The organism is Flavobacterium adiutor (assembly GCF_048282555.1).
Taxonomy (GTDB): Bacteria; Bacteroidota; Bacteroidia; order Flavobacteriales; family Flavobacteriaceae; genus Flavobacterium.
In genome coordinates this window covers 4,897,087-4,954,757 of record NZ_CP182487.1, presented here as the reverse complement: position 1 = coordinate 4,954,757, position 57,671 = coordinate 4,897,087, and the positions used below count along the sequence as shown (strand labels likewise).

The 57,671-nt window shown below is 33.9% G+C and carries 53 protein-coding genes (2 of these 53 only partly in view); 23 read left to right on the top strand and 30 right to left on the bottom strand.

The features are described from left to right. The 4 genes from ACNC7R_RS21015 to ACNC7R_RS21000 form a co-directional block, all read left to right on the top strand. Nucleotides 1-30, top strand: partial view of a ribose-phosphate pyrophosphokinase gene (locus ACNC7R_RS21015; RefSeq protein ID WP_269234262.1) — the 3' end only. Its footprint begins 912 nt before the window's first position; the window shows 30 of its 942 coding nt (coding positions 913-942); the start codon falls outside the window, past its left edge; its stop codon occupies nt 28-30. 52 nt (nt 31-82) lie between these two features. Continuing rightward, nucleotides 83-694: a 50S ribosomal protein L25/general stress protein Ctc gene (locus tag ACNC7R_RS21010; RefSeq protein WP_417942961.1), complete on the top strand. Its 612-nt coding sequence runs from the start codon at nt 83-85 to the stop codon at nt 692-694. A gap of 496 nt (nt 695-1,190) precedes the next feature. Further along, nucleotides 1,191-1,856 carry an aminoacyl-tRNA hydrolase gene (pth, locus tag ACNC7R_RS21005; protein ID WP_417942960.1) on the top strand — a complete coding sequence of 222 codons (666 nt, stop codon included), beginning with the start codon at nt 1,191-1,193 and terminating at the stop codon, nt 1,854-1,856. 136 nt (nt 1,857-1,992) lie between these two features. Further along, nucleotides 1,993-2,601: a superoxide dismutase gene (locus ACNC7R_RS21000; RefSeq protein WP_223681297.1), complete on the top strand. Its 609-nt coding sequence runs from the start codon at nt 1,993-1,995 to the stop codon at nt 2,599-2,601. 60 nt (nt 2,602-2,661) lie between these two features. Here ACNC7R_RS21000 and ACNC7R_RS20995 read toward each other — a convergent pair whose 3' ends face one another. The 3 genes from ACNC7R_RS20995 to ACNC7R_RS20985 form a co-directional block, all read right to left on the bottom strand. Next, entirely contained in the window at nt 2,662-3,036 is a 375-nt protein-coding gene (locus ACNC7R_RS20995) for a hypothetical protein (RefSeq protein ID WP_417942959.1), read from the bottom strand. A 517-nt stretch (nt 3,037-3,553) separates the two neighbouring features. Beyond that, nucleotides 3,554-5,452, bottom strand: a complete 1,899-nt coding sequence (locus ACNC7R_RS20990) for an amidophosphoribosyltransferase (RefSeq protein ID WP_417942958.1) — start codon at nt 5,450-5,452, stop codon at nt 3,554-3,556. 80 nt (nt 5,453-5,532) lie between these two features. Next, nucleotides 5,533-6,456 carry a PfkB family carbohydrate kinase gene (locus ACNC7R_RS20985; RefSeq protein ID WP_417942957.1) on the bottom strand — a complete coding sequence of 308 codons (924 nt, stop codon included), beginning with the start codon at nt 6,454-6,456 and terminating at the stop codon, nt 5,533-5,535. 233 nt (nt 6,457-6,689) lie between these two features. On the opposite strand from ACNC7R_RS20985, the gene ACNC7R_RS20980 reads away from it, so the two are divergent. Next, nucleotides 6,690-7,259, top strand: coding sequence for a hypothetical protein (locus ACNC7R_RS20980; RefSeq protein WP_417942956.1), 570 nt, complete (start codon nt 6,690-6,692; stop codon nt 7,257-7,259). Nucleotide 7,260: 1 nt separating this feature from the next. On the opposite strand, the gene ACNC7R_RS20975 is transcribed toward ACNC7R_RS20980, so the two are convergent. Together ACNC7R_RS20975 and ACNC7R_RS20970 are read right to left on the bottom strand one after the other, a co-directional pair. Continuing rightward, on the bottom strand, nt 7,261-7,656 hold the full coding sequence (locus ACNC7R_RS20975; protein WP_417942955.1) for a hypothetical protein: 396 nt from the start codon (nt 7,654-7,656) through the stop codon (nt 7,261-7,263). Continuing rightward, nucleotides 7,643-8,227, bottom strand: a complete 585-nt coding sequence (locus ACNC7R_RS20970) for an RNA polymerase sigma factor (RefSeq protein WP_417942954.1) — start codon at nt 8,225-8,227, stop codon at nt 7,643-7,645. Before ACNC7R_RS20970 ends, ACNC7R_RS20975 begins: the two co-directional genes overlap by 14 nt. Before the next feature lie 338 nt (nt 8,228-8,565). Between ACNC7R_RS20970 and ACNC7R_RS20965 the strand changes: the two genes are divergently transcribed. Further along, nucleotides 8,566-8,916 carry a DUF6249 domain-containing protein gene (locus tag ACNC7R_RS20965; RefSeq protein ID WP_031454026.1) on the top strand — a complete coding sequence of 117 codons (351 nt, stop codon included), beginning with the start codon at nt 8,566-8,568 and terminating at the stop codon, nt 8,914-8,916. 49 nt (nt 8,917-8,965) lie between these two features. On the opposite strand, the gene rnhA is transcribed toward ACNC7R_RS20965, so the two are convergent. After that, nucleotides 8,966-9,442, bottom strand: a complete 477-nt coding sequence (rnhA, locus tag ACNC7R_RS20960; RefSeq protein ID WP_031454027.1) for a ribonuclease HI — start codon at nt 9,440-9,442, stop codon at nt 8,966-8,968. 78 nt (nt 9,443-9,520) lie between these two features. Further along, entirely contained in the window at nt 9,521-10,084 is a 564-nt protein-coding gene (gene purN / locus ACNC7R_RS20955) for a phosphoribosylglycinamide formyltransferase (RefSeq protein WP_417942953.1), read from the bottom strand. Between the two features lie 175 nt (nt 10,085-10,259). Here purN and ACNC7R_RS20950 point away from each other — a divergent pair, with 175 nt between their 5' ends. The 9 genes from ACNC7R_RS20950 to ACNC7R_RS20910 all read left to right on the top strand — a co-directional run bounded on the left by ACNC7R_RS20950 (nt 10,260) and on the right by ACNC7R_RS20910 (nt 20,548). Then, the gene (locus ACNC7R_RS20950) at nt 10,260-10,496 is read left to right on the top strand and encodes an acyl carrier protein (protein WP_007137004.1); all 237 of its coding nucleotides are present in this window, start codon (nt 10,260-10,262) and stop codon (nt 10,494-10,496) included. A 178-nt stretch (nt 10,497-10,674) separates the two neighbouring features. After that, complete coding sequence (gene fabF / locus ACNC7R_RS20945) at nt 10,675-11,928, top strand: beta-ketoacyl-ACP synthase II (RefSeq protein ID WP_417942952.1); 1,254 nt, start codon at nt 10,675-10,677, stop codon at nt 11,926-11,928. A gap of 9 nt (nt 11,929-11,937) precedes the next feature. Beyond that, nucleotides 11,938-12,678 (top strand): ribonuclease III, encoded by a 741-nt coding sequence (rnc, locus tag ACNC7R_RS20940; RefSeq protein ID WP_417942951.1) that lies wholly within the window; start codon nt 11,938-11,940, stop codon nt 12,676-12,678. Nucleotides 12,679-12,803: 125 nt separating this feature from the next. Continuing rightward, the gene (locus tag ACNC7R_RS20935; RefSeq protein ID WP_417942950.1) at nt 12,804-13,292 is read left to right on the top strand and encodes an IPExxxVDY family protein; all 489 of its coding nucleotides are present in this window, start codon (nt 12,804-12,806) and stop codon (nt 13,290-13,292) included. Between the two features lie 4 nt (nt 13,293-13,296). Next, the gene (gene pyk / locus ACNC7R_RS20930) at nt 13,297-14,730 is read left to right on the top strand and encodes a pyruvate kinase (RefSeq protein ID WP_417942949.1); all 1,434 of its coding nucleotides are present in this window, start codon (nt 13,297-13,299) and stop codon (nt 14,728-14,730) included. A 239-nt stretch (nt 14,731-14,969) separates the two neighbouring features. Beyond that, nucleotides 14,970-16,166 (top strand): aminopeptidase C, encoded by a 1,197-nt coding sequence (locus ACNC7R_RS20925; RefSeq protein WP_417942948.1) that lies wholly within the window; start codon nt 14,970-14,972, stop codon nt 16,164-16,166. A 158-nt stretch (nt 16,167-16,324) separates the two neighbouring features. Next, nucleotides 16,325-17,050, top strand: a complete 726-nt coding sequence (locus tag ACNC7R_RS20920; RefSeq protein ID WP_417942947.1) for a metallophosphoesterase family protein — start codon at nt 16,325-16,327, stop codon at nt 17,048-17,050. A gap of 42 nt (nt 17,051-17,092) precedes the next feature. Further along, nucleotides 17,093-17,623, top strand: a complete 531-nt coding sequence (locus ACNC7R_RS20915; RefSeq protein WP_417942946.1) for a DUF6646 family protein — start codon at nt 17,093-17,095, stop codon at nt 17,621-17,623. A 432-nt stretch (nt 17,624-18,055) separates the two neighbouring features. Continuing rightward, nucleotides 18,056-20,548: a T9SS type A sorting domain-containing protein gene (locus ACNC7R_RS20910; RefSeq protein WP_417942945.1), complete on the top strand. Its 2,493-nt coding sequence runs from the start codon at nt 18,056-18,058 to the stop codon at nt 20,546-20,548. Between the two features lie 51 nt (nt 20,549-20,599). On the opposite strand, the gene ACNC7R_RS20905 is transcribed toward ACNC7R_RS20910, so the two are convergent. After that, nucleotides 20,600-22,153 carry an aldehyde dehydrogenase family protein gene (locus ACNC7R_RS20905; protein WP_417942944.1) on the bottom strand — a complete coding sequence of 518 codons (1,554 nt, stop codon included), beginning with the start codon at nt 22,151-22,153 and terminating at the stop codon, nt 20,600-20,602. 170 nt (nt 22,154-22,323) lie between these two features. Between ACNC7R_RS20905 and ACNC7R_RS20900 the strand changes: the two genes are divergently transcribed. Then, nucleotides 22,324-23,283 (top strand): MBL fold metallo-hydrolase, encoded by a 960-nt coding sequence (locus tag ACNC7R_RS20900; RefSeq protein ID WP_417942943.1) that lies wholly within the window; start codon nt 22,324-22,326, stop codon nt 23,281-23,283. Between the two features lie 83 nt (nt 23,284-23,366). Here the strand turns inward: ACNC7R_RS20900 and sufD are convergent, their stop codons facing one another. The 7 genes from sufD to ACNC7R_RS20865 all read right to left on the bottom strand — a co-directional run bounded on the left by sufD (nt 23,367) and on the right by ACNC7R_RS20865 (nt 28,382). Then, nucleotides 23,367-24,683, bottom strand: a complete 1,317-nt coding sequence (sufD, locus tag ACNC7R_RS20895) for a Fe-S cluster assembly protein SufD (RefSeq protein WP_417942942.1) — start codon at nt 24,681-24,683, stop codon at nt 23,367-23,369. Nucleotides 24,684-24,789: 106 nt separating this feature from the next. Then, nucleotides 24,790-25,179 (bottom strand): four helix bundle protein, encoded by a 390-nt coding sequence (locus ACNC7R_RS20890; RefSeq protein ID WP_417942941.1) that lies wholly within the window; start codon nt 25,177-25,179, stop codon nt 24,790-24,792. An 84-nt stretch (nt 25,180-25,263) separates the two neighbouring features. Continuing rightward, entirely contained in the window at nt 25,264-26,010 is a 747-nt protein-coding gene (sufC, locus tag ACNC7R_RS20885; protein WP_008466070.1) for a Fe-S cluster assembly ATPase SufC, read from the bottom strand. A 12-nt stretch (nt 26,011-26,022) separates the two neighbouring features. Further along, the gene (locus ACNC7R_RS20880) at nt 26,023-26,295 is read right to left on the bottom strand and encodes a Txe/YoeB family addiction module toxin (protein ID WP_417942940.1); all 273 of its coding nucleotides are present in this window, start codon (nt 26,293-26,295) and stop codon (nt 26,023-26,025) included. After that, complete coding sequence (locus ACNC7R_RS20875) at nt 26,286-26,492, bottom strand: DUF2683 family protein (RefSeq protein WP_417942939.1); 207 nt, start codon at nt 26,490-26,492, stop codon at nt 26,286-26,288. Before ACNC7R_RS20875 ends, ACNC7R_RS20880 begins: the two co-directional genes overlap by 10 nt. Nucleotides 26,493-26,510: 18 nt before the next feature. Then, nucleotides 26,511-27,959 carry a Fe-S cluster assembly protein SufB gene (gene sufB / locus ACNC7R_RS20870; protein ID WP_417942938.1) on the bottom strand — a complete coding sequence of 483 codons (1,449 nt, stop codon included), beginning with the start codon at nt 27,957-27,959 and terminating at the stop codon, nt 26,511-26,513. 93 nt (nt 27,960-28,052) lie between these two features. Further along, the gene (locus ACNC7R_RS20865; RefSeq protein WP_341691883.1) at nt 28,053-28,382 is read right to left on the bottom strand and encodes an iron-sulfur cluster assembly accessory protein; all 330 of its coding nucleotides are present in this window, start codon (nt 28,380-28,382) and stop codon (nt 28,053-28,055) included. Nucleotides 28,383-28,720: 338 nt separating this feature from the next. Between ACNC7R_RS20865 and ACNC7R_RS20860 the strand changes: the two genes are divergently transcribed. After that, nucleotides 28,721-29,578: an MBL fold metallo-hydrolase gene (locus tag ACNC7R_RS20860; RefSeq protein WP_417942937.1), complete on the top strand. Its 858-nt coding sequence runs from the start codon at nt 28,721-28,723 to the stop codon at nt 29,576-29,578. A gap of 62 nt (nt 29,579-29,640) precedes the next feature. Here the strand turns inward: ACNC7R_RS20860 and ACNC7R_RS20855 are convergent, their stop codons facing one another. Next, complete coding sequence (locus tag ACNC7R_RS20855; protein ID WP_417942936.1) at nt 29,641-31,011, bottom strand: T9SS type A sorting domain-containing protein; 1,371 nt, start codon at nt 31,009-31,011, stop codon at nt 29,641-29,643. A 154-nt stretch (nt 31,012-31,165) separates the two neighbouring features. Next, on the bottom strand, nt 31,166-33,349 hold the full coding sequence (locus ACNC7R_RS20850; RefSeq protein ID WP_417942935.1) for a LamG-like jellyroll fold domain-containing protein: 2,184 nt from the start codon (nt 33,347-33,349) through the stop codon (nt 31,166-31,168). Nucleotides 33,350-33,562: 213 nt separating this feature from the next. Between ACNC7R_RS20850 and ACNC7R_RS20845 the strand changes: the two genes are divergently transcribed. Next, entirely contained in the window at nt 33,563-35,182 is a 1,620-nt protein-coding gene (locus tag ACNC7R_RS20845) for a S8 family peptidase (protein WP_417942934.1), read from the top strand. Between the two features lie 79 nt (nt 35,183-35,261). Next, entirely contained in the window at nt 35,262-37,142 is a 1,881-nt protein-coding gene (locus ACNC7R_RS20840) for a M1 family metallopeptidase (protein WP_417942933.1), read from the top strand. 72 nt (nt 37,143-37,214) lie between these two features. Here the strand turns inward: ACNC7R_RS20840 and ACNC7R_RS20835 are convergent, their stop codons facing one another. After that, the gene (locus tag ACNC7R_RS20835; RefSeq protein WP_417942932.1) at nt 37,215-38,153 is read right to left on the bottom strand and encodes an L-threonine 3-dehydrogenase; all 939 of its coding nucleotides are present in this window, start codon (nt 38,151-38,153) and stop codon (nt 37,215-37,217) included. A 292-nt stretch (nt 38,154-38,445) separates the two neighbouring features. On the opposite strand from ACNC7R_RS20835, the gene ACNC7R_RS20830 reads away from it, so the two are divergent. The 4 genes from ACNC7R_RS20830 (at nt 38,446) to ACNC7R_RS20815 (ending at nt 45,273) form a co-directional block, all read left to right on the top strand. Continuing rightward, complete coding sequence (locus ACNC7R_RS20830) at nt 38,446-39,054, top strand: hypothetical protein (RefSeq protein ID WP_417942931.1); 609 nt, start codon at nt 38,446-38,448, stop codon at nt 39,052-39,054. Beyond that, nucleotides 39,047-42,412 carry a transcription-repair coupling factor gene (mfd, locus tag ACNC7R_RS20825; protein ID WP_417942930.1) on the top strand — a complete coding sequence of 1,122 codons (3,366 nt, stop codon included), beginning with the start codon at nt 39,047-39,049 and terminating at the stop codon, nt 42,410-42,412. The genes ACNC7R_RS20830 and mfd overlap by 8 nt, the downstream gene beginning before the upstream one ends. Nucleotides 42,413-43,596: 1,184 nt before the next feature. Continuing rightward, nucleotides 43,597-44,679 carry a DNA polymerase IV gene (gene dinB / locus ACNC7R_RS20820; protein ID WP_417942929.1) on the top strand — a complete coding sequence of 361 codons (1,083 nt, stop codon included), beginning with the start codon at nt 43,597-43,599 and terminating at the stop codon, nt 44,677-44,679. A gap of 78 nt (nt 44,680-44,757) precedes the next feature. Beyond that, nucleotides 44,758-45,273 (top strand): PAS domain-containing protein, encoded by a 516-nt coding sequence (locus tag ACNC7R_RS20815; RefSeq protein ID WP_417942928.1) that lies wholly within the window; start codon nt 44,758-44,760, stop codon nt 45,271-45,273. Between the two features lie 50 nt (nt 45,274-45,323). Here the strand turns inward: ACNC7R_RS20815 and ACNC7R_RS20810 are convergent, their stop codons facing one another. From ACNC7R_RS20810 to ACNC7R_RS20755, 12 genes are all read right to left on the bottom strand, one after another. Next, nucleotides 45,324-46,097, bottom strand: coding sequence for a Bax inhibitor-1/YccA family membrane protein (locus tag ACNC7R_RS20810; RefSeq protein WP_417942927.1), 774 nt, complete (start codon nt 46,095-46,097; stop codon nt 45,324-45,326). 160 nt (nt 46,098-46,257) lie between these two features. After that, nucleotides 46,258-47,649 (bottom strand): NADH-quinone oxidoreductase subunit N, encoded by a 1,392-nt coding sequence (locus ACNC7R_RS20805; RefSeq protein WP_417942926.1) that lies wholly within the window; start codon nt 47,647-47,649, stop codon nt 46,258-46,260. Between the two features lie 137 nt (nt 47,650-47,786). Then, nucleotides 47,787-49,229, bottom strand: a complete 1,443-nt coding sequence (locus tag ACNC7R_RS20800) for a complex I subunit 4 family protein (RefSeq protein WP_417942925.1) — start codon at nt 49,227-49,229, stop codon at nt 47,787-47,789. A gap of 10 nt (nt 49,230-49,239) precedes the next feature. Then, a complete protein-coding gene (nuoL, locus tag ACNC7R_RS20795) occupies nt 49,240-51,132 on the bottom strand; it encodes an NADH-quinone oxidoreductase subunit L (RefSeq protein WP_417942924.1) in 1,893 nt (630 codons plus the stop codon). A gap of 6 nt (nt 51,133-51,138) precedes the next feature. Beyond that, nucleotides 51,139-51,459 carry an NADH-quinone oxidoreductase subunit NuoK gene (nuoK, locus tag ACNC7R_RS20790; RefSeq protein ID WP_017494599.1) on the bottom strand — a complete coding sequence of 107 codons (321 nt, stop codon included), beginning with the start codon at nt 51,457-51,459 and terminating at the stop codon, nt 51,139-51,141. After that, complete coding sequence (locus ACNC7R_RS20785; protein ID WP_417942923.1) at nt 51,459-51,998, bottom strand: NADH-quinone oxidoreductase subunit J; 540 nt, start codon at nt 51,996-51,998, stop codon at nt 51,459-51,461. The genes nuoK and ACNC7R_RS20785 overlap by 1 nt, the downstream gene beginning before the upstream one ends. After that, nucleotides 51,999-52,544, bottom strand: coding sequence for a NuoI/complex I 23 kDa subunit family protein (locus ACNC7R_RS20780; RefSeq protein WP_223681331.1), 546 nt, complete (start codon nt 52,542-52,544; stop codon nt 51,999-52,001). 155 nt (nt 52,545-52,699) lie between these two features. Continuing rightward, on the bottom strand, nt 52,700-53,755 hold the full coding sequence (gene nuoH, locus ACNC7R_RS20775) for an NADH-quinone oxidoreductase subunit NuoH (protein WP_417942922.1): 1,056 nt from the start codon (nt 53,753-53,755) through the stop codon (nt 52,700-52,702). Between the two features lie 2 nt (nt 53,756-53,757). Next, nucleotides 53,758-54,789 (bottom strand): 2Fe-2S iron-sulfur cluster-binding protein, encoded by a 1,032-nt coding sequence (locus ACNC7R_RS20770; RefSeq protein WP_417942921.1) that lies wholly within the window; start codon nt 54,787-54,789, stop codon nt 53,758-53,760. 89 nt (nt 54,790-54,878) lie between these two features. After that, nucleotides 54,879-56,246: an NADH-quinone oxidoreductase subunit NuoF gene (gene nuoF, locus ACNC7R_RS20765; RefSeq protein ID WP_417942920.1), complete on the bottom strand. Its 1,368-nt coding sequence runs from the start codon at nt 56,244-56,246 to the stop codon at nt 54,879-54,881. A 1-nt stretch (nt 56,247) separates the two neighbouring features. Next, a complete protein-coding gene (locus tag ACNC7R_RS20760; RefSeq protein WP_417942919.1) occupies nt 56,248-56,778 on the bottom strand; it encodes a complex I 24 kDa subunit family protein in 531 nt (176 codons plus the stop codon). 82 nt (nt 56,779-56,860) lie between these two features. Beyond that, nucleotides 56,861-57,671: the 3' portion of an NADH-quinone oxidoreductase subunit D gene (locus tag ACNC7R_RS20755; protein WP_417942918.1), read on the bottom strand. The gene runs 428 nt beyond the window's last position; the window shows 811 of its 1,239 coding nt (coding positions 429-1,239); its start codon lies beyond the right edge, outside the window; it ends in the stop codon at nt 56,861-56,863.

Sequence of the window (57,671 nt, the reverse complement as noted above, 5' to 3'; positions counted from 1 at the left end):
AATTCCATAAGTGGAAAATTTATAATGTAGTTTAACTACATAACGAATTAGAATATTTTTTTAATAACTATATTTTTTTACAATGAAATCAATTACAATTAAAGGATCAGAAAGAGAAAGCGTGGGCAAAGTGGCAACTAAAGCCTTACGTAATGCTGGAGCGGTTCCTTGCGTGTTATACGGAGGAAATCAGGCAGTACACTTCTCAGCAGAAGCTGCGGCTTTCAAAAACTTGGTTTACACTCCAAACGCACACACAGTTGTGATTGAGCTTGGGAAAGGAAAATCATTCAATGCCATTTTGCAGGATATTCAGGTTCACCCTGTAACTGACAAAATTTTACACATTGACTTCTTCCAGTTATTTGATGACAAAGAAATCACAATGGAAGTTCCTGTGAAAATCGTTGGTACATCTAAAGGTGTTCTTGCGGGAGGTGTTTTACGTTTAAACCAACGTAAATTAAAAGTTAAAGCTTTACCTAAAAATCTTCCTGATTTTGTTGAGGCTGACATCACACCGCTTGAAATGGGTAACAAATTATATGTTACTAAAGTTGGAAAACCAGAGTACAAAATTATGCACCCTGACAATACTGTTGTAGCTCAGGTAAGAATTTCTCGTGCTGCTATGAAAGCTGCTCAGGAAGCTGCAAAAGCTGCAAAAGCTCCTGCAAAAGGAAAGAAAAAATAATTTTTTTCACTCTATACAAAAAGCATCAATCGAAAGGTTGGTGCTTTTTTTGTTTTAAAGATTCTGAGTTCCTAAGATGCTAAGGCTCTAAGTTTCCATATGTCAGGATGAGCAAAGTCGAAACGTCGCGCAAAAAATAATTATCTAATTTCCATATTCTCATATTCTCAAATTATTTTTTAGGAGCAGACATTTCAAGTTTTTCAAGACGTGACGTTCCTGCCATCCGCTAAATCTTTTCCCGGCTAAAGAAGCCGGAAAAAGGATACCGCTGCTGTCAGGGCTAACGAGAAATTTAGTTTTTGATTACAAAAAATTTAATGGTTGGAAGAAAAGAAGAGTAAGTTTGAAAAGAAAAGAAATCAGAAAAAAATCTGCGAGAAATCTTTTATCACGAAATTTGGGGTTAAACAAGACATGCTAATCAGGTGTCTAATTTTCAAATTATCTGATTGACACATTTCCTAATTCCCCAATTAACCCTATTTTTGCAAACATGATAAAATGGATAAACCGCCTCTTTTTATCAACACCAAAAGAGGAGAAAATCGAACTGGAGGTTTACGAACACCAAAAAAACAATATAAAAAGCGTGAGTAAAAAATATTTAATCGTAGGATTAGGAAATATCGGAGCCGAATACGTAAACACAAGACATAATATCGGGTTCAAGGTTTTGGATTTTTTAGCCCGAAAAGAAAGCCTTTCTTTTGAAACCGTAAAATTAGGAGCTTTAGCTGAATATAAGTTTAAGGGAAGAACTTTTTTGCTCCTTAAGCCCAATACGTACATGAATCTTAGTGGTAAGGCCGTAAAATACTGGATGGATAAAGAAAATATTCCGTTAGAAAATGTGCTGGTCATTACAGATGATTTAAACTTGTCTTTTGGAACCATCCGAATCAAGCCAAAAGGAAGTGACGGAGGTCACAACGGACTTAAAAACATCAATTTGGTTCTGAATACACAGCAATATACCCGTTTTAGGTTTGGTATTAGTGATCAGTTCAAAAAAGGACAACAGGTTGATTATGTTTTAGGAGAATGGAATGAAGAAGAAAAAGCAAAATTACCGGAAAGATTAGAAGTTGCATCTGAAATTATAAAATCTTTTGGTACCGCAGGATTAGAAAATACAATGACGACTTTTAATGGAAAATAAAGATTTACAAGTATTTATGTCTTAAAAAGACAAATCATCAATTAATTAAATTAAATTATAACGAAATAGTATTTTCTATTACAAAGTTAAATGTTTAAATTTGGATAAATTAATATAAATCATAAAATCATATATCATGGCTTTTGAATTACCACAATTACCTTATGCTTATGACGCATTAGAACCACATATCGATGCGCGTACAATGGAAATCCACCATACTAAACATCATAATGCGTATACAACAAACCTAAATGCTGCTATTGAAGGAACAGATTTAGAAGGAAAAACTATCGAAAACATCTTAATCAACTTAGATAAATCAAACGCTGCAGTTCGTAACAATGGTGGAGGTTTCTACAACCACAATTTATTCTGGACTGTAATGTCTCCAAACGGCGGTGGATTGCCAACAGGTGATTTGTTAGCTGCAATTGAAGCTTCTTTCGGAACTTTCGAAGAGTTTAAAGCAAAATTTGCTAAAGCCGGAGCAACACAATTTGGTTCAGGATGGGCTTGGTTATGTGTTCAAAAAGGAGGAAAATTAGAAGTTTGCGGAACTCCAAATCAGGATAATCCATTAATGCCGGAAGTGGGCTGCGGTGGAACCCCAATTTTAGGTATGGATGTTTGGGAGCATGCTTACTACTTAAACTACCAAAACAGAAGACCGGATTATATTGAAGCTTTCTTCAGTGTTATCAACTGGACAGAAGTAGCAAGAAGATTTGCTTTAGAAAAGTAATCTTTTTTCAAATAAAAATAAACCCGATTAGTTCATTTTGAATTAATCGGGTTTTATTTTTTACCATTTTCCAAAGAAACTGTTTATGTCAAAATAATATTTAACTTCTTCTCCTTTTTCATTGGTTAACTTTAATAAATCATAATGTTTATTGCCCTCGCTTAGTAAAGCCTGGCCATTCATAGTGCAATTTGGGCAAAGTTTTTTCGCAATTTTATATTCTTCGGCCACACTATTTACCTTGATGGCATTTTTGATTGAACTTCCGTCTGGGTTGATTTTCTTATCAGAGGAGTTTTCGTTTTCTATAATGCTTGCCGTTTTTTCATTGGTAATTTGATCATCTGTTTTTGATTTAACAGATTTAGTGCCTGAGCAATTCGCTAAAAAGAAACTTAGAAATACAGAAAAGAAAATTTGTTTAAAGAATTTCATAGATTGAGAATTTAAAAATTTAGACAATAGTATAGAAATTTAGTAATAAAAAACACTTCAAGCTGTTTATTTCAATAAAAATTGAGAAAGTAAATCCTCTTTAATGCCTTAAATAATTTATGAGATAGTGAATTTGTTGCTATTGTGTTTTCATGTTAAACATCGGATGAACGGCAATAATATCCGATTAAACTATTGAAGATTTTTTTCTGTTCTTTTGACCAAATCTACTAAAAAACTGAATTTTATTTATTGGGAGATTAGAGAAATACATAGAGGTATGTGTTATCAATCAGGATGAACGGCAATAATTATCCGACTAAATGACTGTTTTTTTAACTTTAACTTTATTCCAATAAAAAAGGTGAGATTTCTCCCACCTTTTTTGCCCCAAATCTACCATAAACTTAACCTACTAATGTTATGGTCTATCAAAGATATATTAGCATTGCACTTTTCCCAAAAAAACAGGATGAAATGCAAATAAATCCGATGAAATGCATTTTTTAACTTTTATTTAGTATGCCCTTGCGTTTTTTCCTTCATAAAAGTTAATAAATGCTCTGTTTACAACACGATTTCCGCCTGGTGTTGGGTAATTTCCGGTGAAATACCAATCGCCAAGATTTTTCGGACAGGCAATATGTAAATCTTCTACTCTTTGGAAGATAATTTTCACTTCAGCATTGATTTCAGGCGAGCTTAACATCTCTGCAATTCTATCAGAAATTTCTTCAGGTGTAAATTGATCATAAATTGCTGTTACATAATTTACAATGTCTGTGTCAGCAAAATTTTCCTGAGCTTTACATTTTGCATATACTTCATCAACAATGTGATATAAATTTCTTTCCTTCAGTAAATCTAAAGCAGCTCTAAAAGCAACAAGACCTTCTAGTTTTGCCATGTCAATTCCATAGCAATCCGGGTAACGAATTTGTGGAGCAGAAGAAACAATCACAATACGTTTTGGTTTCAATCGATCCATCATTTTAATGATGCTCATTTTTAATGTTGTACCACGAACAATACTGTCATCAATGATTACCAGATTATCTTCTGGCTTAATCACTCCGTAAGTAACATCGTAAACGTGAGCTACTAAATCATCACGGCTGCTGTCTTCTGTAATAAAGGTTCTGAGTTTAGCATCTTTAATGGCAACTTTCTCTGTGCGTATTTTTACAGAAAGCAATTCCTGCAGGGTTTCAGCTGTAAGTGTATTTCTGTTTTCTAAAATGTAATTATTTTTTCTCTGATTTAAGAAATCCTGAGCTGCTTCAACTAAACCATAAAAAGAGGTTTCAGCTGTATTGGGTATGTAAGAGAAAACAGTATTATCTGTGTCATTGTCAATTGCTTTAAGAACGGCAGGTAAAATTAATTTACCTAAATCTTTACGCTCCTGATAAATTTCAGCATCGCTTCCTCTTGAGAAATAAATTCTTTCAAACGAACAAGCTTTTAAAGCAGTTGGCTCCAGGATTTGATTCATTGTAATTTTACCATTTTTCTTGATGATCAATGCGTTTCCTGGTTTGATTTCCTGAACATTTTCAAAGGGAACATTAAATACAGTCTGAATAACGGGTCTTTCTGAAGCTACAACAACCACTTCGTCATCCTGATAAAAATACGCAGGACGAATTCCTGCCGGATCTCTAAATACAAAAGCATCTCCATGGCCTAATAGACCAGCCATAGCATAACCTCCATCTAAATTTTTAGCTGAACGGGCTAATATTTTAGCAATATCCAAACGTTCTGCAATTACCGGTGAGGCTTCTCTTTTTGAATAGCCTTCTGCTTTACAGTCCTGATACAATTGCATTACTTCTTTATCTAAAAAGTGACCAATTTTTTCCATTACTGTAACAGTATCTGCCATTTCTTTTGGATGTTGTCCCAGCTCAACCAGATTTTGGAAAAGTTCTTTAACATTCGTCATATTAAAGTTTCCTGCCAAAATCAGATTACGGTGCATCCAGTTGCTCTGACGTAAAAAGGGGTGAACGCTTTCGATACTGTTTTTTCCAAAAGTTCCGTAACGAACATGACCTAAAAACAATTCTCCAACATAAGGAATACTTGTTTTTAACTCTTTCATGTTATCTACTAGTTCAGGATTTGCTTTTAGTTCTTCGCTGATACGATCATTGATTTGCTTAAAAACGTCCTGGATAGGCTGTGAGTGGTTTGAACGAACCCTGCTGATGTAACGTTCGCCAGGTTCTACATCTAATTTGATGCTTGCAAAACCGGCACCATCCTGACCCCGGTTGTGCTGTTTTTCCATCATTAAATACATCTTCTGGATTCCGTAAAAAGCAGTTCCGTATTTTTCTTTGTAATATTCAAGCGGTTTAAGAAGTCTGACTAAGGCTATACCACATTCGTGTTTTAAAGCGTCGCTCATTGTATTTGTATTTTGTGTGTTGTAAGTTGTGTATAAATTAACGTAATAAAAAAGCCCCGTTTTATCGAGGCTCTCAGGCATTATATTTCTATGTCAAACTGAGTTAACGACTTAAATTGTTGTAATCGAATCGCTACTTCGGCTTTACTTAATGTTTCCATCCTCTCGGTTCCAAATTTCTCTACGCAGAACGAAGCTAAATTTGAGCCGTAAATAATTGCGTTTTTCATGTTTCCAAATGAAATGTTTTCACTTTGCGCAATAAATCCAGAAAAACCGCCAGCGAAAGTATCTCCCGCTCCGGTTGGATCAAAAACTTCTTCCAGTGGTAAAGCCGGCGCAAAGAATACTTCTCTGTTGTGGAATAAAAGCGCACCGTGTTCTCCTTTTTTGATCACAACGTATTTTGGTCCCATTTCCTGAATTTTAGCCGCCGCTTTTACTAATGAGTATTCACCCGAAAGCTGTCTTGCTTCTTCGTCATTGATTGTAATAACGTCAACACGTTTCATAACCTCCAGTAATTCCGGAAGAGCACAGTCCATCCAAAAGTTCATAGTGTCTAAAACCACTAATTTTGGTTTTTTCTCCATTTGATCCAAAACACTGCTTTGTACTAACGGGTGTAAGTTTCCTAACATCACCACATCAGCATCTTTATAGTTTTGAGGAACTTTTGGCTGAAAATCAGCTAAAACATTTAACTCCGTTACCAAAGTGTCTCTTGAATTAAGATCGTTGTGGTATAAACCGCTCCAGAAAAAGGTTTTTCCGCCTTTTACAATTTCGATACCGGAGATGTCGATATTTTTTGAAGTTAGTAGATCTAAATGTTCTTGAGGAAAATCGTCGCCAACTACAGAAACTATGGCCGATTGCAGGTTGAAAAATGAGGCTGATAAACCAATGTACGTTGCAGCACCACCTAATATTTTATCTGTTTTTCCGAAAGGAGTTTCAATCGCGTCGAAAGCAACCGTTCCAACAATCAATAATTTATTCATTTTATGAATTTCGAATTAAGGTGCAAAGATACTTTATAAGTTACAATATTGCAACGGTTAGCAATCTCAAAATTTTCATAAAAAAACGACAACGATTTCGAGGTAAAACTCTTGTAAATGAATTGATTAAAATTGGTTTTTAGGAATGCTTAAAATATGTTTTTAGGATTTAAAATGCAACTTATATTTTCTAAATGTTTTTAGTTAGATTTGTTTATATATGAATCCTAACGATGAAGAAAATTTTACTTTTATTGCTGTTTTGCTTTTTGTTTTCTTGTGAAAAAAAAGAACCTAATTTTTCTGAAGATATGATTGAAAAATTATCCGTTATGCAGGAATATAAAGATGGGGAATTATTACCATCCATATATTTGGGCTTGGATTTATATGGTTTGACAAAAAACAATGAAGTTTGTAAAACCAACAATCATGAATTATTCTTTTTTTATAAAGAATACTATTTTAAAAAATTTAAATCCTTTGAAGATTTTTTAAGCGCAGTTCTAAACAAAAATTTTGTTTTGGATAAAGAATTGTTTAAAAAGCGAATTTATCTGGCAAGTTTTAAACTCAACCCAGTTATACAAAAAGAATATTCAGATTTAGGATTTGATAAATTTTTAAAAAAATATTCGAAACCATCAATTAGAAAAGATGAACTAGAACTGAATAAATCAGTTATAAAGACTGGTGGGTATTCGACAATAAAATATTTTTTATTTTTAAATAGATATGATGTTAGCGTGGATTGCTATATCGGAAAAGATTACATAAGTAAAAGAGAAGATGCTTTTAAATAATTCACACCTGATACTTCTTATCAAAATAATTCTTTAAAACCCCAACCTGAACCAAAATCATAAAAGGAACAATTAAGATTGCATACAATGTAGTTTTAGAAATATGAATCCCGGAAACAATTGCCGAAATTTTATCGGTATACGATTTTCCAATTTCGATATTATTTTCTGCTCCGGCAAAAAAGACATTATAAAGAGCCAAAACAGCCAAAGCAATTCCGATAAAAATCCATGTTGAGACGGAAATCAAAGGTTTATAAGGCTTAATTTTTGCTTTTTCAGCCACAAGAATATGTGACATTAAATTGGATGTAAAGTCGGCAGATGGCGATTCCAAAGTGTTTTCGGCCATCATTTTCTCAATTAGATTTTCTATTTCTTTATCATTTTCTTTCATAACATTCTATTATTTCTGGTTCTAATTGCTTTTTCAAAATTACAGCTAATTTTTGTCGGCTTCTAAATAATTTTACCTTGACATTATTAGCATTAATATTCATGATTTTACCTATTTCTTCTAAACTCTGATCTTCAAAATAAAATAAAGTTAGGAGAAAATTCTCGTCACTTGGTAATAAATTTAGACAATTCTGAATCGTCTGCTTTCGTTCTTTCTCTTCCAAAGCACTTAAAGCATTGTCCATCGTTTTAATTAAGTGTGCCGAAAATTCATCTATCGAAATATTGTTTTCATCCTTTTTGCTTTTCTTCAGACGATCCAAACAGGTGTTATATGCTATTTTGTAAATCCAGGTCGAAAATTTAGAATCGCCTTTAAATTTACTCAGTGAATTATATATTTTGATAAATGTGTCCTGAGCAACTTCTTCTGCTTCTTCTCTGTTTTTAACCATTTTAAGGGCCAATGTAAAAATCATATCCTTATAACGGTCAACCAGCGCGGCAAAAGAACTTGTTTCACCATGAAGGATTTTATCGATATAATGTTGATCAGGTATTGTACTCATATTATATAGGACGACAATTGGTTCTTTGAGGTTACAAGAATTTTAAAAATAAATTCCAGCTTTTTAAATTTCCAAAATTCCAACTTCGATATTTTACATATATAATTTAAGGATTGAACTTTGATAAAAACTTACATTCATAAATTGGTTCATGCATTTTGTTATCATTTCGACTCGTATTTTGAAATTAAATGCTTTTAATGATGTTTAAAATTAGCTGAAAATCAGTATTTTTTGGAGTTTTTAATTTAAAAATTGAAATTTTTAACCAAAACCTGTAACCTCAATTTAAAAGATATCGTCATATGAGGTATCAATCAATTAAAACAATATAAATTATGGGACCGGAAATATTAGTACCATTTAGTTTTTGTGCAACAATCTTTGGGATTGTCTATCTTATTTACTCAACAAGAAACAGAGAACGTCTGGCTCTGATCGAAAAAGGTGTTGATGCCAGTATATTTTTAAAAGGAAGAGGGAAAGGCGGTTCTGCCTGGAAAATTTTTGTCGTAAATCTTGCTTTCTTGTTAATAGGCAGTGGTGTTGGAATTTTTATTGCTTTGTTAATTACAACCTACACTTCATTAAATGATGGAGCAGTTTACCCTTCAATTATTTTTGTAATGGCCGGTATTGGACTTTTGGTTGGCTTTAAAACAGCAAAAGATATTGATAAAGAAGGATAAAAAAAATAAGTAACGAAAAAACGCATCAAATAATTTTTGATGCGTTTTTTTATTCTTTAGATCCAATGGTTTCGTAATATGTGTCTACAGAAAGTTTAGGCTGCATCGATGCCATTACAGCCAATTGATCACAGCGTTCATTTTGAGGATGATTATTATGGCCTTTAATCCATTTAAAATCAACCTGATGTTTGCGGTAAACAACTAAAAACCGTTTCCATAAATCTGGATTCTTTCTGCCTGCAAATTTCTTTTTTTCCCAGCCCAAAATCCATTTCTTCTCAACGGAATCGACAACATATTTTGAGTCTGAAATCACAAGCACTTTCATATTTGGCTTTTTCAGTTTTTCTAAACCAACAATTACAGCCAAAAGTTCCATTCGGTTATTTGTTGTTAAACGAAAACCTTCATAAAACTCTTTTTTATGGGGGGTTCCAACTAATTCCATAACGACTCCATAGCCGCCATTACCGGGATTTCCTTTTGCAGCGCCGTCTGTATATATGTGTACTTCGTGAGTCATTGTTTTGTATTTCAGATTTCAGATTGGTTAAACTAATCTAAAATTGATTTTTGTATTGTAATTATTTTGGATTGGTATTTATTCACTTAATAACCTTTGAATAATCTCAGGGAAATGTTTTTGTTCTAATTCATGGATTTTCTCTGCTACTGTTTCAGGAGTATCCTGGCTGGTCAGGGCAACATTTGCCTGAAAAATAATAGCACCTTCATCATAATGTTCGTTTACATAATGAATAGAAATCCCTGTTTCTTTTTCCTTATTATTGACTATAGCTCTGTGGATGTGCATACCATACATGCCTTTGCCTCCATAATTAGGTAAAAGTGCAGGGTGTATATTGATTATTTTATGAGGGTATTGTTCAATTATGTTCTCAGGAAATTTGAGCAAGAAACCGGCCAAAACTATCAAATCCGGGTCGATTTTTTGTATTTTTTGTAAGATATTGTGGTCTAAAAGTTCGTTTTTTGAGAAGATTTCGACTGGAATTTGATGTTTTTTTGCCCTTTCAATGACTTTTGCATTTGCATTATTTGTAAAGACGGAAACAACCCTTGCGATTTCAGTTTTTTTAAAGTAAGTAATGATATTTTCTGCGTTACTTCCTGAACCTGAGGCGAAAACAATAATTTTTTTCATAGTCAAATTTATTTTGAGAATGCAAAAAACGGAATAAAAAATCAAAATAAATAGTATTGAAACGCCTTTCTTGAAATTAATTTTATAAATTAGTGACACATTTATTAACTAAATAGTTGTTTTAAAATAAAGTTTTTTATTTTTGCCAACAAATTAAATTCTAAAATTAAAGATTATGTCAGACATTGCATCAAGAGTAAAAGCGATTATCGTAGACAAATTAGGTGTTGACGAAAACGAAGTTGTAACAGAAGCAAGCTTCACTAATGATTTAGGAGCTGACTCATTAGACACTGTTGAGCTTATTATGGAATTCGAAAAAGAATTTGATATTCAGATTCCAGACGATCAAGCAGAAAACATTGCTACTGTTGGTCAAGCTATTTCTTATATCGAGGAAGCTAAAAAATAATAATATTACACCCGATTCTGATTTAATTAGAAATCGGGTGTTATTATTTTAAAAAATTAAATTTCGATTGATTATCAATCCAAAAGATATATTTATATTGTAATTCCCATGGCTCTTAAGTAACAATACAGTTAAGACAGCATGGGTTTTATTTGTTTAAGACACAAAATACATATTTATGGCATTAAAGCGAGTTGTTGTAACAGGATTAGGTGCTCTTACTCCTATCGGTAATAATATCCAGGAATATTGGGATGCACTTATTAATGGAGTTAGCGGTGCTGCCCCAATAACGTATTACGATACAGAGAAACATAAAACTAAGTTTGCCTGTGAAGTAAAAAACTTCAATATTGAGGATTATATGGACCGTAAAGAATCTCGTAGATTAGATAAATTTGCTCAGTATGCAATTGCAGCGAGTGATGAAGCTATTAAAGATGCGGGATTAACAGACGAAAATATCGACAAACAAAGAGTAGGGGTTATCTGGGGAGCAGGAATTGGAGGTTTAGAAACTTTCCAGGATGAAGTAATGTACTATGCAAAAGGTGACGGAACTCCAAAATTCAATCCTTTCTTTATTCCTAAAATGATCGCTGATATTGCACCGGCACATATTTCGATGCGTAATGGTTATATGGGGCCTAATTATACTACCGTTTCGGCTTGTGCTTCTTCTGCAAATGCTTTAATTGATGCTTTCAACTATATCCGTTTAGGGATGTGTGATGTTATTGTATCAGGTGGTTCTGAAGCAGCAGTTACAATTGCAGGTATGGGAGGTTTTAGTTCAATGCATGCCCTTTCAACAAGAAACGAAAGCCCGGAAACAGCTTCCAGACCTTTTGATGCAACAAGAGATGGTTTTGTTTTAGGAGAAGGTGCAGGTGCTTTGGTTCTTGAAGAATATGAACATGCAAAAGCCAGAGGAGCAAAAATTTACTGTGAAATTGGTGGTGGCGGAATGTCATCTGATGCTTACCACTTAACAGCGCCACATCCTGAAGGAATTGGAGTTATTGCAGTAATGAAAAACACTTTAAGAGATGCCGGTATGAACCCTGAAGATGTTGATCATATCAATACACACGGAACTTCTACTCCTCTTGGAGATGTAGCTGAGCTAAAAGCTATCAGCGCTGTTTTTGGCGATCATGCAAAAACAATCAATATCAACTCAACAAAATCAATGACAGGACATTTGCTTGGTGCTGCGGGAGCTATTGAAGCTATTGCGTCTATTTTAGCTATGCAAAACGGTATTGTTCCTCCAACGATAAATCATACTGTGGTGGATGAAAACATTGATCCATCATTAAATCTTACCTTAAATAAACCTCAAAAAAGAGAAGTAAATGTTGCTATGAGTAATACTTTTGGTTTTGGAGGACATAATGCTTGTGTATTGTTTAAAAAATTAGCTGACTAATTTCTGTATATGAATATTATCAAAAAAATATTTTCAAAATCCCGTTCTCAAGAAGACGGGATTTTTTTTGACACTATTCAGAAAATTCTTGGTTTTCAGCCAGTTTCGCTGGGGTTTTACAGGAAAGCTTTTACACATCGTTCTTCTAATAAATTGGATGAATCAGGAAATCCAATTAATTATGAGCGACTTGAGTTTCTGGGAGATGCTATGCTGAGCTCGGTAATAGCTGCGCATTTGTATAACGAAGCGCCTAACGGAGACGAGGGGTATTTGACTAAAATGCGCTCTAAAATTGTGAGCAGGGAACACTTAAACGAATTAGGTAAAGATTTAAATTTAGTACGATTTGTAGAGAGTAAAGTACCTATTCAGCATTTTGGTGAAAATATTCATGGAAATATTTTTGAGGCACTTATAGGTGCAATTTATTTAGATCTGGGCTATTCTTTTTGTGAAAAATTTATTCAAAACAGAGTTATTGTGCCTTATGTCGATATTGCCCGGCTTGAAGGAAAAGTAATTAGTTATAAAAGTTTGGTTATTGAATGGTGTCAGAAAGAAAAGAAAATTTTTCATTATGATATTTTTGAGGATAACGGCATTGACGGACAACGATTGTTTGGAGTAAAATTAAGTATAGACGATAAAATAATTGCAAGGGCACGAGCCACTTCAAAAAAGAAGGCAGAAGAGAAGGCATCACAGCGTGCTTATTTCGCATTTCAGGAAAAAATGGATAAGAAATAAAACACAAATTAGTGCGATATATTTAATACTATAACGTTTTCGTTTATAAATTAACAAAAACATACTGTTCTTAACTATTTAAGCTACGATAGAAATAGTATATTTACAGCTTGATATTTCATGACATGGCTGTTCATAGATTGGATTTAGATGAATTTGACGAAATTGATTATTATTTAATGGCGATCCATACTTCTTTAGAAGATTATAGATTGGCTTATTTTATCAATAAAAAGCTTCCGATAAACTTAAGTAAGAGCAAAAACGAGATTCATGCTCAGACTAAGGAAGGCGAGACAAATTTTTCCAGATTCTATTACTATGATACTGAGAAAGCCATTTCATGGAACTTGATTCAGAATAAAAATGAAATCATTTCTGTGAGTAAAAATGATTTTCAGAATTTGTTTTCTAATGAAAATAGTGAGATTTCAACAACAATTCGTTTACTTCCTGAATTCAAAAAAGTAGATTTTTTCCTGAAAATCGATAATAGCGGTGAGGCTATAAACTTTTCAGAAATACAGCAAAAGCTAAATACAATTGAGAGTATCGCGGCTATTTATGCTGTAGATATCAATAAAATAAAATCAAAAAACAATTTAATTTTTTAAAGAAATGCTTACAAACAAGAAAACCAAAATTGTAGCTACACTTGGGCCTGCATGTAGTACGAGAGAGATTATCAAAGATATGATCGATGCAGGGGTTAATGTGTTCAGAATCAATTTTTCGCATGCAGACTATGAAGGAGTTAAAGAGAAAATAAATATTATTAGAGGACTAAACGAAGAATTTGGTTATACTACGGCAATTCTAGGAGATTTGCAAGGCCCAAAACTTAGAGTTGGTGTAATGGAAGAAGGAACTGTAGTTAATGATGGTGATTTAATCACTTTTACAACTGCTGAGGATATTGTCGGAAATGCAAAAAAAGCATTTATGAAATATCAAAATTTCCCAAATGACGTAAATGTTGGAGAGCGTATTTTGCTTGATGATGGTAAATTAATTTTTGAAATTGTTTCAACAGATAAAAATACTGAAGTTGTTGCTAAGGTAATTCAGGGTGGGGAGTTAAAATCTAAAAAAGGGGTCAATCTTCCAAATACTAAAATTTCATTACCAGCTTTAACTGAAAAAGATATTGCAGATGCCATTTTTGCTATTGAGCAAAAAGTAGACTGGATTGCACTTTCGTTTGTGAAAACGCCTCGTGATTTACAAGACTTACAGGAGCTAATTGCAAAACATTCGGAAGTTAAAATTCCAATTATTGCTAAAATTGAAATGCCGGAAGCTCTTGAGAATATGGATAGAATTGTTGCTTATTGCGATGGTTTGATGGTGGCTCGTGGAGATTTAGGAGTTGAACTTCCTGCTCATGAAGTGCCATTGGTTCAAAAAGATTTAATCCGCAGAGCTAAAACTGCCAGAATTCCTGTTATCGTTGCTACACAAATGATGGAAACAATGATTACAAGTCTGACACCAACAAGAGCTGAAGTTAATGATGTTGCCAACTCAGTAATGGACGGAGCTGATGCTGTAATGTTATCTGGAGAAACTGCTACAGGAAATTATCCGGTACAGGTGATTCAGAGAATGGCTCAGATTTGCGAGGCTGTTGAAAATTCTCCGCTTATTAATGTACCTCAAAATACACCGCAAATCAAAACGAAACGTTTTATTACTAAAACAATTTGTCAACAAGCGGCTGTGATGGCCAATACAATTCAGGCAAAAGCAATCTGTACACTTACTAATAGCGGTTATACTGCTTTTCAAATTTCAGCCTGGAGACCTACATCTGCACATATTTTGGTATTTACTTCAAACAGAAGAATTTTAACGCAATTAAATTTATTATGGGGAGTTAAATCATTCTTTTATGATAATGAAAGCAGTACTGACGATACAGTAACTGATGTAAATAAAATTGCTGTAGAAAAAGGATATGCTGTAAAAGGAGATTATTTGATTAATCTTGCTGCAATGCCAATCAAAGACAAAGGAATGGTAAATACCATGAGAGTTTCTGAAATTGAGTAATTTTTTTTAGAAAACAGCTAAATATAAAAGCCACCAAATACATTTTGGTGGCTTTTCTGTATAAAATGTTTTTATTTGTTTTTCGCCTGTTAATATTAAATTATTGATTTTAAGTATTTTAAATGATGTCTAGTGAAAATTTAACGGAATAAATGCTAACAAATTGCATATAATTTGATTGTTTTGTAACAAAATATAAATTGTAGTTACTAATTTATTAAATCTTTTAAATAAAATTTATGAATCGATTATCAATCAAGTCAGTATTGATTGCTTCAGTTTTTCTGGTTGGAGCAGTTAACTGTTTTGCACAAGACATTTTAGTAAATTCACTAAAATTAAATGCAAGTGATAAAAGCAAGGAAAACTTTAAATTCACCGAAGTAATTAATTTAGGAACTACCTCCGTAAAATTGCAGGGTTCTTCAGGAACCTGCTGGAGCTATTCTACAAATTCTTTTTTAGAGTCAGAAATGATTCGTTTAGGAAAGCAGCCTGTTGAATTGTCTCAGATTTTTTCAGCAAGAAATGTATATGTTGAAAAAGGTAAAAATTATGTGCGCATGCATGGTGCTGTTACTTTAGGTGACGGAGGTTCTTTGCATGATGTAATTAATATGTACAAGAAATACGGAACTGTTCCGAGAGAAGTGTACACAGGATTGAATTACGGAACAGATAAAAATAAATTTGCAGAAATGGCAGCTCTTATCGAAGGAGTATTAACAGCAGTAGTTAAAAATCCAAATGGGGAGTTGACACCGAGTTGGGAAAAAGCCTATGCTTCTGTAATTGATTCATACTTAGGGAAAGTTCCGGATAATTTTGACTATAAAGGGAAAAACTACACGCCACAAAGTTTTGCTAAAGAAGTTGTTGGAATTAATCCTGATGACTATGTTGAGATGTCATCATTTACAACAGCTCCGTATTACCAAAAAACATTATTGGCAGTACCTGATAACTGGTCATTTGATCAGGTTTATAATGTAAAAGTGAATGATATGACAGATGTTATTGACAATGCTTTGAAAAAAGGGTATACTGTAGCGTGGGCAACAGATGTGAGTGAGAAAAGCTTTAGCTGGAAAAACGGTGTTGCGTATGTTGCTACAAAAAAGTATGATGATATGACAGCTGAAGAAAAAGCCGACATGTTTAACGGTCCAAAAGCCGAACCTGAAATTACTCCAGAAATGCGTCAGGCTGCTTTCGATAATTACCAGACTACAGATGATCACGGAATGCATATTATTGGCCTGGCAAAAGATCAGACTGGAAAAGAATATTATATTGTAAAAAATTCATGGGGAGAAACAAATGATTATAAAGGATTTTTATTTGTAACCAAAAATTTTGTAAAATATAAAACAACAGCCTTAATGGTAAACAAAGGAGGAATTCCATCTGAGATTGCAAAAAAACTTGGAGTTTAACTTATAAAAGGTTCAATTATCCTGACAACACTTAGACATTACGTTTGGGATTTGTCGGGATTTTTGTTGCTAATTGCAATATAAATTAGATTAATAAGTTACTTGTTTAAAACAGGTCTTTCTATATTTTTGTAATTAAAGATATTAAATGATTAAAGATGAGAACATTTGTTATAGGTGATATTCATGGTGGTTTACTTGCACTTGAGCAGGTGATGAAAAGGGCTGAAGTTACAGAGAAAGACACCTTAATATTTCTTGGGGATTATGTTGATGGATGGAGCCAGTCGCCACAGGTAATTGATTATTTGATTGATCTTCAAAGCAGGCAAAATTGTATTTGCATCAGAGGAAATCACGATGAACTCTTATTAGAATGGCTTAAAAATGCAAAAAACAATGAACTTTGGTATCAGCATGGTGGAGAGGCTACTGTTTTGGCTTATGAAAAATTAAATAAAGTTCAAAAACAAGAGCATATAAAATTTTTAGAATCACTAGAAGATTATCATCTTGATGGCCAAAATCGTTTATTTGTTCATGCGGGTTTTACAAATTTAAATGGTGTTGGATATGAGTACTTCCCCACATTATTTTACTGGGACAGAACTTTATGGGAAACAGCCCTTTCCTTAGATCCGGAAATGAAAAAAGACGATCTGTATTATCCCAAAAGATTTACATTGTACAAAGAAATTTTTATAGGGCATACACCTGTAAGCCGTATTGGAGAAACCGTTCCTGTGAATAAAGCTTGTGTTTGGAACATTGATACTGGAGCGGCTTTTAAAGGACCTTTGACAATAATGAATGTTGATACAAAAGAGTTTTGGCAAAGCGAGCCTTTAAATGAGTTGTATGTTAATGAAAGGGGAAGAAATTAAATACAATAATCTATTTTTGCACTCAAAAATATTTTAAAATATATGAAAAAATTTATCACACTATTATTTTTGCTATTGGTCGGAGTTGTACAGGCACAACAGGCTTTTAAAGGGAAAGGGGATACAAAAATTAATGTTGGAGCCAATTTACAAGATGGTGGATCCGGAATCCAGAGTTCTATTGATTTTGGTTTGGCAGAAAATATTTCTTATGGTTTCTTGGCTTCCTATCTGTTAGGAGTAAATGAGTTTTCTGGTTTTTATAATGGTGGAACAACTCCATATGTAAATGAAAAACCTGGATTCAAAGATCGATTTGATGCAAAATTCAGAATAAATGCGAACATAGGAAATGTTTTTAATATTGATGAAAAATTAGATATTTACCCGGGTTTAAATTTGGGACTGAAAAATTTCGGAGGCCATGTTGGGGGGAGATATTTTTTTACTGAAGGATTTGGAGTATTTACTGAATTAGGATTTCCAATTGCAAAATACAGTGATGATAATGATTTATTTGATCATTTAAACAATCAGGTTACTTTTAGCCTTGGTGCTTCATTTAATTTGTAAATACTAAAATTAAAATAAAAAGCGGCAGTTTTGAAATTTCAAAACTGCCGCTTTTTATTTGGAAGAATTTTGAATCTTTTTTGCTTAAAATTATAAAATTGAAGAGTTTAAAATTGCAAGAATTTGCACACTAAAAGTAAGAATATCCCTGTTGTTTAATTTCTTTGTTATGGGATGTAAATTTTAAAGTTTGAGATTAAGCTATTTTCCTGTTAGGTCACTGTTTTCGGTTAGTTAAAAGTTTTTAAGCTACAACGTTTTAGTTGTTTAAGTGATAATTTATTGATGTGTATTTTTCACTATATGTAATTTTTTGGCTAAATAATTTTTATATTAATAGAAAATATTTATTTTAGTGTAATCGATTACATTGTAACTTTCTATTATTATTTAAAAATAAACTATCTAATCTATTTACCTTAAACCACATTTATGAAAAGAATTCTACTTTACATGGCTTTCATATTTATCTCATCAAATATGAAAGCGCAAACAATTACGAAATCTTCAGGATGGCTGGAATCAGCCTTTGTTGAATGGACACCTGTAGCGGGAGCCGACAGTTATAATGTTTATTATACCGGAGGAGGCGAAACTAATAAAAAAATTGATGAGCAGCTGATACGTAGTTATGGAACCTATTTTCGTGCTGATGTGCCGGGACTTGCGGCAGGATCTTATACACTTACCATAAAACCTGTAACAGTAGGTGTTGAAAGTATTGGAACGACAACTTCAAGTTTGACAGTTTTAGCCCATGACCGTTCTGGGTTTGCTTTTTCAAACGGACGTGTTCCTGGAGCATATAACCTTAATGGAACTCTAAAGAATGATGCTGTTGTTTTATATATAACCCAAAACACAAAAAATACAATAGCATTTAGCGTAGTTACAAATGCAAATGGTACAACAAAAACTAATTACGTTGGTTTGCAAGGCATTTTAGACGGTTTTAAAAAGGGATTAGATAAACGTCCTCTGGCGATTCGTTTGATTGGAAATATAACAGATCCCGCTACCTTGTATAATGGAGATATTGTAATTGAAAATAAGAGAAATGCCTTAAGCTCAATTACAATGGAAGGAATAGGAAATGATGCAGTTGTTAATGGCTGGGGAATTCGGATAAAAACTTCGACTAATATAGAAATCCGTAATCTTGGGTTTATGTTGACTGACGCGTCTGAAGGAGATAATATTGGCTTACAGCAGGATAATGATTATATCTGGGTACATAATTGTGATTTGTTTTATGGTGCAAAAGGAGGTGATGCTGATCAGGCAAAAGGGGACGGAGCATTAGATGCAAAAAAATCCACTTATATTACATTTTCATATAATCATTTTTGGGATTCCGGAAAATCTAATCTTTTAGGTTTGAGCGAAGGTAAAACTACAGATTTATATATTACATATCATCATAACTGGTACGATCATTCTGATTCCAGACACCCTCGAGTACGTTATTACTCTGCCCATATTTACAATAATTATTATGATGGAAATTCTAAATATGGTGCGGGTTCAACCTTAGGTTCTTCTTTATTTATGGAGGCAAATTTCTTCCGAAATTGTAAATATCCAATGCTTATTTCTAAACAAGGGACTGACACATTTGGTGGAGCTGTAGGTACTTTTTCAGGTGAAGCAGGAGGAACAATAAAAGCGTTTAACAATGTAATGAGTGGACAAACAAGGTATGTTCCCTACAATGCGACAACTAATCCTATTGAATTTGATGCTATTGAAGTTGGAGACAAAACACAGGCGATAAGTAATACTATAAAATCTAAACTTGGAGCAAACACTTACAACAACTTTGACATCGATCCCGCTATTATGTACACCTACACACCAGACAGCCCGGAAGATGCAAAAACAAAAGTAATGTTGTATTCCGGACGTGTAGAAGGAGGTGATTTTAAACATACTTTTAATAATGCTGTAGATGACACTTCGTCTGACGTGAATGCGGTATTAATGAATGGACTTATCTCGTATACCACTAAGTTAGTTCTTGTACAAGGAGAAGTAGCTCCGGTTGTAAATACTCAGACTTTAGTTTCAACTTCAAATAATGATCAAACGGTAACCAATGGTAATGCTATTTCATCAATAGTTTATACCTGGGGAGGAGATGCTACAGATGTAACTGTGGAAGGATTGCCTGAATCAGGAATTAATTTTATCAAGGATTCTGCTGCTAAAACCATTACAGTAACTGGTACTCCAACAGCAGATGTATCTTTTTCTGTTACAACAATTGGTACTTTAGGTACTCCTGTCACTGTAACGGGAAGTGTAACTATTGGTGAACCTCCTGTGGTTGTTCCTGCAGGTGATCAAATACATAATTTTACAACATCTGGAATAACTAGCACATTCTACACAATTGCTGGATCACTTTCAACTACTAAAGGAACTGTGAGTTATGATGGGTTAACATTGACGCAATGTTTAAAGATAGAGTCTAGTACGAAAATTAGCTATACAACTTCTCAGCCAAGTACATTAACATTGGTATTTGTTGAAGCTGCTCCTACTATTAAATTTGATAATGTAAACTATACGGGTACAGGAGGGATTATAACGCTATCTGTTCCGGCGGGAAGCCATTTGATAGAAAAATATAATGTGGCAAACTTATTTTATGTAAAAACAACTTATCCAACATTAGGTTTAGGAGATAATATTCAGGCTTCAAAATTAACGGTACATCCAAACCCTGTCTCAGATCAATTGTTTATTTCTTCTGAAGATCAAAAAGTACAAAATGTGATGATATACAGTCTGTCAGGAGCAGTAGTGAAAAATATTTCAGTAGCTGAAGAAGCTGTTGATGTTAGTGATTTAGCTACAGGAAATTACTTCATAAGAATAACTACAGATCAAGGCTCAGTAACCAAAAAAATAATTAAAAAATAAAATTCACTAATAAAGGGCTTTCAAAATCTGGAAGCCCTTTATCATTTAAATCTACAAATCAAATTTTATTCCCTGTGCCAACGGGAGACTTGTGGTATAATTAATTGTATTGGTCTGGCGTCTCATGTAGATTTTCCAGGCATCAGAGCCTGATTCCCTGCCGCCTCCAGTTTCTTTTTCGCCTCCAAATGCCCCTCCAATTTCAGCACCTGAAGTCCCTATGTTTACGTTTGCGATTCCGCAATCAGAACCTGTAACTGATAAAAATTGCTCTGCTTCGCGTAAGTTGTTAGTCATAATGGCTGATGATAATCCCTGTGCTACACCATTTTGTTTTTCGATAGCATTATCAATTTCGCCCGAATATTTTATCAGATATAAAACCGGTGCAAAGGTTTCATGTTGTACTATTTCAAATGAATTTTCGGCTTCGGCAATGGCGGGTCTTACATAACAGCCACTTTCATAACCTTCCCCTGAAAGTACACCGCCTTCAACTAAAATTGTTCCGCCTTCTGCAACAACTCTGTTCAGTGCTTTAGCATACATTTCTACAGCATGAATATCAATTAATGGTCCTACATGGTTGTTTTCGTCCAGTGGATTTCCGATACGTAATTGTTTATAGGCAGCAATAAGAGCCTCTTTTACTTTGTCATAAATACTTTCGTGAATAATTAATCTTCTGGTTGAGGTACAACGCTGGCCGGCAGTTCCAACAGCACCAAAAACAGCTCCAATGACGGTCATCTTGATATCTGCATCGGGAGTAACAATAATCGCATTGTTTCCTCCTAATTCTAATAATGATTTGCCTAATCTTCCGGCAACAGTCTGAGCCACTATTTTTCCCATTCTGGTAGATCCGGTGGCAGAAATTAAAGGAATCCGGTTATCAGCTGTCATTAATTCGCCAATAGTAAAATCACCATTGATCAGACATGAAATTCCTTCAGGCAAGTTATTTTCTTTAATAACTTCTGCGATTATATTTTGACAGGCAATACCGCAAAGAGGTGTTTTTTCAGAAGGTTTCCAAACACAAACATCCCCGCAAATCCAAGCCAGGGCTGTATTCCAGGACCAAACGGCAACAGGGAAATTAAAGGCTGAAATGATTCCGACAATTCCTAAAGGGTGGTATTGCTCGTACATGCGATGCCCGGGTCTTTCGGAATGCATGGTTAATCCGTGCAACTGGCGTGAAAGACCAACAGCAAAATCACAAATATCAATCATTTCTTGTACTTCTCCGTAACCTTCCTGTAAAGATTTGCCCATTTCATACGAAACTAATTTTCCAAGAGCTTCTTTATTTTGACGTAACTTTTCTCCAAACTGGCGCACAATTTCTCCGCGTTGTGGTGCCGGAATCAAACGAAATGTCTTGAAAGCTTCAGTTGCTGATTGCATTACTTTTTCGTAGTCTTCAGCTGTAGACATTTTTACAGATGCAATTAATTTTCCGTCAACCGGAGAATAGCTATCTAAAATTTCTCCGGATGAAAAATTATTTAAACCCGTTGATGTTCCTTCATTTATAAATTTAATCCCCAGTTTCTCCAAGGCTTCATTGATTCCAAATTGAGATGCTATCGTTGTCATTGTAACTTTTTTAGTTTAAAATGTTATATTTTTACGTAAAGGTATTGTTTTAAGATTGAATTTTATTATTGGAGGGCAAAGTAAATTTAGTGTTATTTTACAGGATTTTCGAAAATACAAGCAACTAAATTCATCTTAATTGATGAAATTTGTATCATAAAGATATGGGTATGAAAATTATAAAAATGCTTTTGGGTTGTTTGATTTTACTATCAGTTAATTCATTTTCCCAAAAAGTTCAAAAGTCATTTTTTAAGGTTGTTCCTTTGGGAGTGATGGGAGGAATAGATGAAAAAAACCTTTCTGCTTATTTAATAGCACCTTCTAATGCCAAAGATTACATTTGTCTGGATGCGGGAACCATTAATTCGGGAATCGAAAAAGCCATTGAAAATAAAGTATTCAAAGTTCCAACAAGCGAAGTTTTACGAAAATATATTAAAGGATATCTAATTTCACACGCCCATTTGGATCATGTTTCGGGTTTGATAATTAACTCACCGGCAGATTCATCAAAAACGGTTTATGCTACAAAAGAATGCATGAGAATGATGCAAGATCATTATTTTAATGGTCAGACCTGGGCTAACTTTGGAGATGAAGGACCAGGTTTTCATATTAAACGGTATCATTTTCAGACTTTAAATAACAGAGAAGAAACTTCAATTATCAATACGACGATGATTGTAAAAACTTTTCCGTTAAGCCATGTAAATCCCTATGAGAGTACTGCTTTTTTAATTAGAAATAATGATGATTATGTTTTGTATCTTGGGGATACAGGTCCCGATGCAGTGGAAAAAAGCAATAATCTGAAGGAGCTATGGACATCGGTTGCACCATTAATTCAGAATAAACAATTAAAAGGCATTTTTATAGAAGTTTCTTTCCCAAACGAGCAGCCGGATCAGTTGTTATTTGGACATCTGACACCAAAATATTTGATGGATGAACTTCATAAATTAGAGAAAATGGCCGGTCAAAATTCTTTAAACGGATTTAAAATAGTTATTACACATTTGAAACCGCCTACTAAAAACATTGTGAAAATTAAGGAACAGCTGAAAACTCAAAATGATTTGGGATTGCAATTTATTTTTCCTGAACAGGGGAAAAGTTTTGAGTTGTAGTTTTTTGAAAACTAATTTATCTCAAAAAAAATAAACCGACAAGTTTAAATTTGTCGGTTTTATATTTTTATGAAGATAGAATTTTACAAATCAAATCCTAAATTCACGCCTAATTTGGTAGCGATGATTTTAGTAATTCGTTGTTTTAATTCCGGTATTTTGATGCTTTCGATAACGGCATTTGAGAATGCGTACATCAATAAAGCCTTTGCTTCTTTTTTCGGGATTCCGCGGGACTGCATGTAGAACATGGCTGTTTCGTCTAGTTGTCCAACGGTACACCCATGAGAACATTTTACGTCATCAGCAAAAATTTCCAATTGCGGTTTTGCGTTGATTGTAGCTTTATCGCTCAATAAAATGTTGTTACTTTTTTGGAAAGCATTTGTTTTCTGAGCTTCTTTTTCTACTAAAACCTTTCCGTTGAAAACTCCTGTTGAGCGATCAGAGAAAATTCCTTTATAATCCTGGAAACTTTCGCAGTTTGGTTGTGCGTGGTTTACCAAAGTATAATGATCAACGTGTTGCTTGTCATTCAGGATAGAAATTCCGTTTAGCGTACTGGTTAATCTTTCTCCGAAATGGTAAAAGTTTAAGTTGTTACGTGTAATGTTTCCTCCAAATGAGAAAGTGTGAACGTAAGCGTGACTTTCCTGCTGTTGCGAAACATAAGTGTTATCCACTAAATTCGCTTCGCTATTATCATTTTGAATTTTGTAGTAATCAACAATGGCACGTTTTTGAGCGAATATCTCTGTAACAGAATTCGTTAAAACCGGATTTTCATTCAAGCTTTGGTGACGCTCAATAATTTGAACATGTGAATTTTCACCCACAATAATCAAATTTCTTGGCTGAACCATTAAAGCAGCTTCATTTCCTGTTGAGAAATACATAATCTCAATTGGTTTGTCCGCTACTTTTTTCTTTGGGATATTGATAAACGCGCCCTCAATTGCAAAAGCAGTATTCAATGAAGTCAAACTATCATCTTTACTTGCGATTTGATTGAAGTACGTATCAATAACCATTTTATATTTTGGTTTTGTCAATGCCGATGACATCAAACAAACATCGATTCCGTCGTGGGTCGTAGAAGACAAATGCGAACTGAAAACACCGTCAATAAAAACTAATTTATAAGTGTCAATTTCGTGTAAAAAGTATTTTTTTACCTGATTGAATTCGATTGCATTTTCCTGCTTTGGAAAAACCGTAAAGTCATTTTTTAAAACGGCATTTAACGATGTATATTTCCAGGCTTCTTCTTTTTTGCTCGGGAAACCTTTATTTTCGAAGTTTTTTATAGCATTTGTACGGATGTCATGCAAATCTGAATGTACATCAACACGTTCTTCAAAAGCCATAAAAGACGATACTAATTTTTCTTTTAAATCCATTTTCGTTGTTGTTTTCTTCGGTGTTTCAGGTTTCAAGTTTCAGGTTGCCTGTTGGAACTTAATTCCTTATGAATCCGTATTTTTCAGGTTTAATGTTTCATGTTTTCTACTGAAACTTATTTCCTTTGAAATCTTTTTTATTTAAATAAGCGATAAAGTTTTTTATTTTACCGCTTAAATTTTCATAATCCTTTTTTAAAGCTTCGAATTTTTCTTCTGAAATATATTCAAAATCAAAAACGCGATATAATTGAGATCTTGTTTCTCCGGCTGAACCTTTTGCGATAGATAAAAATTGTCGAAATTCTAAATTTCCATCTCTTTCAAAACCTTCTGCAATGTTATCCATTACAGAACCCGAAGAATCTTTTATTTGATTTTTAAATCTGAGATCTGATCTTAACTCTGTATGAACTGCAATTAAATGAATTTCTTTTGCTAATCTTCGAGCTTCTTTCCAGATTTCTAAATCCTCAAATCGAGTTATTGTCGCCATAATTTGTGTTTAAATAATTTAAGTTTAAACTTACAAAATATAACTCAACTTGAAACTAAAAAAAAACATGAAACTTGAAACAAATTAATTCTCTGCTTTAATCCAGTCGTATCCTTTTTCTTCTAATTCGTAAGCCAATTCTTTTCCTCCTGATTTTACAATTCTTCCGTTGTAAAGAACGTGAACGAAATCAGGAACGATATAATCTAACAAACGCTGATAGTGTGTGATCACAATAATAGCGTTTTTGTCGCTTTTTAATTTGTTCACTCCATTAGCCACAATTCTTAAGGCATCGATATCAAGACCAGAATCGGTTTCGTCAAGGATGGCTAATTTTGGCTCTAACATGGCCATCTGGAAAATCTCATTTCTTTTTTTCTCTCCTCCGGAAAAACCTTCATTTAAAGAGCGGGATAAAAATTTACGGTCGATTTCTAACAATTCAGATTTCTCACGAATTACTTTCAACATTTCGTTAGCAGGCATTTCTTCCTGACCGTTTGCTTTACGAGTTTCGTTGATGGCCGTTTTCATAAAGTTAGTCACGCTAACTCCAGGAATTTCTACCGGATATTGAAAAGAAAGGAAAACACCTTTATGTGCTCTCTCTTCAGGAGCTAAATCAGCAAGATCTTCTCCGTCAAGAATTACCTCTCCGTCTGTAACTTCATAATTTTCGTTTCCTGCGATAACTGCAGAAAGGGTACTTTTTCCAGAACCGTTTGGCCCCATTATCGCATGAACTTCTCCAGCTTTAACTTCTATATTAATTCCCTTAAGGATTTCTTTATCACCAATTGCGGCGTGAAGGTTTTTTATTGATAACATTGTCTTGTTTATTTATTCGTAATGTCCTTTCATTGAAAGGATATTTAATATTTCAATTGTGTTTTCGTCTATAATTTCGTAAACTAATCTGTGCTCTTGGTCAATTCTTCTGGACCATACACCAGATAAACTATATTTTAATTGTTCTGGTTTGCCTATTCCTTCAAATGGATTTTCTTGAATTGCTCGCAATAATTCAGAAATTTTCTTTAAAATTTTCTTATTTCCCGATTTACTCCAAAACTCTAAATCATTTTCTGCTTTTCTTGAAAAAACTATTTCCATAGTTTGTCAATGTCTTCTATTGTCATTTTTATTCCTTTACCTTGTCTAAGTTCTTCCCTTGCTTCAAGAATCTCTTTTACAAATTCAGGATTGTATGGACTTTCCTTCTCTTCAACAATTTCAAAACCAAGAGATTTAGCCAATGATTTAAAAATTGGAAAATCCTTTTTATTTACATTCTTTAAAGTGATATTCATAACAAATGAGTTTAAAAATTATCCCACAGATCCTTCTAAAGAAATCTCTAATAATTTTTGAGCTTCAACAGCAAATTCCATCGGGAGTTTGTTCAAAACATCTTTACTGAAACCGTTTACAATCAAGGCAATCGCTTTTTCAGTCGGAATACCTCTTTGGTTGCAATAGAAAACCTGATCTTCTCCAATTTTACTTGTTGTGGCTTCGTGTTCGATTTTTGCAGATGGATTTTTACTTTCGATATAAGGGAAAGTGTGTGCGCCACAATTGTTGCCCATTAATAATGAATCACATTGGGAAAAGTTTCTTGCATTCTCAGCTCTTGGTGAAATCTGCACTAATCCGCGGTAACTGTTTTGTGATTTTCCAGCTGAAATACCTTTAGAAATAATAGTCGATTTAGTGTTTTTACCTAAATGGATCATTTTTGTCCCGGTATCAGCTTGTTGGAAATTGTTGGTAACAGCAATAGAATAAAATTCTCCCACCGAATTATCTCCTTTTAATACACAAGAAGGATATTTCCAGGTTACAGCAGAACCTGTTTCAACTTGTGTCCAGGAAATTTTAGCATTTGTTTCGCATAAACCTCTTTTCGTTACGAAGTTGTAAACTCCACCTTTTCCTTCTTTGTTTCCCGGGAACCAGTTTTGAACGGTAGAATATTTAATTTCTGCATCGTCCAAAGCGATTAGTTCCACCACAGCAGCGTGCAATTGGTTTTCGTCACGGCTTGGCGCTGTACATCCTTCAAGGTAAGAAACGTAACTTCCTTCGTCAGCAATAACTAAAGTTCTTTCGAATTGTCCGGTTCCTGCCTGATTGATTCTGAAATAAGTTGAAAGTTCCATAGGGCAGCGAACGCCTTTTGGAATATAACAGAAACTTCCATCAGAGAAAACAGCTGAGTTTAGCGCCGCATAGAAGTTATCTTTCTGAGGAACAACAGTACCTAAATATTTTTTTACTAATTCCGGATGTTCCTTAATAGCTTCAGAAATGGGACAGAAAATAATGCCCTTTTCTCCCAATGTTTTTTTGAAAGTAGTGGCTACAGATACAGAATCGACCACAATATCCATAGCGACATTGTTCATCATTTTTTGTTCATCAACAGAAATTCCAAGTTTTTTGTACATTTCTAACAATTCAGGATCAACATCATCCAAAGTTTTATTAGGATCTACAGTTTTTGGAGCTGAATAATATGAAATTGCCTGAAAATCTGGTTTTTCGTAGTTTACGTTTGCCCATTCTGGTTCAATCATTTCTTTCCAGGCACGAAAAGCTTCAATACGCCATTCGGTCATCCACTCTGGTTCTTCTTTTTTAAGAGAAATAGCTCTTACAATTTCTTCGTTTAACCCAATAGGAAATGTTTCAGATTCTATGTTGGTATAAAATCCGTACTCATATTCTTTGGTTTCCAGTTCGATTTTTAAATCGTCTTCGGTGTATTTGCTCATTGTTTTTTTATTGAAAGATTTCAAAATAGAAGGATTTAAATAATTAAACCACTTCTGTAATTAAATCTTTAAATTTTGCAATTGTTTAATTGTTTATAGCGAAAATGACTCACCGCATCCGCAGGTTCTGCTTGCGTTTGGGTTGTTGAAAACAAATCCTTTTCCGTTTAATCCGCCAGAGAATTCTAAAATTGTTCCGGCTAAATAAAGAAATGATTTTTTTTCAACGGCTATCTGTATGTCGTTGTCTACGAATATTTTATCGTCATCTCCTTTGGTTTTGTCAAATTTTAAATCATAAGACAAACCAGAGCATCCGCCGCTTTTTACTCCTACACGTACATAGTCATGTGCGGCATCAAAACCATCATCATTCATTAAATCGATGATTTTCTTTTTGGCTGTATCAGAAACTTTTATCATTTTTAATAGTATTTATCTTTTTCAACATTCCTTTTAAATGATTCAAAAATAGTAATGAAATTATTACAATTAAAGTGCTGTATGTCAATGTTGAAATGAAATTATCTGCAAAGATACGACTTAAAAACCTTTTTCCATAACGGTTCACATTATTATAACAAATGTTAAAATAGATATAAGTTATTTAAGTTGTTTATACTGAGGTTATTCTTAATAATTAGAAGGGGTAGATTTAATTCAGATCTATAAAATTCTTTAGTTTATTAAAATATTTGTTAATTTAAGGAATAGAAAAATTGTATTTCCTAGTTTTGTTTCATCTTAGAAAATCTAAACGTATGAAACTTTATCCCATAGAATCCGGAAATTTTAAATTAGACGGAGGTGCGATGTTTGGGGTTGTACCCAAAACAATCTGGAATAAAACCAATCCTGCAGATGCTAATAATTTAATTGATATTGCGGCTCGTTGTCTCCTTATCGAGGATGGAAACCGCCTGATATTGATTGATACCGGAATGGGCGATAAGCAGTCAGAGAAATTTTTTGGCTATTATTCGCTTTGGGGTTCACATTCTTTGGATAATTCTTTAGCAAAATATGGTTTTCACAGAGATGATATTACCGATGTTTTTATGACGCACCTTCATTTTGATCATTGTGGCGGAAGTGTTCGATGGAATACGGATAAAACAGGATATGAACCTGCTTTTAGAAATGCGAGATATTGGACCAATGAAAATCATTGGGAATGGGCAACACAGCCAAATGCCCGTGAGAAAGCTTCTTTCTTACCAGAAAATATTTTACCCATGCAGGAAAGTGGTCAGTTGAATTTTATTGAAAGACCGGAAAGTGATTTCGGTTTCTCAAAAGAATTGAATTTTGATATTTACTATGTTGACGGTCATACCGAAAAGCAAATGATTCCACATATTCAATACGGCAATAAAAAGATTGTTTTTTGTGCCGATTTATTAGCGACCGCAGGACACATTCCGCTTCCTTATGTTATGGGATATGACACCCGCCCTTTATTGACAATGCCTGAAAAAGCAAAAATGCTAAATGCTGCCGCAGATCATAATCATTATTTGTTTTTAGAGCATGATGCTCATAACCAGATTATAACCGTTGAGCATACCGAAAAAGGCGTGAGGTTAAAAGAAGTTTTTACCTGTGAGGATATCTTATAAAATATTAAAACCATATTTCTAATGAATGAAATATGGTTTTAATTTTATAATGAGTTTGTATTTTATTGGACTAGAATTTTTTTAACAATAGTTGTTCCTTCGTTTTCTAAATAAATGTAATAAATACCATTTTGTAATCCTGCCAAGTTAATATTGTTATTAGTGTTGTTTTTAGTAAACTTAGTTTTTATAATCAGTTTTCCCAATGCATCATATACAGTTGCTTTTTCAAGAGGACTATTGTCAATGTGTAGTTCTCCCTTTACAGGGTTGGGATAAACAGCTATTTTTTCAAAACCGATTTCTGATAGTCCTAATGTTGGGCAAGTTAGGTTGTAAGTTGCTGCTGCATCTTTAGAAGTTGCCCAGTTAGTGTTTGAATAGGAAACATCATCTACCTCTATACAACTTAAAGTAGAATTCGATTTGCAATTTAAATTTGTTAAAACAGTATTCTTTCCGTTTTTTAAATTAAGACTTGTCAATTGGTTAGAATAACAATGTAAAGTCTCCAAAGCGATATTTTTAGAAATATCTAATGCTGTTATTGAGTTAGAATGACAATCTAAACTTTTCAAAGCAATGTTTTTAGAAAGATCTAATGTTGTCAATGAGCCTGAATGACAAGATAAATTTTGTAAAGCAGTATTCATAGACAAATCTAATGTTGTCAATGGGTTATAAAAGCATTGTAAAAATACCAAAGCGGTGTTATTAGAAATATCTAATGATGTTAGCGGATTTGAAGAGCAGGTTAATTGTGTTAAAGCGGTATTTTTAGAGGTATTTAATGCTGCTAATTGATTATAATCGCAAACTAAAGTTTTTAAAGCAGTATTTTTAGAAACATCCAATGTTGTTAATTTATTATTATCGCAATGTAAATTTTTCAAATCCTTATTCTTAGAAATATTTAATGTTGTCAATAAGTTAAAACTACAACCTAAATCTGTTAAAGCGAAATTATTAGAAAGATCCAATGTTGTCAGTGAGTTCGATTGAAAATCTAAATTTTCCAAAGCGGTGTTATTAGAAAGATCTAATGATGTTAATTGGTTTGATCTGCAATATAAAAACTTCAAAGCAGTATTCATAGACAAATCTAATGCTGTCAACGTGTTATAATGGCAATACAAATATTGCAAAGCGATATTTTTGGAGATATCTAATGTTGCTAATGGGTTATTGTTACAAATTAAAACTTTTAAAGATACGAAATTTTGAATCCCTGTTAAGTCAACAATAGAACTATTTGAAATATCAATAGAAGTTAATTTATCAATACTACTAGTCAGTACCTGATGATCAGGTGCTCCGGAATCAATTCCAAGGGCAATCAGTTTGTTTTCAAAATTATTATCCGGGATACTGGTATATTGAGCATAAATAGCAAAATTTGCGAATAATAGTAATGAGAGTAATTTTGTTTTCATAGGTTAAAATATAATTTTTTAGGTGTACAAATATATTTAATACCGGATGTTTTCCTAATAATTTTTTTAATGTAATTTTAAAAAATATATTCTTAAAAAAAATCCCATTTTCATTTAATAGAAAATGGGATAGTTTAGTTTTTAAAAATTACAATTATTCCACTATTACTTTTTTAACAGTAGCTGCATCCTTATTTATTAAGTATGCAAAATAAACTCCTTTTGGTAATCCGGATAAGCTGATTGTATTATCGGCGTTATTTGGGTTTAAAGTAAAAGATTTTACCAGTTGTCCTAGTACATTATAGATAGTTATTTTGTCTAATGTAATATTGGTAATGTTAACTTCGTCTTTGGTAGGATTTGGATATATAGCAACTTTATCAAAAACAGAATCTTCAATCCCTAAAGTACAACTTGTAGAGTAAGTCGTCGAAGGCTCTTTGATTTTAGACCATTTGGCATTTGAAAAAGAGGCGTCATCTACTTTAACACAGGCAAGCTGATTGAGTCCAAGAAAAGAGGTTGCGATAGGAGCAGCTGTTTTTTTATCTGTTACATTGAGTATAATCATATTTGTATTATTTCCGTTTTGCAGATTCAAAAATACCAGAGGATTTGATACAACATATACAATAGTAAGTTTGCTGTTTTTAGATAAATCCAGAGATGCAATTTGATTAGAAGAAGCATTCAATGTCTCCAGAAGAAGATTGTAAGAAAGATCCAAATTTGTGATTTGATTGTTACTGCAGTCCAAATTTGTCAGAGAAGTAAAATTCTCAATACCGGATAAATCTGTTATATTACTGTTCGAAAGGTTTAAGAAAGTAACTGTGCTTATATCTGAACTGGATATTTTACCATTTAAACCATCGGTATCAATTCCTAAATCAATTAATTTTTGTTCAAAGTTGCTGTCTTTTAATGCTATGTATTCTACAGTGCAATTGGTATTATACGTTGCAGTTGCATCTTTAAGAGTCGCCCAGTTAGTGTTTGAGTATTCCGCATCGTCAACCTGAATGCAACTTAGATTTGGGTTTTCTGTAAAATTTACCGAATTTTCTAAAAGTTGGTTATTACCATTTTTAAGATTTAAACTCGTCAGGTTGTTTGAGCTTATATCAAGAATTTTAAGCAATGTGTTTTCAGAAATATCTAATGTAGAAAGTTTATTGTGTGAAATGTTAAGATAAGTTAATTTTTTATTTTTAGATACATTTAAAGTAGTTAAAATATTTCTCTCTGCATGTATTGCATATATAGAATCATTTTTGGTTAAATTGAGACTTGATAGCTTGTTATCAGATATAAAGAGATTGCCTAATTTTAAGTTCTTTTCTAAATTTAATAATGAAATTTTGTTATTAGCACAATTTAACTCTCTCAATGAGTCATTTTTAGAAAGATTAATAGTAGTCAAATTATTGTTCGTACAACTCAAATACTTCAAATCTTCAAAATCTTCAATTCCTGTTAAATCAGAAATATTACTTGATGATACATTCAAAGATATTTGAGATTGGATATTCTCTTTTAGAATTTTTCCGTCAGGAATCCCTTCATCAAAGCCCAATTCAATTAATTTGTTTTCAAAATTAAGATCAGGAATTAAGGTATATAAGATTGGTTTTGGGGCATTATATATTGCAGTAATTTCCTGTGATGTTAAAACACGATTCCAAATTCCGATATCATCTATAGAACCTTCAAAGAAATTATTTGATTTATTCTTTCCTATTCTAAAAAGATTTCCAAACCCATTAGTGTACAAATCAGCAGATCCACTTAACTTTAATTGATTATTTATATACAATGAAAAGGTGTTCGTTGGGTCATCAAAGACCATTGCAAAAAATGTCCATTCATTGTTAAAATAATCGTCCTGTGATGAAAAAGTTTTGGAGTCAAATTGTATGTCTAAATATCCTTTGCGATAAAAACTAATTTTAAACCAATAATTCGGGTCAGATACATTTCCATAGTTCAAAAGACAAAAATCAAGTTCTTCTGATACATATGGGATATCAGCTTTAAACCATCCCGTAATGGTTCGTGATCCTCCTTTCAAAGGATAGTTTTTTACATCGGCTTCGATATTACTGCTTGTTCCATTGAAATAATAAGCGCTCCTGCGCTGTCCAAATCTATCTTGGGTTTGTTCAACATCCACAGGAATTCCATGAGAACCATTTCCGCTGATATCATTTGCATTTCCATTAAATGGATAATAGGCAAGAAGGCCAGCCGAAGGGATATAATCCGGAATATCTGAAGATTGTGCATAAATAAAAAAATTGGCAAGTAAGAGAATAAAAAGTAGTTTTGTTTTCATAAATTTCATTAAGAGTTTCAGTTTGCAATGATACAAATTATAAGTCATTTCCTTATTTAATAAATGTTATATGTCCAGTTTATAATTGTTTAGGCTAATTTTAAAATATTTATTTCAGAAACAAAATTCATAACACAGTGTTAACAGTTAGTTTTTTGTAACAAAAAAGCATAATTTAGACCCATCTTTAACTTATATTACATAATTAGGTACATGAATACTATAAAACCACTTAATTTATCTGCTTTTGCATTACTTGTTTTAGCAGGCTGCAGCGCCACTTTGCAAGCGCAGGTTTCAGCTCCAAAAGAATTTATAAAAGCTCCTTCAGCTGTTGTTAAAAAAGCACCGGTTACTGAAAATGAATTGAAAAGATGGAGCCATCTTGATTTAATCAACGATTCAATCCCCGGAATGAGTGTTGATAAGGCTTATGCTGAATTGCTACAAGGTAAAACAGGTAAAAAAGTAATCGTGGGAGTTGTAGATTCCGGTGTTGATATCGAACACGAAGATTTAAAGGGAGTAATATGGACAAATCCAAAGGAAATTCCGGGCAATGGAATCGACGATGATAAAAATGGTTACATTGATGATATTAACGGATGGAACTTTCTGGGAGATGTTGTCAACGAAAACCTTGAAATGACCCGTATTGTTAAAAAAGGAGATGACGGTTCTGAGCAATATAAAAATGCTCTGGCTCAATATACTGAAAAATACGAGAAAGCTTTAAAAGATAAGGAACAGGTCGATTTTTTACTGGACGTTCACAAAACCATACAAACAGCTTTAAATAAAAAAGAATATAAAAGCGAAGATTTAAATTCAATTACTTCTACTGATCCAAAAGTCGCAAGAAGCAAAATGGTAATGACTCAGATTTTTACCAATGCAGGACCAACATTTAATCCGGAAACAGAATTAGAAGATTACAGAGAACATGTTTACGATGAATTGAATTTCAATTTAAATAAAGATTTTGACGGAAGAAAAGTTTTAGGTGATAATGCAGAAGATATAAAAAGTACTAAATACGGAAACAATACTGTATTTGGTCCGGATAAAGAAAAAGCATTACACGGAACCCATGTTGCGGGAATTATTGCACAGGTTCGTGGTAATAATTTAGGTGGAGACGGAGTTGCCAACAATGTTGAAATTCTGACTGTAAGAGCGGTTCCTGATGGAGACGAATACGATAAAGATATAGCTTTGGCAATTCGTTATGCAGTTGATAATGGCGCAAAAGTAATTAACGGAAGTTTCGGAAAAAGCTTCTCACCACATAAACAATGGGTGTATGATGCCATTAAATATGCATCAAAAAAAGATGTGCTGATTGTTCATGCAGCTGGTAATGATGGTTATAATATTGATGAGAAACAAAATATTAATTATCCAAATGATTCAGAGGATAATGTTAAAGAATTTGCAGACAATCTAATAACAATTGGAGCTATTAATAAATCGTATGGTCAAAATGTAGTAGCCGGCTTTTCTAACTTTGGAAAATTAAACGTAGATGTTTTTGCTCCGGGTGAAGAAATTTATGCAACAATCCCAAACAATAAATACAAATATTTGCAGGGAACTTCAATGGCATCTCCAAATGCTGCCGGTGTCGCTGCGCTAATTCGTTCCTATTATCCAAAGCTAAAAGCGGCTCAGGTTAAAAAGATTTTAATGGAATCCGGAGTGGCTCTTCCTGAAAAAGTGGTTTTAGGCGAAGAGAAACCAGAAGCTGTTTCTTCTGCGGAATCATCAAAAACTGCTAAAATGGTTAATGCTTACAATGCTTTATTGATGGCTGAGAAAATGTCAAAAAAATAAATTTTATCGTTTTTAATAATCAAACTACAAGTTTACAAGATCACTTTTGTAAACTTGTAGTTTTTTAAATAATATCGTAATGAGAAAAATTGTCCTTCTTTCTTTTTTGAGTTTTGGTTTAAATGCAGTTTTTGCACAAAACACCCCATACTGGCAGCAGCACGCCGATTATAAAATGGAGGTTTCGATGGATGTAAAAAACTATCAGTATAAAGGAAAACAGGAATTGGTTTATACGAACAATTCTGCAGATACTTTGCGAAAAGTATTTTATCATTTGTTTCCAAACGCTTTCCAGCCGGGAAGTGAAATGGATGCCCGTTTGCATTTTATAAAAGATCCGGATGGGAGAATGGTAACAAAGACAAAAGGAACTGATGGAAAAGAGGTAAAACAAAGCCGAATAGAAAATCTAAAACCCAATGAAATTGGTTATTTAAAAATTACAAACTTCAAACAAGATGGTACCGTTGCTCAGACAAGGGTTTCAGGAACAATCTTAGAAGTAACTTTAGCAAAACCAATTTTACCGAATTCTAAATCGACTTTTACTTTAGATTTTGATGGACAGGTTCCGGTACAGATTCGTCGTTCTGGGAGAAATAATTCTGAAGGAGTTGAGCTTTCCATGTCACAATGGTACCCAAAATTAGCTGAATTTGATTTTGAAGGCTGGCACGCAGATCCTTACATTGCAAGAGAATTTCACGGTGTTTGGGGTAATTTTGATGTAAAAATCACCATTGATAAAGACTACACGATTGGTGGTTCAGGATATCTGCAGGATAAAAACTCAATTGGTCACGGCTACGAAGATGAAGGAGTAAAAGTGGTTTATCCTAAAAAAACAAAAACACTTACCTGGCATTTTATCGCGCCAAATGTTCATGATTTTACCTGGGCGGCTGACAAGGAATACACTCATGATATTGTAAAAGGGCCAAATGATGTCGATTTGCATTTCTTCTACAAAAACAACGAAAAAACGACCGCAAACTGGAAACAGTTAGAACCTTTAATGGTAAAAGTTATGGATTACTACAACCACAGAGTTGGTGCTTATCCATACAAACAATACTCCTTTATTCAGGGTGGAGATGGCGGAATGGAGTATGCCATGTGTACGCTGATGTTAGGAAACGGAACTCTTGACGGAATTTTAGGAACCGCAACTCATGAATTAGGACACTCTTGGTTCCAGCATATTTTAGCTTCAAACGAATCAAAACACCCTTGGATGGATGAAGGTTTTACAACTTATATTGAAGATAGCGCTTTGAATGAATTAAAAGGAGATAAAAAAGAAGCAAATCCGTTTAAAGGTAATTATGCGGCTTATTACAGCTTAGTAAATTCTGGTAAAGAACAGCCACAAACAACTCATGGTGATCGTTATGATGAAAACCGTCCATACAGTATTTCATCATACATAAAAGGAAGTATTTTCCTTTCACAGTTGGAATATGTTATCGGAAAAGAGAATGTTGACGCTACTTTAAAAAGATATTACAGCGATTTTAAATTCAAACATCCAACGCCAAATGACATCAAAAGAACGGCTGAAAGAGTTTCCGGAGCAGAATTAGACTGGTATCTGACTGATTGGACACAAACAACCAATACAATTGATTACGGAATAAAAGATGTTGCTGATAATTCAGGAAAAACAACCGTTACTTTAGAAAGAATTGGAAGAATGCCAATGCCAATTGATTTAAAAGTGGATTATACAGACGGCACTTCGGAGACATTTTATATTCCGTTACGAATGATGAATTTCATTAAACCAAACCCTAATCCAAATGAAAAAAGAACTGTTTTGGAAGATTGGGCCTGGGCACAGTCAAACTATAGTTTTACAATTGATAAAAATAAAATGGCAATCAAAAAAATCACTATCGATCCAAGCGGATTAATGGCTGATGTGAAACCTGCTAATAATGTTTTTGAAGTGAAATAATCTTCAAGTTAGAATAAAAAAGTCCCGTTTAGTATTTCTAAATGGGATTTTTTAATTTTGGAATAACTCAAATTAACTCAAATGTTCCAGCATATCTTTGGTCATTGATTCTAAATCAAATTTATGATTCCATCCCCAGTCTTTTCTGGCATCAGAATCGTCAATACTTGCTGGCCAGCTGTCCGCAATTTTCTGGCGGAAATCAGGATTGTAGGTGATTTCAAATTCCGGAATATGTTTTTTGATTTCAGCAGCAATTTCTGTTGGTGTGAAACTCATAGCAGCTAAATTATAAGAAGAGTGTATCTTGATTTCTTCAACAGAAGCCTTCATAATATTAATTGTAGCATCAATGGCATCATCCATATACATCATCGGCATTTTAGTTTCAGAAGATAAAAAGCACTCGTATTTTTTATCGGCAATAGCTTTGTGAAAAATATCTACGGCATAATCTGTAGTACCGCCGCCCGGAGGAGTCGACCAGCTGATTAAACCGGGGTAACGAATACTGCGAACATCAACTCCGTAAATATTATGGTAGTATTCGCACCATCTTTCTCCCGCTTGTTTACTAATTCCGTAAACGGTTGAAGGTTCCATAATCGTGTATTGAGGTGTGTTTTCTTTTGGAGTTGTGGGTCCGAACACAGCAATACTGGAGGGCCAGAATATTTTTTGAATCTTTTTTGCTTTCGCTAAATTTAAAACGTGAAAAAGCGAATTCATATTTAAATCCCACGCAAAAGCAGGATTTTTTTCGGCTGTTGCAGATAAAAGAGCGGCCATTAAATAAATGTCAGTAATGTGATGCACTTCTACGAGATGCTCAATTTGATTAAAATCCAAAGCATTAATGACTTCAAACGGACCTGAATTAACCACATCTGTATTTAATTTTCGGATATCAGAAGCAATTACATTTTCTGTTCCGTACAGTTTACGAAGTTTCTGAGTCAGCTCTGTTCCGATTTGACCACAAGCGCCAATAATTAATATTTTTGGATTCATTGGATATATTTAAAGAGCAAATATAGTTTATTCGTAAATAATGGTTGTTTTTATATTGTTAAATTATGAATTTATCAACAAATATTATTAATTTTTGTTTAATCCATTTCGGTAAAGTTTTGTAGACTTAGATAAAATGGTTGTAAATCAAAATTCATAATTATAAATTTACTTGTAACTTTGTAGCTTAATGTCTTACCAAGTGAAATCGCCATTAACAAAAGTTTGTTCAGACAACAATAAATAACAAGGTGATACCATATAAGAGCATTAAAAAATAAATTTTTACTATATGAAATATAAAATAGCTCTTTCTCTGCTTTTCGTTTTTATACTGAGCTCCTGTCAGGATGAAAATGAAAGACGTCTTGCAGAAAATAAAAAAGAGGCAAAAAAGAAAGAAATCATTTTTAATAATATCAATAAAGAATGGTCATTTATTGACGAACCCATCAATGAAGTTTCAGAAAAAAACGTTACCGACTGGAAAGAATGGCGCGAATTTTTAAAAGAGCTGGGCGGAAAACCACGAAAAACGATTGGCGCATTTCAAAAAAAATCTGCTGCTATTGCAAAAAAAGCAATGGCATTAAAAGATAATATTCCGGCACAATTCAATCAGCCACAAATCAGAAGCCGAATTTCTATTTTGATTACCAAAGTAAAAATGATGGATTTATTCATTCACTTGCAAAAAATTCCGGATGAAAAAGTTACTTTCCTAATAGGAGAAATCAATAAAGAACTGGTTTCATTACAAAGACAGATGGATAAAATTGTCGAAAAAAGCAAAATCCCGCAAGAAGAAGGGGAGTCCGATTTTTTAAGAATGTTAGATACAGCACGAGCAATCCCGAATTCGATGCCACCAATAGACCAAAATTTGCCTAAAGTTGAGTAAAAACGCCTTATATACTACGTATGACAATCTGCCAAAAATACAGCAGATTGCATCAGATTTACAGGAAGGAAATCAGATAAAAATGAACATCAGCGGATTGTTGGGATCTGCTGTTTCATTTATAATCCGGTCTGTTTTCAAAAAAACCGAACTGCCTTTTTTGATTGTTTTAGACAATAAAGAAGAAGCTGCATATTATCTAAACGATCTGGAACAAATGATTGGAGAAGAGGATGTATTGTTTTACCCTGCCTCTTTCCGTCGTCCGTATCAGGTAGATGAAACTGATAATGCGAATGTTTTGCTTCGTGCCGAGGTTTTAAACCGAATCAATTCACGAAAAAAACCAGCTGTAATTGTTGCGTATCCGGAAGCACTTTTTGAAAAAGTGGTTACACGAAGGGAACTCGATAAAAACACTTTAAAAGTGGCTTTAAACGATAAAATTTCGATTGATTTTATCAATGAAGTTTTATTTGAATACGAATTCAAAAGAGTGGATTTTATTACAGAACCGGGAGAATTTTCGGTTCGTGGAGGAATTGTCGATGTATTTTCTTTTTCAAACGATCATCCTTACCGAATTGAGTTTTTTGGAAACGAAGTAGACAGCATCAGAACTTTTGATGTTGAAACACAGTTATCGGTTGAAGCGCATAAAAAAATAACGATTATCCCGAATGTTGAAAACAAACTTTTTCAGGAAAACCGTGAAAGCTTTTTAGATTATATTGCAGAAAAAACGGTAATTTTTATCCAAAATACAGACGGCCTTTTCAGTCAGTTAGACAAACAATTCGCAAGGGCAGAAGAAGCTTTTGAAAAATTGTCGAAAGAAATAAAACATGCTACGCCAGAACAATTGTTTTTAAATCAGACGTCGTTTATAAAAAGATCTCTGGACTTTTCAGTTGTAGAATTGTCTTCAAGACCCGTTTATAAAACCACTAAAAAGTTCGAATTTCATATTCAGCCTCAGCCATCTTTCAACAAACAATTTGATTTATTGCTGAATAATTTAAGCGAAAATCATTTTAACGGATATATCAATTATTTGTTTTGTTCGAATGATACACAGGCAAAACGTTTTCACGATATTTTTGAAAGTTTAGATGAAGCCAATTCAGAAAATATCCGCAAGCAATATCATACCATTGTATTGCCTTTGTACCAGGGTTTCATTGATGAAGAAAACCAGATAACGGCTTATACGGATCATCAGATTTTTGAGCGTTATCATAAATTCAATATCAAAAATGGTTATTCTAAAAAGCAGAATATCACTTTAAAAGAATTAACCGCACTTTCTGTAGGCGATTATGTAACGCATATCGATCACGGAATCGGGAAGTTTGGCGGACTGCAGAAAATTCAGGTGGAAGGTAAAACGCAGGAAGCTATAAAATTGGTGTATGCCGATAATGATATTGTGTATGTGAGCATTCACTCGCTGCATAAAATTTCAAAATACAACGGAAAAGACGGAACACCTCCGAAAATCTATAAACTGGGTTCGAACGCCTGGAAGGTTTTAAAACAAAAAACCAAAGCTCGTGTCAAACATATTGCCTTCAATTTGATTCAGTTGTATGCCAAACGTCGTTTAGAAAAAGGGTTTCAGTTTGCGCCAGACAGTTATCTTCAAAACGAATTAGAAAGTTCTTTTATTTACGAAGATACGCCAGACCAGATGAAATCAACAGCGGAAGTAAAAGCCGATATGGAAAGCGACCGTCCTATGGATCGTTTGGTTTGTGGTGATGTTGGTTTCGGTAAAACGGAAGTTGCGATTCGTGCTGCCTTTAAAGCGGTTGACAACAGCAAGCAGGTAGCAGTTTTGGTTCCGACCACTATTTTAGCGTATCAGCATTATAGAACTTTTTCCGAACGTTTGAAAGATATGCCAGTTACAATTGGTTACTTAAACCGATTTAGAACAGCGAAGCAAAAAGCACAGACTTTAAAAGATTTAGCCGATGGAAAACTAGATATCGTTATTGGAACACATCAATTGGTAAACAAAAATGTGGTTTTTAAAGATCTTGGTTTATTGATTGTCGATGAGGAACAAAAGTTTGGAGTAAACGTAAAAGATAAATTAAAAACGATAGCAGCAAATGTCGATACGTTGACGTTAACAGCGACGCCAATTCCGAGAACGCTTCAGTTTTCATTAATGGCAGCACGAGATTTGTCGGTAATTACTACGCCTCCGCCAAATCGTTATCCGATCGAAACGAATGTGGTTGGTTTTAATGAAGAAATTATTCGTGATGCGATTTCGTATGAAATTCAACGAAACGGACAGGTTTTCTTTATTAATAACCGAATCGAAAATATCAAAGAAGTGGCAGGAATGATTCAGCGTCTGGTGCCAAATGCAAGAGTCGGAATTGGTCACGGACAAATGGAAGGCGCCAAATTAGAGGAATTGATGTTAGGTTTCATGAATGGAGATTTTGATGTTTTAGTCGCCACAACCATCATCGAAAGTGGTTTGGACGTTCCAAATGCCAATACGATTTTCATCAACAATGCCAACAATTTTGGATTGTCAGATCTGCATCAAATGCGTGGTAGAGTAGGGCGAAGCAACAAAAAAGCCTTCTGTTATTTCATCTGTCCGCCGTATTCATCCATGACCGAAGATGCCAGAAAACGTATTCAGGCATTGGAACAATTCAGCGAACTCGGAAGTGGTTTCAACATTGCCATGAAAGATTTGGAGATTCGTGGTGCCGGAGATTTATTAGGCGGCGAACAAAGTGGTTTCATTAATGAAATTGGTTTTGATACGTACCAAAAAATCATGAACGAAGCCATCGAAGAATTAAAAGAAAATGAATTCAAAGATTTATATCCGGAAGAGAATAATATTGATACAAAAGAATACGTAAAAGACATTCAGATCGATGCCGATTTTGAGCTTTTATTTCCGGATGAATATATTAATAACGTTTCAGAACGTTTAGTTTTATACAACGAATTAGGCACGATAAAAGACGAAGCCGGATTACAGGAATTCGAGAAAAAACTAATCGACCGATTCGGACCATTGCCAAAACCTGCCGTTGCTTTATTGAACAGTATTCGAATCAAATGGATTGTAACGAGAGTCGGAATCGAAAAATTGGTGCTTAAACAAGGCAAAATGATTGGTTATTTTGTTTCAGACCAACAATCTGATTATTACCAGTCGGCTAAGTTTAGAAACGTATTAAATTTTGTTCAAAAACAAAGCTCACTCTGCAAAATGAAAGAAAAACAAACCGTAAACGGATTACGTTTGTTACTGACTTTTGATAATGTCAAGTCAATAAAACGCGCACTTGAATTGATGGAACTATTTGAAGAATAGTTTTTTATTTTTAGAAGCAGATAATTTCGTTTCAACAGAACATCAATCCCGCTATCCCTTCACAATCTTTTGTGTATCGTAAAAAAACGATACACAAAAGGATTTCCAGTCCTATCGGGGCTAAGTTAGAGAATTTAGTAATTTTTATGTTGATAATGAACAGCGTAACTACATCTAAAATATGTTAATAATAGTAATTTTTATTTCTTTTTTCTTTACAAGTTTCATGAGCATCATGCAAATTCATAGAGTATTGAGAAATAGTAAAACTTACAAAACATTATTTATTTTTGCGGTATTATTGCCTTTTTCATTACTGTTAGACGATATAGATTCAAAAGAACAGATGATAAACTGTTTTGTATCGTTAGGACCAATATGTTATTTAATAGCTTATAAAATATTTGATAAAAGAATTTTAGCAAAGTACAATAGACACTTGTGTTTTTATACAAAATATTCTACGGAAAAAGAATCTATACAATCTACTTGGCAAGAATTTTTATATCAAATGTTTCTCTTCTTTATTCCTATTTTATTGATTCTGATTGGAAAATTTATAGTTATACTAATTGAATAGATTATGGTGTACTGCATTCATTTTATTAATCAATTTAAGTACGAATTTCAAAAGTAAAAAAAATCACCCGGGTAAAGGTGATTTAATTGGTCAATTGGTTTTTTGGTTTAGATAGTTCATCATGAAACCATAATGCTTGCATATATTTCATGCGTGCCTTTTGTTTTCTGATAATATTTATAGAGATGCCGGTTCTATTATGATTTGTTTCAAGAACTCATGCCTTTCTTTCGTAATGTTTAATTTTCCGATTGTGATTTTCAAGTTCACTTTACCGATTATTATTTGTGCTTATTTCTTGATATCAATGAATGTTTTTTCTATCAAAATCTATAGTCTAATTTGTTTTGGTATAGCAAATATATAAAAATATTTTTCGCAATTATTCATATATAAAAAAACTTATTTTATTTTTTTTGTTGTTTAATTTTTTAATAATTAAAAATAAGTATCTAATTTATTGAGATATTTTAAAAGCAGGTGGTTTGTTTTAATAGTTTCAAAAACGATTTTTATTTGGAATCCAATAAAAATTTAAATTTCCTGAAAAACATTTGAACGGTTTTGATAGCGCATATTAGGAGTTCTTCTTTAAATTTGTAGTATGTCTGAAACTCCAATTTATCGAAAAATAATCCATATCGATATGGATGCTTTTTATGCTTCGGTAGAGCAAATGGATGATCCTGCTTTGCGTGGAAAACCTATTGCAGTTGGAGGCTCAGAGAATAGGGGAGTAGTTTCCGCAGCAAGCTATGAAGCCAGAAAATTTGGTGTGAGAAGTGCTATAAGTGGTGTTTTGGCCAAAAAATATTGTCCCGAAATTATATTTGTCCGGCCTCGTTTTGACCGTTACAAAGAAATTTCGTCTAAGATTCATAAAATTTTCCATGAATACACGGATATGGTTGAACCGCTTTCGCTTGATGAAGCCTATCTTGATGTAACTCAAAATAAAAAAGGAAATCCAAGTGCGTCCTTATTGGCTCAGGAAATCCGATTAAGAATTTTAAATGAAGTTGGGCTGACAGCTTCTGCAGGCATTTCTATAAATAAATTTGTAGCTAAAATTGCCAGTGATTACAATAAACCTAATGGCCAGAAGACGGTAAATCCAGATGAGGTAATTCCGTTTTTAGAAGAACTGCCAATCAGAAAATTTTACGGGGTTGGGAAAGTGACAACAGAAAAAATGTACCAATTGGGTATTTTTACAGGATTAGATTTAAAAAACAAATCGCTCGAGTTTTTAGAAAAGCACTTTGGGAAATCAGGTAAGTTTTATTTTTACGTTGTTAGAGGGATACATAATAGCGAAGTAAAGTCTTCAAGAAATACTAAATCTGTTGCATCAGAACATACTTTTGATGTTAATTTGACATCAGAAATTTTTATGCTGGAACAGCTCGAAAAAATAGCTGTTTCGTTGGAAAAGAGATTGAAAAGACACAACGTTTCAGGAAAAACGGTCACGCTTAAAATTAAATATAGTGATTTCACCCAACAAACCAGAAGCAAGACGTTACCTTATTTTATTTCTGATAAAAGCTTAATCCTGGAAACTGTTGAAGAACTGCTATATCAGGAACGAATGAAAGATTCTGTAAGATTATTGGGGATTTCCCTGAGTAACCTCAATACAGAACAAAAAAAAGCGGTAGTTGTACAGTTGAAATTTGCCTTTTAGATGAATTCAAACATGTTAAATACAAAAAAAGGTGTGTTTAAAAATATTTTCGACTAATTTTGAATATAAATTGTTTTTATGAATTCTGTAAATGACCATATAAAAAATTTTGATGAATCCCAAGCACGCCTGAATTCCAATTCAGTTCCAATACTTTGCTGGGATTTTCATTATGAATCGATAAATGAACTGAAAACATTTTCTTCCGACTTAAAAAGAATCAAGAATATTTCCCATAAATTTAAATGGGATATAACTCATTTAAAAATTAACGAACGCTTGAAAGATGAAGTTGTGTTGATTACAGATTCAGAACAAAAGATAATTTTTGCTTCTGAAGGAATTACGAAAATGACGGGATATACAGAAAAAGAAATTCTGGGAAAAATTCCAAAAATGTTTCAGGGACCTATGACTTCAGCTTCAGTTTTAAAAGAAATTAAAATTGCTATAGAAAAACAAATCCCCTTTGAAAAGACACTTTTAAATTATAAAAAAAGTGGGGAAACTTATAAATGTAAAATTAATGCTTTTCCGGTTTTTAATAATAGAGGAGCCTTATCACATTTTATAGCGTTTGAAAAAGCGGCATAAAAAAAGCCTTTTTAGAATTTCAAAAAGGCTTTTAAATTATTGGGAAGAAATTAATCTCTGCTTGCAAATTTTGATAATAATCTAAGGAATTCGATGTACAACCAAACTAAGGTAATCATCAATCCCATAGCACCATACCATTCCATAAATTTTGGCATTCTTTGCTGTGCACCTTTTTCAATTTGGTCAAAATCCAAAAATAGGTTTAGTGCAGCAACAATGATTACAAAAACACTAATTCCGATACTCATCAATGAATTTCCATGATGAACAGGCGTGTAGTTTGTAAACATAGAAACAATCCACGAAATTAAATAGTAAGTTGCAATTGCCAGCGTAGCAGCAATAACTACAGATCTGAATTGCTCATTTACTTTTACAATTTTAAATTTATATAATCCCAGACAAACTAAAAACGTAACTAAAGTTGCTCCAACAGCATTAATGACGATTCCGGGAAATCTAGCTTCGAAAATGGCAGAAATACCTCCGATAAACAGACCTTCAAAGAAAGCATAACCAGGAGCTAAATAAGGAGAAGCTTGTGGCTTGAATGCTGAAATTAAAACTAAAATAAAGGCAACAATAGCACCACCAATAGCCGGCAGCATTGCGTTCATTCCGTTAAATGCCATCCACCAAGTCAGCATTGCTCCGGCACATAACAATAAGAATAAAATAGCTGTTTTATTGATAGTTCCGGATATAGTCATATCCTGATTGTAATCAATAATTTGTGCGTGATGCACTTCTTCGGCTTTAGAAACAGCGTTTGAAGAAAAACGTTTGTCGCTTAAAAATGGATTTTTCGAATTGAAGTTCATATTTCTAATACATTTATTTGTACTCAAATATAAGTAGTTTTTTCGATGTTCAATTGTTTCTGCAAATTTTTTAACATGATTTTTTCTTCTGAATAAATTCATCTTAAAACTAAAAATCCATCCTTGCGGGGATGGATTTGATATATTGGATTGAATGTTTTTAATTCAATAAGTCTAAAACTAATGATGGGAATAAACCTAAAATAATATTAAGAGTAATTGAAATAACAGCTACAGCATAAATAAGAAATGGTTTTCCGGTACGCTCCTGATTTGGTTCTTTTGAATACATAGCCAATATCAGTTTGAAATAATAACCAACACTAATGATAGAATTGATAACGGCTACTATTACTAAAATAATATGACCAGCCTGAATCGTCTGATTAAACAAAAATAGTTTGGCAAAAAATCCTGAGAAAATTGGAATCCCGGCCATAGATAATAAGGAACCGGTTAATATTGCTGCTAAAAGCGGATTTGTTTTTCCTAAACCGTGAAAGTTGGTAATATCTTCGTTGTCCTGATTTTTACATACATATAAAATTACACTAAAAGCAGCAATCCCAGCCAAAGCATAAGCCGCAGTATAATACAATAAAACTCCTGCAGAAGTAGCTACAGTTAAGAAAGTCATTAGCATAAAACCGGCATGAGAAATTCCTGAGAAAGCAAGCATACGTTTAACATTTACCTGACGCAATGCCATGATGTTTCCAACGGTCATAGAAGCGATAGAAATAATCACTATGATATTCTCGAAAGTGTGTAAATGGTTCTGATTTTCTAAAGACGGTATTAAATTTAAAGCAGAAATTAATTTAAATAAAGTTGCAATGGCTACGACTTTTGCCAAAGTACTCATTAAAGCTGTTGTTAAGGCAGGTGAGCCTTCGTAAACGTCCGGAGCCCAAAAATGAAAAGGAACTGCGGCTATCTTAAATAACATTCCGATTGTTACCAGAATCATTCCGATAGGAAACCAGATGGGCAATTCGGCAGATAAAGAAAATTCGCTGATTTCAACTAAATCGAAACTTCCCATTGCTCCGTAAATTAGGCAGATTCCGAATAAGATAATTCCTGATGCGAATGATCCCATCAAAAAGTATTTCATACCGGCTTCGTTACTTTTCAGATTCAAACGGTCACTTGCCGCAAGTACATAAAGTGCAATAGACAAAATTTCAATTCCAAGGAAAAACATCGCTAAGTTTCCAAATGAAACCATCGCAACAGCTCCTGCTAGTAAAAATATTTTTATGGCGATAAAATCAGAAAGTTTTGTCTGATGGTTTTCATAAAAATTATGGCTTAACGCTACAAGAAAAATAGTTAAGATGATAAACAATGATGAAAAAGCAGTAGAGAATTTACTCACTGTTATCATGTTATAGTAGTAACTTTCTGTTGATCCAAATTCATAAAAATTAAGGGCCAATACACCCAATAAACCTAAAATGGTAAACGGAATGATGCCTTTTCTAAAATTTAGAATTTCAAACAATAGGCAGAAAACACCTAATCCTGTTATAGCTATTAATGTATTCATTTTTGTTTTTTTGATTTAGGAAATCTAAAACGCCCCTAATTTATTTTATTTAAAATATATTTTTACTTTTTTGAGTTTAACTTTCTAATCAACAGAAAAATCCGAAATCAAAAATCATTAATCCTCATTCTAAAATCTTACTTTTTATTGATAACGTTTAAAATTGTTTCTAAACTTGGTGTAATCAGATCTGTAATTGGTTTTGAATAGAAACCAAAAAATAATAAAACAGCTATGATTACAGCAAATGAAATTCCTTCGTTAAGCGTAACATCTGCAAAAGTCTTAGAATTGGTTTCACCTAACATAACATGCTGGAACATTCTTAGCATATAGTAAGCTCCTAAAATAATAGTAGTGCCGCCCAAAACAGCAAACCAGATATTGATTTGAGAAAGACTGTATAATACCGTAAATTCTCCCACGAAATTAAATGTTCCAGGCAAAGCAACAGATGCTAAAACCAGAATTAAAAACATAGAGGTAAATTTAGGAGACTGAGTGCGAATTCCTCCCAATTCTGAAATGTTTCTTGTTTCAAATCTTTTGAAAATTACTTCAGCAGCGTAGAATAAACCAACAACGACAAAACCGTGAGCAATCATTTGCAGAACGGCTCCGCGAAGACCATCAAGGGTTAAAGTGTAAGTTCCTGCAGCAATTAATCCAACGTGGGCAAGAGATGAGTATGCTAATAGTTTCTTTAAATCTTTTTGTCTTAAAGCTACGATTGATCCGTAGATAACACCTGCAATTCCTAAACCAATAAAAATATTCAGATATTCTTTTGCAGCGATTGGTGCTATCGGCAATTGCCAGCGAATTACACTGTACAATCCCATTTTAAGCATAATACCTGATAAAAGCATAGTTCCAACAGTAGGTGCTTTTTGGTATACATTTGCCTGCCAGGTGTGGAAAGGAATAATTGGAATTTTAATAGCATAAGCTAAAAAGAAAGCTAAGAAAATCCAGAATTGCTCACAGGCAGATAATTCAACTTTATATAAATCTTCAATTAAGAAACTTCCATTTGCTTTTTGAGACAAATAAATGAAAGCGGTTAGCATGAATAGCGAACCGGCAAGTGTATAAATAAAGAATTTAACCACAGCTTTTCTGCGTTCGTCAGTATCTCCGTTACCCCAGATAAGAGCAATGAAGTAAATTGGAATTAAAGCTAACTCCCAGAAAATATAATACAAAAGACCGTCAGCAGCTAAGAAAGTTCCTGTCATGGCAAACGCCATGAACAAAATCAGTCCATAAAAACTTTTAGCATTTTTATATTCATTTCCAAAAGAAGAAAAGATGATTATGGGAGTTAATGCCAGAGTTAATAAAACCATTGCAAGTCCTAGTCCGTCAGCATTCAAAGCGAAAGAAATTTTCGGTTGCGTAATCCAGCTGTTAATTACGCTGATATTTTCGCCAGCATTATAATTATTCAATAATACAATTGAACATCCTAAAGCCGCTAAACTAAAAAGAAAAGCAACTTTTGAAGCTAGTTTGTCACCAGAAAAATAAGTGGCAAAGGCACCAATTAAAAGTATAATTAATATAGTAGAAACGTTCATAGTAATAATATTATTGAGCTAAAAAGATATAAGATACAATGGCGCAAAGACCTAATACGAAAACAAAAAGATATAATCCAATACTTCCGGTTTGTATTTTTTTACCCTGAAAAGCTAATTCATTTGTTATTTTTCCTAATCCGAAAACAAGTGTAGATAAGCCAGTTTCTATATAGTCTCTGAAGAATCTCGATAATCCGTTTACAGAACGAACAAATAGGGCATCATAGATTTCATCTACATAATATTTGTTGTACAAAACTTTGCTTAAACCTGTAATATTTTCATCAGATTCTGGGACATTATCCTGTTTAAAGTATTTAATGTAAGCAATTAAGATTCCTAATAATCCTCCAACAACTGCAACTCCCATAAGAGTATATTCTGTTGCGCCTAAATGATGTTCTTCACCGGCCACTTTCGTGAAAAGCGGAGCAAGATATTCATTTAACCAACTGTGTCCAGGTAAACTAATTAATCCTCCAAAAGCTGCTAAAATAGCCAGGATGATAAGCGGAATAGTAATTAAGGAACCGCTTTCGTGTAAATGATGTTTTTGTTCTTCAGTTCCTCTGAAATCTTTAAAGAAAGTTAAGAACATTAAACGGAACATATAGAAAGCCGTCATAATTGAAGCAACAGATCCAACAACATATAATGGAATACTGTGGTGGAAAGCTGTCAATAAGATTTCATCCTTTGAAAAGAATCCTGAGAAGAATGGAACACCTGAAATGGCTAATGAAGAAATCAGCATCGTCCAGAAGGTAATTGGCATTGCTTTACGCAATCCACCCATTTTACGCATATCCTGCTCTCCGTGCAACCCATGAATAACAGATCCTGATCCAAGGAACAAACAAGCTTTAAAAAAAGCGTGTGTGATTACATGAAAAACAGCTACTTCATATGCTCCAAATCCTAATGCCAAAAACATTAAACCTAATTGTGAAACGGTAGAGTAAGCCAATACTTTTTTGATATCCGTTTGAACTAATCCGATTGTAGCGGCAACTAATGAAGTGATAGCACCAATAACAGCAATTACAGTTTGAACATCTGGCGCTAAATCAAATACGAAATTTAATCTCGTTACCATGAAGATACCAGCAGTTACCATTGTTGCAGCGTGAATCAAAGCAGAAACCGGAGTTGGTCCAGCCATCGCATCTGGTAACCAGGTGTATAACGGAATTTGAGCAGATTTACCACAAGCTCCAATAAACAAGGATAAAGCAGCTAAAGGTAAAATTGTAAAGGATTCTTCAGTTAAAGTAGCTCTATAATGAATGCTTTCATACATTAATTTATAATCGAGAGTATTACAATAATATCCTAATAGGAAGATTCCAATTAAAAGACCTAAATCTCCAATTCTGTTCATGATGAAAGCTTTTTTAGCAGCATCATTGTAATCCTGATTTTTATGCCAGAATCCAATTAATAGGTAAGAACAAAGTCCAACACCTTCCCATCCGATAAACAGCACTAATAAGTTGCTTCCAATTACAAGTGTAATCATAAAGAAAACAAACAAATTCAAATAAGAAAAGAATTTGTGCATGTTTTCGTCATCATGCATGTAACTGATAGAGTATAAGTGAATCAAAGATCCGATTCCGGTTACGAACAATAACCAAAGAACAGACAATTGATCTAATAAAAACCCAAGATTGATTTTTAAGTTACTAATCTGAATCCAGTCAAATAAAGTAACTTCTATCGCTTTTCCGGTTGATGTAATTTGATTAAAAAGTACGAGGGTAACGATAAAAGAAATTGCTACAGCCACAGTTCCGATTGCTCCTGAAACTGCCTTGCCTAAGCTTTTTCCAAAGAAAACATTAATTAAAAATCCTAGAAAAGGAGTAAGTACTAATAGTAAAGCTAAATTGGTATTCATTTCCATTTATCCTTTTAAATTTTTTAAATTATCGATACTAATCGAACCTAAATTTCTAAAGATCGAAACTAAAATAGCCAATCCTACAGCAACTTCAGCCGCTGCAACTGCCATCGAAAAGAACACAAAAACCTGTCCTTGTGCATCCTGATGGTAGGTTGAAAAAGCCACAAATAAAAGGTTTACTGCATTTAGCATGATTTCGATAGACATGAAAACGATAATAGCATTTCGTCTGTACAATACACCAAAAATACCAATACAAAAAAGTACAACACTTAAAAAGATGTAGTTTTCTATACCTATTTGATTTAATATATTACCCATTATTTATTTAATTTTTCTTTTTTAGACAATAATACTGTTCCAATCATGGCCACTAAAAGCAAAACAGAAGCAAATTCAAACGGAACCATATATTCGTTCAGCAATATTTTACCTAAAACTTTAATCGATTGGAAATCCTCTCCTGAGGAATCATATTCGCCAACAATTGGTTTTGAGTTAATGAAAATAGTAATTAATACAATAACAATTAGACAGAAAGAAACAATCGCACCCAGACGCGTAATCCTTGGTTTGTGTACCTGATGGCGTTCGTTCAGATTCATCAACATGATTGTAAACAGGAACAGAATCATAATAGCCCCCGAGTAGACAATAATATGTACGATAGCCAAAAACTGAGCATTTAATAATAAATAATGACCAGCAATTGAGAAAAAACAAATCACTAAATAAATAGCGCTATGAATTGGGTTTCGGCTAAAAATGGTCAAAAAGGCAGTGATTACCGTGATAAACGCTAAGAAACAAAATATAACTTGTACAGTAGTTGCATTTGCAAAATCAGGAATATGTATCATTTAGTTAGCATTATTAAGTTGAGCATTTTTGATTGCCATTTCCAACGGCATCACTAATCTGTCTTTTCCAAAAATGAAATCTTCTCTTTCGTAGCTTGATGGTACCAACACTTTTGACTGTGTCAGGTAAATAGCGTCTTTTGGACAGGCTTCTTCACATAAACCACAGAAAATGCAACGAAGCATATTGATTTCGTAAATTTCAGCATATTTTTCTTCTCTGTACAAATGCTTTTCATCAGCTTTACGCTCGGCTGCTTTCATTGTAATTGCTTCAGCCGGGCATGATAACGCACATAAACCGCAGGCAGTACAGTTTTCACGACCCTGTTCGTCACGTTTCAGCATATGCTGACCACGGTAAACAGGACTCATTTCACGCACTTGTTCCGGGTAATGAATAGTAGCTTTTTTCTTGAAAAAGTGTTTAATAGTAATAAATAAACCTTTTACAATCGCCACAAGATACAATCGCTCCCAAAAAGTCATCTCTTTGTTAGAGACCACTTTTTTTCTACCCGATAATGATATAGTTTCTATTGACATTTAAAGTATAATTTATGATTCAATTTGATGATTAGGCCAAATCCAATCTATTTCGTTTTTTATTTAGTAGCTAATCCTGCTATCCGCTATATCTTTTATGGTGAACCCCACCATAAAAGGATGCCGCTGCTATCAGGGCTAGGGCATTACGGTTCTTAGAATCCTAAGAAAGCAGCCAGATCGTGTCTTAAAATTACAATTCCCGTTACTATAATATTTGCAATTGAAAGCGGAATCAAAATTCGCCATCCCAAATTCATTAACTGGTCATATCTAAATCTCGGAATCGTCCAGCGAACCCACATATAGAAAAAGATCCAGAAACATATTTTAGCAAATAAAACCGCTATTCCTACTATGTTGGCTGCGTTGACACCTACATTTTCGACCATCCACTGCATTCCAGGATAGTTGTACCCTCCAAAAAACAATACAGAAATAATAGTTGCAGAGATAAACATATTGGCATATTCAGCAAATAGATAGAATCCCATTTTCATTGAGGAATATTCAGTATGGTAACCACCAATCAACTCCGATTCACATTCTGCCAAATCAAAAGGTGTTCTGTTGGTTTCTGCAAAGGCACAAATAAGGAAAATCAAAAATGATAAAGGCTGATAAAAAACATTCCAGTTCATTCCGGCCTGTTGCTCAGAGATTTCTTTTAAACTTAAAGTTCCGGTCATCATTAACAAAGCAATCATCGATAATCCCATGGCAACTTCGTAAGAAACCATTTGCGAAGCGGCACGAACAGCTCCCATCAAAGAGAATTTATTATTAGAAGCCCATCCACCAATCATGATACCGTAAACTCCAACGGAAACAACGCCAAAGAAGTATAATAACGCAATGTTAATATCGGTAGCCTGTAATAAAATATCTCTTCCAAAAAGATGTAATCTGTCTCCCCACGGAATAACTGCACTGGTCATCAAAGCAGTACTCATCGCAATGGCAGGTCCTACAACGAATAAAAATTTATTGGGTGTATTCGGGAAAAATTCTTCTTTCGAAAATAATTTTAAACCATCAGCAAGAGGCTGTAATAATCCTCCCCACCCTGCACGGTTTGGCCCCACACGGTCCTGTAAAAAAGCAGCAACTTTTCGCTCAGCCCAGGTAGAATACATCGCCATAATCATCGTTATGGCAAAAACTACTACAATAACAACGCTTTTTTCTATAATAAATGCACTATCTACCATCGTTATGAATTTTGGTTGTTAGTGTCCAATGGAATTTCAGCCATACTGATTTTTTTACGGTCAACATCTCTACCCATTAGGATATTTTTTTCTGTGTTGATTTCTACTTTCTCTAATTTTTGAGTATAGTTGTTTTGGTTGATAACAGAATCTTTTTCAAATTCTCTTGGTCCCTCAATAACCCAGTCATTAACGTTTTTATGGTCAAAACGACAAGAATTACAGATAAATTCTTCCACTTCATGGTACTCGTCTTTACGACCCGTTACACGCTGAATTTCGCCTCCAAACATCCAAACAGTTGTTTTTCCGCAGCATCCCGGAGTTGTACATTCTCTGTGTGCATTGTAAGGTTTGTTGAACCAGACTCTTGATTTGAAACGGAAAGTCTTATCTGTTAAAGCACCAACCGGGCAAACGTCAATCATGTTTCCGGAGAATTCATTGTCGATTGCTTTTGAGATTCCGGTTGAAATATTAGCGTGATCTCCACGATCTAATACGCCGTGAACTCTGTTGTCTGTCAATTGATCTGCAACTTGTACGCATCTTTGACATAAAATACAACGGTTCATATGGAGTTGAATATTCGGACCGATATCTTCCGGTTCAAATGTTCTTTTTTCTTCGATGTAACGCGATTTTGGATTTCCGTGTTCGAAACTTAAATTCTGCAAATCACATTCTCCTGCCTGATCGCAAATCGGGCAGTCTAATGGGTGATTGATCAATAAAAATTCTGTAACAGATTTACGGGCTTCTGTTACTCTTGCAGAAGATTTACTGTTCACTTCCATTCCGTCCATGCAGCCTGTTACACAAGATGCCATCAATTTTGGCATTGGTCTTGGGTCAGCTTCACTTCCTTTTGAAACTTCAACTAAACAGCAACGGCATTTTCCACCGCTCCCTTTTAGTTTGGAGTAATAACACATGGCTGGCGGAACCAGATCTCCTCCAATCATACGTGCAGCCTGCAGGATGGTAGTTCCTGGCTCTACGTCAATACTTTGACCGTCTATGGTTACTTTCATCTCTTTAATTTGTTTTTTTAGTTTCAGGTTTAAAGTTTCAGGTTATTTAGACTTGAAACCAAAAAAACATGAAACTTGAAACTATATTTTTAAACTGTCTGTTTGCCTACCAAATGTTTCACTTGTGAAAACGGTTCAGCAACAAAATGATCTCTGTGTTTTATTTTTTCAGGAAAACGAACATGGTATTCAAACTCATCTCTAAAATGACGAATAGCTGCTGCTACTGGCCAGGAAGCTGCGTCGCCTAGCGGGCAAATTGTGTTACCCTCGATTTTACTTTGAATGCTCCATAATAATTCGATATCCTCTTCACGGCCCTGACCGTTTTCAATTCTCCATAATATTTTTTCCAGCCATCCTGTTCCTTCACGGCAAGGTGTACATTGTCCGCAGGATTCATGGTGATAAAAACGTGCAAAATTCCAGGTATTTCTTACGATACAAGCCCTGTCATCGTAAACAATAAAACCACCAGAACCTAACATAGATCCGGTTGCAAAGCCACCATCACTTAAAGATTCGTAAGTCATTAAACGATCTTCACCATTTGCTGTTTTGAAAATCAGTTCTGCCGGTAAAATAGGCACAGATGAACCACCCGGAACCAAAGCTTTTAAAGGCCTGCTTGTAGACATTCCTCCCAGATATTCATCAGAATTCATGAATTCATCAACGCTTAAGCCTAATTCTATTTCGTAAACACCAGGGTTTTTAATGTTTCCTGAAGCAGAAATTAATTTCGTTCCAGTTGAACGGCCAAGACCAATTTTAGCATACTCATCACCAGAATTATTAATGATCCAAGGCACTGCGGCAATAGTCTCAACGTTGTTTACAACCGTTGGGTTTGCCCAAAGACCTGAAACAGCTGGGAAAGGCGGTTTAATACGAGGATTTCCTCTTTTTCCTTCCAGTGATTCAATAAGTGCAGTTTCTTCTCCACAAATATAAGCTCCCGCTCCACAGTGAACATATAAATCCAAATCGTAACCTGTACCTAATATATTTTTTCCTAACCAACCTGCAGCTCTTGCTTCGTTAATTGCTTTTTCCAAAATTTTGAAAACCCACATGTATTCTCCACGAATGTAGATGTAGGACAGGTTTGCTCCAAGAGCAAAACTGGAAGTAATCATTCCCTCAATTAATAAGTGAGGAATAAATTCCATCAAATAACGATCTTTGAAAGTTCCTGGCTCAGATTCGTCGGCATTGCATACCAAATGTCTTGGTTTTCCTGATTTTTTATCGATAAAACTCCATTTCATTCCCGCCGGGAAACCAGCTCCACCACGACCACGAATACCTGATTTTTTTACTTCTTCAACAACTTCGTCAGGCGTAAGCGTTTTTAAGGCTTTTTCCACAGAAGCATAACCACCGTTTTGACGATATACTTCGTAGGTCTTAATACCGGGAATATTGATTTTGTCTAATAATATTTTTTTTGACATCTTATTTATCGTGTAATATTATTTTATCATCTCTGCAATCAGCGATTAACTGATCGATTTTGTCTTCTGTCAGTTTTTCTTTGTAGAAATCGCCCAGCTGCATCATAGGAGCGTATCCACAGGCACCTAAACATTCCACTCCGGCAATGGTAAACATTCCGTCGGGAGTTGTTTCACCCATTTTGATGCCTAATTTTTCGGAAGTATAATCCATTAAATTTTCGGCACCGTTTAAACAGCAGCAAGAAGTCTGGCAAAACTCAAACATATATTTCCCAATTGGTTTTTGGTTGAACATGGTATAAAAAGTAACCACTTCATAAACCTCAATTGGCTTTATCTGAAGAATCTCAGCCACTTTATCCTGAAGTTCAATACTAAGCCAGTTGTTATGCGCATCCTGAACTTCATGTAAAACAGGCAATAAAGCTGATTTTTGTTTTCCTTCAGGATAATGACTAATCAGTTCATTGATGCGGTTCATCAATGCCTCAGTCATGTTTATTTCTTGTTTGTAATGTTTACGTTCCATTTTTTATTATTTTGAACTTTAAATTTTAAATTTTAAATGTTTGAAGCATTTATAATTTACAATTCAAAATTTACAATTCATTTTATGCATCTAATTCTCCGGCAATTACATTTAAACTTGATAAAATGACAATTGCATCAGATAATAAAGCACCTTTAATTAATTCAGGATAAGCCTGGTAATAAATAAAACAAGGTCTTCTGAAATGTAATCTGTATGGAGTTCTGCTTCCGTCTGTCACTAAATAAAATCCGATTTCTCCATTTCCTCCTTCAACCGGATGGTAAATTTCTGCAACTGGTACAGGAACTTCTCCCATTACAATTTTAAAGTGATAAATCAAGGATTCCATTGAAGTATATACATCTTCTTTTGGAGGCAAGTAATAATCAGGTACTTCTGCATGATATTCGTTTCCTGGAGGCATTTTGTCCAAAGCCTGACGAATAATGCTTAAACTTTCCCAAACCTCTGCATTACGAACACAGAAACGATCATAAGTATCTCCTGATTTTCCAACAGGAACAATAAAATCGAAATCTTCGTAAGATGAGTAAGGCTGAGCGACACGAACGTCATAATCAACTCCTGCGGCACGCAAGTTTGGACCTGTAAATCCGTAAGCCATTGCTTTCTCTGCTGAGATTGCGCCTACGTTTACAGTTCTGTCAATAAAAATTCTGTTTCTCTCGAATAAGTTTTCGAATTCTTTCCATGCAACTGGAAATTCTTGAAGGAAAGTATCTAATTTTTTGAAAGCTTCCGGCGACCAGTCTCTTTCAAATCCACCGATTCTTCCCATATTGGTTGTCAAACGAGCTCCGCAAATTTCTTCGTAGATTTCGTAGATTTTTTCTCTAAATTGAAAAACGTATAAGAAACCGGTATAAGCA

Coding starts and splice junctions, on each gene's coding strand:
- nuoL (WP_417942924.1), bottom strand. CDS start 51,132: ATGAATACCAATTTAGCTTTACTATTAGTACTTACTCCTTTTCTAGGA.
- rnc (WP_417942951.1), top strand. CDS start 11,938: ATGAATATTATCAAAAAAATATTTTCAAAATCCCGTTCTCAAGAAGAC.
- pth (WP_417942960.1), top strand. CDS start 1,191: ATGATAAAATGGATAAACCGCCTCTTTTTATCAACACCAAAAGAGGAG.
- ACNC7R_RS20760 (WP_417942919.1), bottom strand. CDS start 56,778: ATGGAACGTAAACATTACAAACAAGAAATAAACATGACTGAGGCATTG.
- ACNC7R_RS20815 (WP_417942928.1), top strand. CDS start 44,758: ATGAATTCTGTAAATGACCATATAAAAAATTTTGATGAATCCCAAGCA.
- ACNC7R_RS20925 (WP_417942948.1), top strand. CDS start 14,970: ATGAATCGATTATCAATCAAGTCAGTATTGATTGCTTCAGTTTTTCTG.
- ACNC7R_RS20860 (WP_417942937.1), top strand. CDS start 28,721: ATGAAACTTTATCCCATAGAATCCGGAAATTTTAAATTAGACGGAGGT.
- ACNC7R_RS20970 (WP_417942954.1), bottom strand. CDS start 8,227: ATGAGTACAATACCTGATCAACATTATATCGATAAAATCCTTCATGGT.
- ACNC7R_RS20980 (WP_417942956.1), top strand. CDS start 6,690: ATGAAGAAAATTTTACTTTTATTGCTGTTTTGCTTTTTGTTTTCTTGT.
- sufB (WP_417942938.1), bottom strand. CDS start 27,959: ATGAGCAAATACACCGAAGACGATTTAAAAATCGAACTGGAAACCAAA.
- nuoK (WP_017494599.1), bottom strand. CDS start 51,459: ATGGGTAATATATTAAATCAAATAGGTATAGAAAACTACATCTTTTTA.
- ACNC7R_RS20830 (WP_417942931.1), top strand. CDS start 38,446: ATGAAATATAAAATAGCTCTTTCTCTGCTTTTCGTTTTTATACTGAGC.
- ACNC7R_RS20890 (WP_417942941.1), bottom strand. CDS start 25,179: ATGGCGACAATAACTCGATTTGAGGATTTAGAAATCTGGAAAGAAGCT.
- fabF (WP_417942952.1), top strand. CDS start 10,675: ATGGCATTAAAGCGAGTTGTTGTAACAGGATTAGGTGCTCTTACTCCT.
- ACNC7R_RS20810 (WP_417942927.1), bottom strand. CDS start 46,097: ATGAACTTCAATTCGAAAAATCCATTTTTAAGCGACAAACGTTTTTCT.
- ACNC7R_RS20840 (WP_417942933.1), top strand. CDS start 35,262: ATGAGAAAAATTGTCCTTCTTTCTTTTTTGAGTTTTGGTTTAAATGCA.
- ACNC7R_RS21000 (WP_223681297.1), top strand. CDS start 1,993: ATGGCTTTTGAATTACCACAATTACCTTATGCTTATGACGCATTAGAA.
- ACNC7R_RS20770 (WP_417942921.1), bottom strand. CDS start 54,789: ATGAAAGTAACCATAGACGGTCAAAGTATTGACGTAGAGCCAGGAACT.
- ACNC7R_RS20950 (WP_007137004.1), top strand. CDS start 10,260: ATGTCAGACATTGCATCAAGAGTAAAAGCGATTATCGTAGACAAATTA.
- pyk (WP_417942949.1), top strand. CDS start 13,297: ATGCTTACAAACAAGAAAACCAAAATTGTAGCTACACTTGGGCCTGCA.
- nuoF (WP_417942920.1), bottom strand. CDS start 56,246: ATGTCAAAAAAAATATTATTAGACAAAATCAATATTCCCGGTATTAAG.
- ACNC7R_RS20990 (WP_417942958.1), bottom strand. CDS start 5,452: ATGAGCGACGCTTTAAAACACGAATGTGGTATAGCCTTAGTCAGACTT.
- ACNC7R_RS20965 (WP_031454026.1), top strand. CDS start 8,566: ATGGGACCGGAAATATTAGTACCATTTAGTTTTTGTGCAACAATCTTT.
- ACNC7R_RS20850 (WP_417942935.1), bottom strand. CDS start 33,349: ATGAAAACAAAACTACTTTTTATTCTCTTACTTGCCAATTTTTTTATT.
- ACNC7R_RS20920 (WP_417942947.1), top strand. CDS start 16,325: ATGAGAACATTTGTTATAGGTGATATTCATGGTGGTTTACTTGCACTT.
- ACNC7R_RS20785 (WP_417942923.1), bottom strand. CDS start 51,998: ATGATACATATTCCTGATTTTGCAAATGCAACTACTGTACAAGTTATA.
- ACNC7R_RS20915 (WP_417942946.1), top strand. CDS start 17,093: ATGAAAAAATTTATCACACTATTATTTTTGCTATTGGTCGGAGTTGTA.
- ACNC7R_RS20985 (WP_417942957.1), bottom strand. CDS start 6,456: ATGAATAAATTATTGATTGTTGGAACGGTTGCTTTCGACGCGATTGAA.
- ACNC7R_RS20845 (WP_417942934.1), top strand. CDS start 33,563: ATGAATACTATAAAACCACTTAATTTATCTGCTTTTGCATTACTTGTT.
- sufD (WP_417942942.1), bottom strand. CDS start 24,683: ATGGATTTAAAAGAAAAATTAGTATCGTCTTTTATGGCTTTTGAAGAA.
- ACNC7R_RS20875 (WP_417942939.1), bottom strand. CDS start 26,492: ATGAATATCACTTTAAAGAATGTAAATAAAAAGGATTTTCCAATTTTT.
- rnhA (WP_031454027.1), bottom strand. CDS start 9,442: ATGACTCACGAAGTACACATATATACAGACGGCGCTGCAAAAGGAAAT.
- ACNC7R_RS20910 (WP_417942945.1), top strand. CDS start 18,056: ATGAAAAGAATTCTACTTTACATGGCTTTCATATTTATCTCATCAAAT.
- ACNC7R_RS20855 (WP_417942936.1), bottom strand. CDS start 31,011: ATGAAAACAAAATTACTCTCATTACTATTATTCGCAAATTTTGCTATT.
- ACNC7R_RS20995 (WP_417942959.1), bottom strand. CDS start 3,036: ATGAAATTCTTTAAACAAATTTTCTTTTCTGTATTTCTAAGTTTCTTT.
- ACNC7R_RS20835 (WP_417942932.1), bottom strand. CDS start 38,153: ATGAATCCAAAAATATTAATTATTGGCGCTTGTGGTCAAATCGGAACA.
- ACNC7R_RS20805 (WP_417942926.1), bottom strand. CDS start 47,649: ATGAATACATTAATAGCTATAACAGGATTAGGTGTTTTCTGCCTATTG.
- sufC (WP_008466070.1), bottom strand. CDS start 26,010: ATGTTATCAATAAAAAACCTTCACGCCGCAATTGGTGATAAAGAAATC.
- ACNC7R_RS20905 (WP_417942944.1), bottom strand. CDS start 22,153: ATGACAACGATAGCATCTCAATTTGGAATCAATGAAGCCTTGGAGAAA.
- ACNC7R_RS20800 (WP_417942925.1), bottom strand. CDS start 49,229: ATGAACGTTTCTACTATATTAATTATACTTTTAATTGGTGCCTTTGCC.
- dinB (WP_417942929.1), top strand. CDS start 43,597: ATGTCTGAAACTCCAATTTATCGAAAAATAATCCATATCGATATGGAT.
- ACNC7R_RS20900 (WP_417942943.1), top strand. CDS start 22,324: ATGAAAATTATAAAAATGCTTTTGGGTTGTTTGATTTTACTATCAGTT.
- ACNC7R_RS20975 (WP_417942955.1), bottom strand. CDS start 7,656: ATGAAAGAAAATGATAAAGAAATAGAAAATCTAATTGAGAAAATGATG.
- ACNC7R_RS20865 (WP_341691883.1), bottom strand. CDS start 28,382: ATGATAAAAGTTTCTGATACAGCCAAAAAGAAAATCATCGATTTAATG.
- ACNC7R_RS21010 (WP_417942961.1), top strand. CDS start 83: ATGAAATCAATTACAATTAAAGGATCAGAAAGAGAAAGCGTGGGCAAA.
- ACNC7R_RS20880 (WP_417942940.1), bottom strand. CDS start 26,295: ATGGAAATAGTTTTTTCAAGAAAAGCAGAAAATGATTTAGAGTTTTGG.
- ACNC7R_RS20935 (WP_417942950.1), top strand. CDS start 12,804: ATGGCTGTTCATAGATTGGATTTAGATGAATTTGACGAAATTGATTAT.
- purN (WP_417942953.1), bottom strand. CDS start 10,084: ATGAAAAAAATTATTGTTTTCGCCTCAGGTTCAGGAAGTAACGCAGAA.
- nuoH (WP_417942922.1), bottom strand. CDS start 53,755: ATGGTAGATAGTGCATTTATTATAGAAAAAAGCGTTGTTATTGTAGTA.
- ACNC7R_RS20780 (WP_223681331.1), bottom strand. CDS start 52,544: ATGTCAATAGAAACTATATCATTATCGGGTAGAAAAAAAGTGGTCTCT.